This is a genomic window from Chryseobacterium sp. FR048, assembly GCF_056844665.1.
The window spans coordinates 115,343-173,013 of the sequence record NZ_JBXDSE010000002.1 but is presented as its reverse complement, the minus strand read 5'-3'; the positions used below and the strand labels follow the sequence as shown (position 1 = coordinate 173,013).

The window sequence follows — 57,671 nt, the reverse complement described above, 5'->3', positions numbered from 1 at the left end:
TTTGGGAACAGCATTTTGCTTTTTATTAAATTTCAGGATCGAGCCTAGTTTGGATTGAAAATGAATTGTGTGATTAGAATTTCTCCCTCAAAAAATATCCTTCACATGCCTTACGCTTCTTTCTCCCAATAATTGTTTACAATATTTTTCATAATACCCACATATGATTTCACATGTGGAATCTGACTGAAAACCTTAAACTGATCATGGGTGGTATGAAAGTTCATATAAAACAGCCAAAATCCAATAGAAAGATAAGGTATAGAGGCAAGTTCCTGCGAGCTCACTGAACGGTATTCACGATACCCATCCAGAAAAATCTGATAAGCTCTCTGAAATTCTTCATTGGTCATTCTTCCGGCAGATACATCCAATACAAAATGGATCCAAAAAGTCATTATATCATTGACGAGCCAGCCATATCCCATAAAATCAAAATCGAATAAAGTAACCGTATCATGATCAAAGTGAAAATTCTTAGGCAGAAAATCAAAATGACAATACCCTTTTGAAAACGTTGAAGTATCCAATTTTGTCAGCTTACGCTCTATTTCAACAGCAATATTTTGCAGCCATTCGTAATCTTCCGGGTTTTCTTTAAAGACAGGTTTTAATCTTTCCAAAGGTTTAAAAACAGTGGTTTGAAGATCAAAATTCCATCGTTCGTATTCTACTTTAAAATGTGCGGAAACATTATGAAAGCGCGCCATTTCATTTCCTAAGGCACGAAACTGATTATCATTCATTAATCTAGCCACACGACCTTTAGCAAAGGAAAATAAAACAGCATGCCTTACGCCTTCAATGGCTTCCAATTTTAGAATATTATCTCCGGAAAGATCCGTGATGGGATAAGAAACAGATACATAAGCATCTTTCAATGCCTGTAATAGTCTTACTTCCTCTTTAATATGATCTAAACTTCGATGAGAAGAACGGTAGATACGAAGTATAAAACAGTCCTCTTCCGACTCTACCCGATAAGTATCTCCCACTCCTCTTACCAGAAGTTTAGATTGAACATTTTTTAAGCCATATTTTTCGGCAATAAGTTCTGATAATGCAATTGGACAAAGTGTTGAGTAAGTTGCGGGAAAAATAGTTTTCATGGTATTTAATTACGTTGTATGTATTCAGATTCATATCTGATAAAAAATGAACTTAAAATGTATTTTCAGGCTTCAAAAACTCCCATCTTCCCTCTTCCAGCCTCCTTTCCTACAGTTCTTCCTTAATAATTTCAATAAAACGGTTTACAGCATCATCACTGGTACTCCAGGAAGTAATGAGACGAATGGCAGAAAACTCATCATCCACTTTTTTCCATACAAAGAAATCAAAGCTTTCTGATAATGTTTGAATAAGATTATTGCTTAGAATCGGGAAAATCTGATTGGTATAGGTATCAGAAAGAAATTTCACCTCTTTTTCCTGTAATGCATATTTTATTTTCATAGCCTGCTGATTGGCATGTTTAGCGAGATCAAAATACAGATCATTCTTCATAAGTTCCATGAATTGAATCCCTAACAATCTGCCTTTTGCCAGTAACGCTCCTTTTTGCTTAATGTTAAATGCAAAATCCTCCTGGAGAGCCGGATTATTAATAACAATCGCCTCACCTATCAATGCTCCGTTTTTCGTACCGCCCAGATAGAAAATATCCGTAAGTTCTGCTACTTTTTCTAACGTAAGATCACTGATCTCGGAAGTAAGCCCATGTCCCAGTCTTGCCCCATCCATAAACAGATAGAGTCGGTTTTGCTTACAGAATTCCGAAAGTTCTTCCAGTTCTTTGGCCAGATAAATGGTTCCCAGTTCTGTAGAATTGGAGATATACACCATTTTCGGCATTACCTGATGGGGTACATTTCTATGGTTTTCCAGTATCGGAATAATATCTGAAGGTCTTAGTTTTCCATCTTCCGTTTCAATGCTCAAAACTTTATGGCCGGTCGCTTCAATCGCTCCGGTTTCATTATTCAGAATATGTCCGGTAGAAGCTGAAATAGCACATTGATAAGGTTTTAAAACAGAAGAAATCACAATTAAGTTGGCCTGGGTACCTCCAGAGACAAAATAAATATCAGAATCTTTTTTGTTGATTTTGGTCTTAATTAATTCTTTGGCATTCAAAGAATATTCATCTTCTCCATATCCCGCCTGTTGTTCTAGATTATATTGTAAAAGAGCCTGCAAAATGTTCGGGTGACATCCCTCAGAATAATCGTTTTTGAATGAAAATTTCATAGAGTAAAATTAAAAAAAGTTAAAATAACAAGAGTGATCTTTTAATATTATTTTGTTAGATTTGTATTGAAAATCATCTAACATTTTGAAAACAACCCTAACAGAAGAAAATTACCTGAAAGCTTTGTTTCATTTAGTTGACAATGAAGGAAAGGTGACGATTAACGAACTCAGCAAATTTTTGAATGTAAAAATGCCGAGCGTTAACAATATGATGAAAAAATTCGCAGAAAAGAAATGGGTCATCTATGAGACTTACAAACCTCTGATCGTTACCGAAAACGGTAGACGTGAAGCGGCTTTGGTAGTCCGTAAACACAGACTGACTGAAATGTTTCTGGTTAAGAAAATGAATTTCGGCTGGGAAAACGTGCACGAAATTGCAGAACAGCTGGAACATGTACACTCTCAGATCTTTTTCGATAAAATGGACGAAATTCTGGATTACCCTAAATTCGACCCTCATGGGGAGCCTATTCCCGATAAGGATGGAAACATTATTGCCCAGGATCTTCAGAAGTTAAGCGGCTGTGAAGAGGGTGAAACTGTTGTTTTCGCGTCCGTTACTCTTTCCGATGACGCTTTTTTAACGTATTTAAATGACAGAAAGCTTCTCCTGAATACCAAAGTAAAAGTGACCAAAATTGAAAGCTTCGATAAGTCGATGACGATAGAGATTGATGGGAAGAAAGAAATCCTTAGTAAAAAGGCTACAGAGAAAATATTGGTAAAAAAATAAAAAACAGTGAAAATCACTGTTTTTTTTATTCTTTCTCTATCACATTCAATGATCTTCTATCAGCTTAACTTTCTTCGGTTTGATGCTCAGTAAAAAAACAGTTGATATAATAAAAAAACTTCCAATCCAATCTACCGTAGAATAAGAAACATTTAGCCATAATACAGCTAAAACTGTTGCTGAGAGAGGTTCCATTGAAGCAAGAAGACTCGTTTTCTGTCCTCCTATAATCTTCACCGCCGACAAATAAGCATAAAAAGCAATTAAAGTTCCGAATATGACAATAAAAGTTGTATATCCAAAAGCCTGGAAATCCAAAGCCCCTTCTATTTCCCATGGCGCTTTTACAAAACTAAATACAATACCACCACAGAGCATTCCCCAGCCAATCACCACAGATGATTTATATTTTGAGAGAAGCTTTACAGGCTGTAATGTATAAATCGCTAAAGATACCGCAGATGCCAATCCAAAAAACAAAGCCGCTCCGGAAATTGAGAGACTCGAAATATCCCCATGAGTAACAAGTAATACTGTTCCTAATACCGCCAAAATAATGGCTATCATTTCCAGAAAAGCAGGAACTTTTTTATTTTTAAAAGCAAGATATATGGCAATCATTACAGGTCCTGCATACTGTAAAACCGTAGCAGTTGCAGCATTGGAATGCTTTATCGCAGCAAAATAAGTATACTGTACAGCCAGCATCCCTACTATACTAAAGATCATTAGCTGTACTGCATCCTTTTTATCTCTCCAGATCTCAAAAAGATCTGATTTTTCTCCCAATTTTGCAAAAATAAGAAGGAAAAAACCTGAGATAAGCAGCCTCATTGTAATCATCCATTCAATATTAATTCCTCTCTGTTGAAATAGAAACTGAGCAAATGTCCCTGAGACGCCCCAAAATAGTGCAGCCAAAGCTGCTAAACAAAATCCTTTTACAATATTCATCGGTTCAAATAATTTTCACAATGCAAAATTGCATCAAATACAGCTTGGTTTTTAATGAAATTCAAGCAATTATTTGCAATTTTGTTTCATCAAATTATTAATTTTCAAGAAAATGAATGAACTGGATCATTTTGATATTTCAATTCTCAAGATACTACAGAAAAATAATCTTACTCCACAACGTGATATTGGAGACTCTATCGGGCTGTCTGCTGCGGCTGTACAAAGACGTATCAAAAAAATGCGTGAAACGAAAGTCATTAAAGCTGATGTATCCGTTATTGATACAGAAAAACTCAGCTATTCAGTCACCCTTATTGTGGAAGTCTTTCTGGAAAGAGATAAAATTCATCTGATTGATGAAGCTCAGACATTATTTACTTCTGCTCCCGAAGTACAACAATGTTATTATGTAACGGGTGAATCAGATTTCGTTTTGATCATTGTGGTTCCTTCCATGAAAGAGTACGAAATTCTTACCCGCAGAATATTTTACAGCAATGAGAACATTAAACATTTCAGGACCTTAGTGACGATGAATACAATAAAATCAGGGCTTGATATTCCACTGGATCTTTTATTATAAATGACTATGTTAGATTCGTTAAAAAACGGTTAAATTCTTTGCTAAAAAGAATCTGCTTCATTAAAATGACTAGGTTTGCAAAATCTTCTATGGAAATTCCATATTTCCAACAAGTCCTAAACTTTAATTATTACCTTAAAAATTATGAAAAAAAGCATTCAGTTTTTTATTGTTTCCATGTTGTTGAGCCCTTTTGCCAATGCGCAGGTAAAAGATTTTGTAATTGAGCCACCTATTAAATCCAATCTATATATTTACAAGACTTTTGGAGTATTCGGAGGTAAAGAATATTCAGCCAATGCAGCTTATCTTAAGACGAAAAAAGGAGTAATCCTGTTCGATGTACCTTGGGAAAAAGTACAGTATCAAAGCCTGATGGATACCATAAAAAAGCGCCATAACCTGCCTGTTATTGCGGTTTTTGCCACCCATTCGCACGACGACAGAGCCGGAGATCTGAGCTTTTATAATAAGAAAGGAATTAAAACCTATGCAACGGCCAAAACCAATGAGCTTTTGAAAAAAGAAGGAAAAGCAACTTCAAGCGAAATCATCAAAACCGGTAAGCCTTACCGTATAGGCGGAGAAGAGTTTATCGTAGATTTTCTTGGTGAAGGACACACTGTAGATAATGTAGTGGTATGGTTTCCAAAATATAAAGTATTAGATGGTGGATGTCTGGTAAAAAGCAAAACAGCAACCGATCTTGGATATATCAAAGAAGCCAACGTAGAACAATGGCCGAAAACGATGGAAAAACTGAAAGCCAAATATTCGCAGGCAACGTTAATCATTCCTGGTCATGATGAATGGAAAGGCGGAGGCCATGTAGAACATACTCTTGATCTTCTTAAAAATAAATAAAAAGGATTCAGCCCCGGCGAAGCCGGGGCTGAATCCTTAAACCATACTATGATTTCAGAAGACGAGATACCTCTTCAATTTCTTCAATTGTATTAAAATAATGAGGAGACAGGCGAATGGCATGATCTACATTTTTATGCGTAAAATCGATCAGTGCATTGCTTCTATCATTTACCTTAAAGTATACATTATGATCCGTCAGTATTTTGCTGCTCTTTTCAACCTTTCCGTCTTTCTCACAAAAGGTAACGATGCTCCCTAGCCTATTTCCTTTATCCAAAATTCTGAAACCATTATTCTGAAGATTCGTTCTTAATGTTTCTGCCAGTTTACGGTTATAATTTTCGATGGTAAGCATTCCTATATCGTTGGCATATCGTAAAGCTTCTTTCAAGCCTAGGAGATCAGCATTAGATCTTTCAAAAAGTTCAAATCTTTTTGCGGTTTTCTTGAGCTGGTAATCATCGAACTCTGTCCAATGAGCTCCATTGCTGTCTAAAAATAAAGGAGCCATCTCATTGTTTAAAACCTTATCTGAAACATATAAAAATCCTGTTCCTCTTGGTCCTCTCATAAATTTTCTTCCTGTTACCGTCAAAAAATCACAGTTAATTTTCTCGACGTCTACTACAATCTGACCAACAGACTGGCAGGCATCTACAAGATAAAGAATATCATATTGCCGGCATAGTTGCCCCACCGCTTCCACATTCTGAATCAAACCGGAGTTGGTCGGAATATGGGTAACTGCAACTAATTTGGGCTGATGCTTTTTGATCAGTTTTTCAAAATCCTCCAGATCCAGTTCATGATCAGATAAATTAGAACTTCTGATAATTTCAATCTGATACCTTTTTTGTAAAGAAATAAAAGCAATCTGGTTGGATATATAATCATCATTGGTTGTCATGATACAGTCTCCTTTTTTAAAGGGAATGCTGGACAACGCTTTTGCATAACCATCTGTAGAACTATTCACGAAAGCAATATTAGAAGGATTGGTATTGATCAGCTTTGCCGCTTCTATATAAAACTGGCTGATTGATTCAGAATTTCTGCCAGCTACCCTATAACCGCCTATCTGTTGTTCCTCATATAAACAATCCGTGATCGCTTCTACCACAATTTTTGGCATTAGTGATGAACCTGCGCTATTTAAAAATATTTTATCAGAACATCCGATGGTGTCTTGTCTTATTTTATTTAAATCCATAGTATGAAATCCGTGGAACAAATCTAATGTTAATTTTCTCTGCTATTACTCATAAAAAATCCCGAATTTTCATCCGGGACCTATATTTAACAAATTCACTGTATTAATCCAATACACTCCAACCTCTCTTAGGATTGGTATTGGTAGAAACTTCCTGTTCGTTAACAATGATATTTTCTTTTCTCTGACCAATGTAATCAAGCTCACTCAGTTTAGCGAAAATCGTTTCCAGGCTTCTCAACATCTGCTGGATATAAAGCAATGGCTCACCACAATTGTGATGGTCATAGTTGGTTTCCGCTACAATAGAAAGCTGGTTCAGTAAGGTGTGTGGAGCAATTTCACTCCATTCCAGGCTATAATTCAGCATTTCCTCCAATTCGGCTGGCACCAGAAGCTGTGTGGAATTGTATAAATGAAGTGCCAGTCTCGCAAAAGATTCGATCAGAAACACAGGCGGCTGCCAAGGCGTAATATTTCTGAACTGGAAATACATATCTCCAAAAGTATTCACCATTGTACTGCACAGAAACTTAACGTTTTGAGCCAATGCCGTATTCTGGTTTTTATGAGATGCTTTCTGAATGATCTTAAATGCATATTGCTGCAGATTTCCAATAGACTTTGCAAAGCTGCTGTAATAGTCTACCAGAGCCGGATGACTCTGAATGGAAGTACATGGCGGAATAAAATTCGAATCTACCTGAGCGATATTCGCTTTTAGATCAACTTTTCCGATGATCAGGTAATTTCCTCCGGAATAGCTGCTGTTCAATGAAGTAACAGGAAGCAATTCGATATGGTGATTCGGTTGTGCACTAGGGTGACGCGGTGGAATTTCTTCCGGATCAATATCTCCGAAAGGAACTTTATCAAACGGATTTACAGAAATTAAAATATAATATTCTCCATCTGCCTGCTCCTCATTCATTGACTTGGCCAAAGACTTTACGCTGATTCTTCTGTCTGTAAGTTCAATACGGTATCCTGCCATCGTTACAGCACTGCAACGCTTGATCACAAGTTGTACATCATTGGTGGCTGTATTATGAACGTCAAAAATAGTTCTGTCTGTAAACTCTGTTGAGATAGGTAAAAGTCCGTAATTATATGTAGTAATTCCAAGTGAATTGGAATCTCTGATCGTATCGATTAAAAAATTATCCTGATCATTAAGGTGTCTTTGGGAAACTTTCATCCCATCCACCCAATTGATTGCAAAATGTTTAATAGGCTGTATCATGTTAAAATACTTTTTTTAAATTTTTGTGATTATGCTTTTCTTACTACTCCTTCTTCTTCATGCTGAATGACTCTCTTACAAATAACCACTTCATTTTCAGAAATGCTGTTTGTAGTAATGTCCTGATCGAAATCGATATATTTTCTGAAACTGAAAAACGATTTTTTAGTATAAAAAATCCAGTAGTAGGGATCATTTCCTTCATCCGAAAGATGAATAATAGATCCCGGGTTCTTATGATTATAGTCATCCACTACCCTGTAGAACCAATCTCCGAAAGTGACTCCTGTCGGAAGTGTTTTTGCCTTGATTCTGAATCGGTTGGAATCTTCCAGATTTTTGCTTAACTCAACATTAAGAACCATCAATCGGTCGAAGTCTGCTCCTTCAAAATCAGGCAGCTTCTGCTCCGGAGAATATTTCCATGTTTTATAGATGTCAAATGGAATACTGATAAACTGGATATAGCAATAGTAAAATACCATCGGAACCACAAAGATCAGCATACTTGTCGCAGCCATTACCGCATATCCTAGTCCTCCGCTCATCCAGTTGAAAAGCAATGTAAACAGATACCCACCCAACGCGATACACGTCAATGAAAGGATGGATTCAAACAAAATGCTCATTGCCAGAGACTCGATATGTTTCTTGAAATATCTGTGTAATAGATTAACGTGAATGATCCCAAAAATAAGATAAATAACCTGGGCTATAAGATACCAGTATGGATTAAAAAGATTTCGGGTAAAACCGAAAACTCCCGGCAACGCCAGACATAAACTGCATAGAAGAACGTATACAATAATTACTTTAATTTTGATCGCAGGCTTATTCCGTCTGATTACACCCAGTATAACCATCATAATGATTGCGATTAAAGGCATTAAAATATACCTTAAAAAAATACCTTTTACTGAAGAAATTTCCATTTGTTTCTTTTCGAATTTATATTTTGTTGGTAGTTGTAAATATAATAAAATAATTTAGAGGAATGTAGAGTATCCAAGGCGGCTTGCATTTCTTTCGTCATCCTCCAGACTGAAAGAGTATTCATGTTTTTCTGTCACAAAGTTCTCCTCTACATCTACAGTTACCGGGAGAAAATAGTCATATAAAGCCTGCAGTACGTTTCTGAACGGGCTTCCCGGAATATATTTCTTCATATCTTCATAAGGAATAGGGCCTATATTGACCACCCAGTTTCTCTGTCCGTCCATATGCCTTCCGCTCGGAATATAGGTAACGCCTAATCTTGAATTCCCTAATAGCATAGAATCGTCGTTTTTCTCAATTTCATCGATTACATTGGGGGAAAACGTTACCTCTACAGGTACCTGCAGGAAAGCGGTCATACATCTTTCAAACCATCTTTTATCACCTCTGATTTGGTGGAAGAATGGTAAAATGTGCATAAAGATATACGCATTCTGTTTGTCCAGCATTCTGACCAGCGGCCATAGCTCACTCACCGTATCCAAAAGGGAGTCTGTATTGCTGGTAATGTCAAATTCTGATTCTTTCAGTAAAGCACTGATTTCGGTAAAAAATACCTCAAGTTCAAAGGGACGGAAAAATTTGCGGGCATCATCTTCTACCCTTTTCTGCTTCCGGATTTCCCGTACCACAGTATCTACATTTTTTCTGGAAGCTCCAAGAGAAGGCGGATGGAAAAGCCCTTCCGGAAGATAGTCATAAATACCCTCCCTATAACTTTCTATGGTAAATACTTCCTCATCAAATCCTAAATAGCTGCTTGAAATACTCTTAATATCTTTCAGGTAAGCACGGTCGTTCACGCCGACACGCTCAATGAATATATTGCTTACCGCCCGGTGGTATTTCAAAAGATTAACCGCCACAGCTTCAGCCTTAAAGTCTGTCTGCAGCTTATTGTAATGCATATCTACAATATTATTCTCATACATAGTGTTTCCTCTGATTATGACTTGTAAAGATAATATATCTCGCAAGTTTGAAAAAATATTTTACTAATAATTTTATTCTAAAATACTAATTAATTAGCATTAAAAGGAATAATTTTCAGCAAATTCCGTAAAAATACGGTGATAAACGAATTTACCCAAGGATTAAAATTTGAATTTAAAAACTCATTATCAACAACTTATAAATTTAAGCCTAAAGTTTTAAACCTGGCATGCAATATAAGATTATTTTTAAACAGATCTCTATTGACTTACTGTTACGGATATTACTTCCTTTTTTAAACCTGGATGTTTTTATTCCATCCTTATTATATATGATCTTACTCACCTATCTTTTCTATAATTCACAAAAAAAATCCTCCAAACCTATTATAATTACTCTTTTTATTAAGATTAAATTTTATTAACATCATCTTTATAGAATAAATCCGGGATAATGTATGCTCATTCGGAAAGCGGGCCGTATCTTTGCAGACTGAAAATTGTTATTTAAAATGAAAAGTATTTATTCTAAAATTCTGATTTTAGCATTCATTTCCTCTTCACTATACTCGTATGCGTGGGGACTGACGGGACACAGAGTCATTGCAGACATTGCAGAGAACCACCTTTCCAGAAAGGCCAGAAGAGAAATAAAAAAGATAATGGGTAAGGAACGCCTTGCGTATTGGGCCAACTGGCCGGATTTCATCAAATCTGACACTACGGGTGCATGGAAGCAGGCTTCATCATGGCATTATGTAAATATTGACCCACAGACTGACTTCAAAGCATTCGACCAAAATTTAAAAATGCAGGCAGGACCAAGTCTTTATACTCAGGTAAACACATTATCCAGCCAGATCAAGGATGAGAAAACTTCTGCAAAAGACAGAAAAATTGCGTTGATTTTCCTGATCCACATTATGGGAGACCTTGCTCAGCCACTACATGTAGGAAGAGCTGAAGATTTGGGCGGAAACAAAATCAATGTGACCTATTTCGGAGATAAAACCAATTTGCACTCAGTTTGGGATGGAAAATTAGTAGATTCTCAGAAATACAGCTACACGGAATATTCTAAGCTTTTGGACATCAAATCTAAAGAAGAAGTAGCACAAATTCAGTCTGGAACATTGGAAGACTGGTTGTATGATTCTCACAAAATCGCCAATAAGATCTATGCCCAGACTCCGGATGGTTCAAAATTATCTTATGACTACCAGTATAAGTTCAATGATACTCTGGAAAGACAGTTGCTATACGGAGGGTTGAGACTGGCAAAAGTATTGAATGAGCTATTCTAATTGAAAGTTAAAAAATATTTTAACCATAATATGATAAAAACGGGACTTCGGTTCCGTTTTTTTGTTTAAAGTTTCTTGATTAATGGTATTCAGAAATAGTTTTTTCCCTTTCTACCATCCGAACAATACATTTTTAAATCATGTTCCAGGCCCTTCTATCCTACTTCAATCAAAATATTTAATAAAAAAGTAAAACTTGTGTAACCTTTTTGTATTCCCATACGTATATTATATAGTAACTCTTTTTTGAGGATAAAAATAAATGAGACAATTAAAAATCACTAAGCAGGTTACCAACAGGGAAACTGCTTCATTAGACAAGTATTTGCAGGAAATTGGTAAAGTGGAACTGATCACTGCGGACGAGGAAGTAGAATTGGCACAAAGAATACGTGCTGGCGACAGAGCCGCATTAGAGAAATTAATCAAAGCCAACCTTCGTTTCGTAGTTTCTGTATCCAAGCAATACCAAAATCAAGGTCTTTCTTTACCCGATTTGATCAATGAAGGTAACTTAGGACTGATGAAAGCGGCAAAAAGGTACGATGAAACTAGAGGTTTCAAATTTATCTCTTATGCAGTATGGTGGATCCGTCAATCAATTTTACAGGCGTTGGCTGAGCAATCAAGAATTGTAAGGCTTCCGTTGAACAAAATTGGTTCCATCAATAAAATTAATAAAGCATACGCTCACCTTGAGCAGGAAAATGAAAGACCACCTTCTCCGGAAGAATTGGCTGAAGTTCTTGACATGAGCGAGGAGGATATTAAAGAATCGATGAAAAACTCCGGAAGACACCTGTCTATGGATGCACCTTTAGTAGAAGGTGAAGATTCTAATCTTTATGATGTATTACGTTCAGGAGAATCACCAAGTCCTGATAAAGACTTAATGCTTGAATCGCTTCAAATCGAAATTGAAAGAGCATTGAATACTTTAACGCCAAGAGAGGCTGATCTGGTAAGATTATACTTCGGACTGAACGGAAAACACCCAATGACTTTAGAGGAAATTGGTGAGACTTTCGATCTTACAAGAGAGAGAGTTCGTCAGATCAAAGAAAAAGCAATTAAGAGACTAAAACACAATACCAGAAGTAAGATCCTTAAATCTTATTTAGGTAAATAATTTTTAGCGCAAAAAATCTTATAGGCGGGGTCTGTTTTCAGGCTCCGTTTTTTTATGGATTGTTTTAATCATCTATGATATTTCCCAGACAGAAAGAGAGATCATTCGGATATTTTATTTTCAGGAAACAGCAGCTACTCTATTTTCAGTTTGTATTCTTTCCTTACCTTTGAATAATCCGATTGTAAATCAATTGTAACAATTTTTAAAACATTTTCAACTAATACCATTTTAAAACTCCATTTGAAAAATAAACATGACAACACTACCTACAGAAAATAAAATTTCAAAAGATAAAAACGTTCTTCTAGTTTTGCAAAGCAATGCAGCCCCGAATACCGACCTTCAATATCTGACGGATCATTTTTGCGGCTCAGTCATCAACAGCCTGGCTGATCTGGATGCCACTTCCAACAAAAAGGTTTATGTATGTGGAGACTTGAATACCCTTACAGCAAGTCCTCAACAGCTGCATATTATAAAAGAATTGTCGCTCAATGATGATAACCGTCCGAAAAATTCAAGGATTGTAAATCTGGGAGAAGTTCCGGTGATCATCAGTAATGCAGGTGTCTACTACAGAAAACTGTTTTCTGACGATAACAGCTTCGAAAAGATTAAATCTGAGCATGATTTTCAGGAACTTACAGAATCCAACAAAGAATCTAAAGCATTCAGAAAAGGAATATACCTGAGCAAGATTACCAAAGACTTTACAGAAACCGGTCAGGAAGCTTTTCATTACAATCTTTTGAGGTGTTCAAGTAATCTTACAGGACCTACCGACAACTTTCGGGATATTGATCATCAAATCATTAACACACTCAACACATGTGTAGAGGAAACATTTGAGCATCAAACAGATATGAATCATGCGCTGGTACAGATCTATGAAAACAAAAAGAAAACAGACGATTCTCCAAAGGAGGTAAAAGCAAAGATCAAAGCTCATTCTGATAAGACCAAGGATATGCCTAAAGAAGGGCTTATTGCATTTTGCACGTTCTATGACGATACCAATACAGAACTGCTGAAACCGTCAGATACCGACAGATTCGACTGGTGCTATAAACAGACGAGTGCTCTGACAAGACTTCATTTCAGGCTTAAGAAAACCGTTGAGGATGATACCCTGGAAAAAGAATTCAGTGTTACGTTGTACCCTGATTCTGCATTTCTGATTCCACTTTCTACCAACAGACTGTATACGCATGAAATCAGACCGTCTGTGTTGGGAGTTGATCAGATTCCTATCAGAATGGGCTATGTCGTTAGGTGCTCTAATCTGGAAGCAATGCATACGGAGGGGCAGACTTACATCAAAGAAAACGGACAGTATATTAAACTTGAAGAAATGACTCCTGAGCTTCGTGAAGAGCTGAGAAGTTCTTATTATGAAGAAAACAGTACTGAAAACAGGGTGGAATATGGAAAAGTTCATTTCAGCATGAATTCAGGAGATTATGAAAAGCCAATTTTTTAAATACACTGAGAAAGCAACATGAATAGCACAGCATTTCACAAAATAAATCTTCCTTTAGAAAGAAACTTATTCAATGATCTGTTCCATTCCGCCGAATTTGAATCTACAGGAAAAGGCAGATTGGGAAATCATCTCGTGAAACCAGATGGCCCGCATATTCCGATTGTAAGAACCACTACCCGATATACGATTCCTGCCACTGCTTTTTCAGAGATTCATCAAAGTCTTGTTGATCATATCAACGAGACTCTTGCCGTTGAAAATATAGGTATTCCTTCTCAGAATTTCAATAACGCATTGATTGAAGTGTATGATGCTGTGTATTCTAAAATGGGTTTTCATTCTGATCAGGCACTCGATCTGGAAAATAATTCTTTTATAGCACTATTTACCTGCTATGAACGACCGGATGAACTGGCAGATTTTCAGCTGAGAAAGCTTGTCATTAAAGACAAAACAACTGATGAAGAATCTGAAATAATATTGCACCATCATTCTGTGGTTCTGTTTTCGTTGGAAACCAACACCAAATTTCAGCACAAAATAGTCCTGAATGCTCTACCGGATCCCAAAATGAAAGTGAATGACAATAAATGGCTGGGTATCACCTTCAGAACATCGAAAACATCTGTTCACTTCAGCCATGGGCAACCACAGTTTTCTGCAGGAGAATCATTTACCCTCGCTGATCAGGAGCAGGAATCAGAATTCTTTCAGCTCAGAGGAAAGGAAAACAGAGCATTGGATTTTACTTACCCGGATTTGAAGTACACAATCAGTAAAGGAGACCTCATCATGCCGAAATACCCAAAGTAATCAAACCCCAAACACCTTTGAAAAATTTAAAATAACACTACATCTCATGGAATATACTACAAAATGGCTCACCGATAAAGCCCGTATCAAAGAACTGGTAGACTTTTTCATCACTCATAAAACGGATTCTTATATTTCCCACGGAGAGATGATGTCTGGCAGAGCCCTTGATTCTCACCACTGGAATCCTGATCTGGAAGTAATCTTAACAGAACAGCTGCTTACCGATTTTAATTCTGACGGAAGTTCTAAACTGAATATCCTGATCGCAGAAAATGAACTTGAAGATATTGTAGGAATGGCAGTTTTCAACGTAATCAACAGCCCTTTTAAAAAATACGCAATTTTAGAAGATATGCTTCTGGATCAATCGGTAAGAGGACAGTCTCTTGGAAGCAAACTTTTGGAAAAGGCTATCCACGAATCTAAAAGCTGGAATATCAGTTTTATCCTGCTTGAAAGTGGTGTGAATAATCATGGAGCTCATAATTTTTTCAGTAAATATGGTTTCAAAAAAGTATCGGAAAGCTATATCTTAACGCTATAATTTTTTTAATTATACTTTGTTGATGATTGCAAAGACACAAGAAAATAAAAGATCCTCAGCAAGTATTGTCTCTAGTTTTTTTGCCACGGATGCACGAATAATTTTCTTTATGGATATAATTAAGTGCATATGATTTATTCGTGAATTCGTGGCAAAATAAAAATGTACTGGATATTTCCCAAAATCTGTGATTTTCTTGCGCCCAACAGAAAGTATCTCAATGGGAACACGGAAATTCATTGCGGAATTTTATGATGAATTTAATTCCTGAAAGTGTCAATCAGAAGATGATCAGGTAAATCATTGAGCTGGAGGTGTAAACCTAATCATCACAATTTCAACCAAAAGGATCATTTTTTTTGTTTTTTTGTGGAAAGAAATAACTAAATTAACCCATATCAAAATCAAAAAATATGAAAAAATTCTTTTATGCATTGCTCCTGATCCTGGGAGTGAATACAGCACAGGCACAGGAAGTCCCGTTACTGGACAGAGGATTGTTTTTTGGAAATCCGGAAATTTCAGGAGGTCAGCTGAGCCCGGATGGAAAGTGGATCTCGTTTACGAAAGAATACGGAGGAATTATGAACATCTGGGTGAAAAAGATTGATGAACCTTTTGATAAAGCCCGCCCGTTAACTGACAGTAAGCGGCCTTTGAATGGTTATTTCTGGTCAGAAGATGGGAAGTACATCCTCTATGTAAAAGACAATAACGGGGATGAAAATATGAATATTTTTGCCGTAGATCCTATCGCAAAAGCCGCAACCGGAGTTCCCGCATCAAGGAATATCACTCCTCTCAAAGAAATAGCTGCTCAGATCTATATGGTAAGCCGAAAAGATCCCGACTTGTTGATGGTAGGTTTAAACAACCGTGACAAAGCATGGCATGATCTGTATTCTCTGAAGATTTCTACAGGAGAGATGAAAAAGATCTATGAAAATACAGACCGCGTGACAGGCTATGATTTCGACTGGGACGAAAAACTCAGGGTCTTATCCAAAACAGATGATAAGGGAACCACACAATTTCTTTACAAAGACGGAGATAAGTTGACCCCCATCTATGAAACGCTGGTTACAGAAAACGCTTATATTGCAAGCTGGAGCGAAGATAATGCTAAATTTTATCTGGTAACTAATAAAGGAGATCTGGATAAGACCGCATTGTTCATGATGGATCCAAAAACAAAGCAAATCACAAAAGTTGAAGCTGATCCTAAAGGAAAAGTAGATTTCGGCGGGTTGTCTATGGACAGAAATACGAGAAAGATCATTTCTACGTCATATACCGGTGACAAAACAGACTATTACTGGAAAGATAAAACATGGGAAGATAATTATAAATTTCTTCAAAGTAAATTTCCGGGAAGAGAGGTTAATTTCGGAAGCTCAACGAAGGATTATTCTAAATTTTTAATCTCAGTTTGGGGTGACAAATATGCTTCTGAATCTTATTTCTTTGATGCTAAAACCAGGCAGCTGATCTTCCAATATACTCCAAGAGCAGAACTGAAAAAAGTTGAACAGTATCTGGCTTCCATGACCCCGATCTCCTATAAAAGCAGCGACGGACTTGAAATTCCGGCTTATCTGACTTTACCCGTAGGATCGAGCGGAAAAAATGTTGCTGTAGTCGTTTTGGTTCACGGAGGACCAAAAGGCCCGAGAGATTATTGGGGCTACAATCCAATCGTACAGTTTTTAGCCAACAGAGGATATGCCGTACTTCAGCCTAACTTCCGAGCAAGTGGAGGCTATGGTAAAAAATTTCAGAACGGAGGCGATCTGCAATGGGGAAAGCTGATGCAGGATGATATTACGTGGGGAGTAAAATACCTGATCAATCAGGGAATTGCAGATAAAAATAAAGTTGCCATCATGGGCGGAAGCTATGGCGGATATGCAACACTGGCGGGATTGGCATTCACACCGGAGGTCTATGCTGCAGGAGTTGATATTGTAGGGCCAAGTAATCTTTTCACTCTGCTGGATTCTGTGCCTGCTTATTGGGAATCAGGCCGTGCTTTCCTCTATGGTATGGTGGGTGATCCACGAACTGAAGAGGGTAAGAAAAGAATGCAGGAAGCAAGCCCGCTATTCAGTGTAGACAAAATCGTCAAACCTTTACTGATTGTTCAGGGGGCTAACGACCCAAGAGTAAAGCAGGCTGAAGCAGATCAGATTGTCATCGCCCTGCGTGATAAAGGGAAAAAAGTAAATTATATTCTTGCTGATGATGAAGGCCACGGATTCAGAAAACCGGTTAACAGTATGGCAATGTATGCCGAAACGGAAAAATTCCTTTCTGAAGTAATCGGGGGCAGATACCAGAAAGATATGCCTGAAAATGTGGCAAAACGCCTGAAAGAAATGACCGTTGATATTAAAAATGTAACTTATAAACCTGCTGAAAAAACAAAAACAGCGGAAGCGGCTAAATAAAATAGCCTAATAAACAAAACCATCTCATTGCTGAGATGGTTTTTATTTTTTACTCATAGATTTTCTGCCTTTATTCTTCTATTTGTCTTCTGTATCGATTGACTCTATCCAGTCAACAACCTCTTTTATCTTCTCATCAGACAGTTTTGCATCATGGTGAAGATAGAGATAAGAAGAAAGTGGCATTTTTCCTTGCTTTATCTGATTTTTAACAGCTTCTAGTTTATTCGTTCGTTTCCTATGGCTGTAAAGTCCCCATTCATTAAAATTCAACTCTTTTTTTCCTTCTTTAATATGTTTTTCAAGAAAAAAACTTAATGGTTGAATGTATGCATAAACAGGATAATCCGTTGAATTACTATGACAATCATAGCACGAGGTTCTCAAAATAGATTGTACATTTCCGGGAACCTGATACACTTTTGAAATGTCAGATGAAGGTACCTGCCCATGATCAATATTACGGACAGGCTGAATCACCTGAATGATTAAAAAAATAATGATAAAGCCGAAAAATATATTTTTAATAGAGCGGCTCATGGGGTCTACAATACTTTTTTTACAGATCCGCAGTTAAGCATTTTTGAGCCTTCATAAGGATTTACAATTTCCTTTGTCTCACTAATCCAGGTTCCTCCTTTTCCATTATTGTACATAGGGCAGAAATCCTGATATAATTTTAAACCACCGGTTCCTACTTCTCCGATCAAATCGGTAATATCATTACTCAGAGAAAGTAAATGTTCCCTTTGATGTACTATATCATCCGCGTTTTCTCCAATATGCTCTGCATTTTCTGATACACTTTCCAAAATATCACGCAACTCAGAATTGCTCTTTACATTGGTTTTACTGGCAGCTATTTTTTTTACTATAGAAAACAGATTTTTAGCGGCATCGGAAGCTTTTTTAGAATCATCCTGAGCTAAAGCATTTTTTAAAGGAATATATCCTTGCATCACTTGCTGTATTGGAAAATCTGAAAGCTCACCGGCTTCTTTTTTATTTTCTTCTGAACTTTCTTTTACTTCCTTGCTTTGAGTTGAAGCAACCACAGAATCAGCCTTGGGTGTGGTTTTGATTTCCGGTCCTGCTGCTTTATTTTCAGATCCTTTATTTTCGGGTTTAGCACATGAATATAATGTAGCTCCCACTAATAATACGGTTATTATATTTTTCATTGTTTCTGAATGATTTTATAGAGTAATAGGGTTAAAAATGAATGAGAACTATATACAACTCTACACTATCTTCGAGTATTCGATTTCTGACGCAGGAAATTAGTGTAAAATTGCATATAATTATCAAAATTAATACGTTAAGGTAAGACCGGCTCCCCAGCCCATCTCATTGTCATAATTTCCGGAAACGGATAACCATTTTTGCAGGATATATCTTATTCCCGTAGAAAATTCACCGTCTGAATTGACACTAAAGTTTCCTCTCAGCTTTCTGGAAAGCGGAATATCTTCCCTACTCAGCTCCAACAGAACTTTTCCATTCTGGTCAACACTTGCATCTGCAGTGATCAGCATCGGTAATACATACTGCATCCCGACCATGAAAGCCAATTTATTTTTCGAAGCTTTCTGCTGTCCGAACCAGGTCTTTTTACCATGAAAATCCATGCCCATATCTTCTGCCATCTGTCTTTCCATGATCTCATGGTTCTTTTGAACCCTTACTCCTGCATAAGGCAATGCCCACTGAAATTTTCCTAAGAATCTTCCCACTTTTGCACTTCCTTCAAAATGATCGAAGTTCCAGTTGCTGTGAAACTCATTCAGATTCGCCCATCTTGGTCCGAACATCGTCATTGTTTCTGCATGTATCTTATTGCTTGCCACATCCAGCATCGCCATAGAACTTACCATTTTATTATCCTGCAGGAAGTTTTTCCATGCCAGCTTTCTGTTCGGAAGCTGTGGATTGGGCTTTGAATTTTCATAACTGAAGATCCTTCCCATTCCCGCCATCATATGGTATAAAATATGACAGTGGAAGAACCAATCGCCATCCTGATTAGCAGCAAATTCAATCGTAACGGTTTCCATCGGCATGATGTCTACCACATTTTTCAGTGGAGAATATTCGCCTTTTGAATTGATCAGTCTGAAATCATGACCGTGAAGGTGCATCGGGTGGCGCATCATAGAATTATTATACAGTTTGATTCTAAGGATCTCCCCTTTTTTCACCAGGATTTTATCTGTTTCAGTAACGGTTTTATTATCCAGAGTCCACAGGTAATGGTTCATATTTCCTTCCAAGGTAAACTTCATTTCACGAATGCTATCGGTAGGAAGAATTGTTTTTTCAGGAGATTTTAAAATATTATAAGACAATCTTTTGATCGTTTTTTCTTCTTTCATGTTCATCTCTGAATGCTGAGAGTGATCCTCTTCTTTTTTATCCTCCTTAGTTTTTACCCCCATCATTTCATTGATGTGTTTTGCAGTCGTTTTTCTTTGACTTTCTGGAATTTCCGGGTACATTACTTCATTCATATCCATCATCTGATTTCCCATCGTCATGGTCATCGGCTTCATATTTCCGCTCATTTCCATCATTCCGTTCATCATTTTCATTCCTTCAAAAAGCATCAGCCTTGGTAAATTGGGAGCCTCCACTTTTTCACCGGAACCCAGCCAGAGTGATGCATGTCCTATCCTATCTTCTGAAGTAGCTCTGAATTCGAAACTTTTGTTTTCCGGAATTGTGACTTCAATATCATACGTTTCTGAGACCCCTACGATCAAGCGGTCAACTTCTACAGGGACTACATCGTTTCCGTCATTTCCTACCACTTTTATCTTCCCGCCACCGTAATTCAGCCAGAAATAAGTGGAAGAACCTCCATTCGCCACTCTCAATCTTACTTTATCTCCTGCTTTTAGGTTTGAGTAATCTGAGCTTGGAACACCATTGATCAGGAATTTATCGTAATACACATCGCTGACGTCCATTGCTTCCATTCTTTTCCATTCATTCAGTGCTTTTGTTCCGAAATTTCCGGATTTGATGGCTTCCCAGTAACTCTGGACAGCGTTTTTCTTAACGGCATACCAATCGGTGTTGGCCATATGAAGTCTTCGGGCGATCTGCATAGGATCATCATCACTCCAATCTCCCAGCAGGACAGGAATTTCTGCATTATATTCCGTTTTGGGCTCGCCCTCTCTTTTTTTGAAAACCAAGATTCCGTTCATCCCTATCTGCTCCTGAAGTGCTTCATGAGAATGGTACCAATAGGTTCCGTTCTGTGAAATTCTGAATTTATACAGGTGGGTTTCTCCCGGTTTCACAGGTTTTGTGGTAAGATAAGGAACTCCGTCATGTTCATTGGGAAGAATAACTCCATGCCAATGCAGTCCTGTATTCTCTTTCAGCATATTATGAAGATAGATCTCAGCTGTATCTCCTTCTGTAAAATATAAAGTGGGAGCCTGAAGCTTTCCATTGATCGCAATGGCTCTTCTGTTTTTTCCTGTAAAATTGACGATGGTATCTTTTACATACAGATCATATCGAACTGTTTTCCCTCCGAAAGTAATTTTTCCGTTCTCAGAATTTCTCTTTAAAACAGATTTTTCATCCTTTGGGGTTTCAATGGCGGGCTTCTGTGTTTCTTTTTCTACCAGTTCCATTCCGCATTTCGGGCATTTCCCCGGTTTATCTGAAATCACTTCAGGATGCATCGGACAGGTATAGGTAGTTTGAGATTGAAACTGAGACTTCGACTGAGATTTAATTTCTGCTTTAGACTCTCCAGCCACCATCAATTGCTCCTTCTTAATTCTGCTCTCTACATTGGGCTTCTCAACTTCCTTTCCTCTATTGGCTTTCTTAGCCTCCTCAGCTTTGTTCGCCTTATTATCAACTTGAGCTCTATTTATTTTGGTTTCTACAGGTTTTGCTTTTATTTCTGTTTTAGGAATAGGTTTCACCATAACGGTTTTCTTTACCAGGGTCATTTTGCATTTCGGGCAGTCACCAGGTTTTGATGATACTACTTCCGGGTGCATAGGACAGGTATAATACGTCTTTGTTGTTTGTGCGAAAGTAAAAACAGAGAATAGAAGTACCAGAAACATGATTAGTTTTTTCATACTTTTCTGAACTTTTTAGAAGCTGCATAGCTTTAAGTAAATTATACATTAAACTATGCAACTTATTACATTAAAGACTAATACAATACTTATTTAATTTCTGACTTTACGCTTCCGCATGAAAGCATAGATTTCCCGTAGTAAGGATTCATGATCTGTTTTTCATCGCTTAACCAGCTTCCGTCTGCCATTGGGCAGTACTGTACATAAACGGGTTTGTCTGAAAGTTTAAATTCTTTCGTAAGCGCGATCATATTATCTGAAAGATTCAGAAAAGTTTCTCTTTGAGAGGCAACGGTTCTCGCTTCTGAGATAACGGAAGCATCTTTTCTAAGGATGTTAAGATTTCCTTCAGAGACTAATTTGTAGTCGATCGTTGAAGCTGTTTTGATAAATTCTGTTGCTGCCTTTGAAGTTTTGTCTGCATCATCTGAAGCTAATGCTGATTTGATCGCAATATAGTTCTGATACAGTTTTGAAACCTGAGCATCTTTTTTAGACTGTGCTGAAAGTGAAATAACTGAGAATAAAGATAAGGCTGCTGTAATGATATACTTTTTCATTGTTTTAAATTTTAGAATTAATTTTTTTAATAAAGAATAAGGGTAACGCAAAGGAAAATGCGTCAGGACATGTCGCCCGTAACGGTATGATTACATTACCTGAAACGACTGACAGATTCTAAATTCTAAAATTACAATGATTGATGTAGATAGGTACCGGCCTGTACTCAGGCGGTGCATTGATCTGAATTTGGGTAAATTTGGTCGCCGAAAAAGATTTGTCAATAATGGCAAACTGATGTTTCACCGGAATTTCTGAAACCAAACTTAAAAAATCGATTTTAAGGAAATCAGATTTCTGGGAGTCATCTACTTTTACGATTTTGATCTCTGTCTTGCAGCATCCTTTCTTGTCTTTAACGCCGCATTTGCCACAAATATCAACTGTTTTCTGACTTACAGAAACAAATTCCTGCATACAGTAATGAACGCTAAAAGCTGCCCCGGAAGAAAATCCGAAGTAGAAAATAGAGAATAATATGGCAAGAATCTTTTTCATTGATACAGCAAAGTTAAAAATATCTTTGAAACGGTAGTTATAAAATTCAGTATTCTTGTTATAAAATTCGGGTAAATAAAAAAGCTCCCGAAAATAATTCCGGAAGCTTTTCTATATTTTATCTCGCTATTGCAGCGGATTGAGCCGATTTTAAATGATAAAATCTAAGTCTTATTTCTATAATTTAAACTCAAGTTTCACATTGAAGAAACGTCCTGTAAGACGTACCGGAACCGGATATATATTCGTATTGGCTGAATTATAATCCGTGATCCACTGGTTAGCAACCGTGTTATTGATATTAAACGCATTGAACACCTGAACTCCTAATGAAAGCTCCTGGAAGTTCCCCCAGAAACCGGATCTGTTCTTTTTATCCTTCGGATCAATAAATACTTTCGTTAATCCTATATCTACCCTTTTATACGACGGTAGTGTTTTCTGGAATTTGTAGGCAGAATTGAAATCAGGCTGACCGTTGCTGTCAAACATAACAGGCGCCCCAGTTGGTAATCCCATCGCATATACCAAAGTAAGGTTTACTCTCATCGACGGAAACTGCGGCATATAATCCTGATAGAACATCGCAAATCTTAACCTTTGATCTGTAGGTCTCGGAATATCTCCTTTACCGTTTATATTCTCATATACTCTTGCATAACTCGCAGAAAGCCAAGAATCTACTCCCGGAACAAATTCACCAAACAATCTCGTATCAATACCATACGCATAACCTTTAGCATTATTCTCTCCGGAATAACGGATCCTTACATTGTCCATATAATACGGAATCAGGTTATCCATTTTCTTGTAGTAAAGCTCCGTAGTCAGTTTAAACGGTCTGTCATACATCTGGAATTCATAATCATTGGCAAGAATCACCTGCATAGAACGCTGTGACTTGATATTGGAGTTGAAATTCCCGTCAAGGTCTTTAATCTCTTTATAGAAAGGAGACTGATAATAGATCCCTGCCGAAAGTTTGAACAACATATCGGTATCCCATTCCGGTTTTATGGCGAACTGAACTCTCGGAGAGAATATGGTTTCTTTATTGAAACTCCAGTTGGCAACACGTACACCGGCATTCAAGAATACTTTACTGGATCCCCAGTAGAATTTCTGTGAATACTGAGCATAAGCCGACAGCCTTGAAGGCTCAATATTGTTTTGCCCGGCAATATAATAAGCCAGTTTAAGGTCTCCTGTAGCCCCGGTTCTCGGATCGATAACCTCAGGTCTTGGGATGCTGTATCCTGCAGAGTCTACCAGTTTCCATTCGTTGGTATTATCCTTTAGGGTTTCTTTCTCGTATTTGAACCCTACTTCAATATCCGTATTGACATTGGGTGAAAATTTTGCTCTGAACTGAGTTCCATACGTTCTTACAAACAAATCATTTCTTGCATGCTCGATCTGTCCGCCCATATCGTATGAAGCAACAGGTTCCTGTGTTTTAGGATCGAAAGTCTGCAATTCATAAGCTGACTGTATGGTATAATATTCTTTTTCCCTGTTCTGATAGGCAAAAGCATCCAATGTAAGTTTCCATTGGTCTGCCGGCTTATAATTCATGGAAAAAGTCCCCATCATGTTTTTGTACTGATCATTCTCTTTCCCTCCATATCCTATATTTACAGTAATAGGCTGCTGAAGGCTTCCGAATGTTACACTTTTCTGTCTGGGAATCATCTCATAATCATTCTTGGAATAATATCCGATGAATGACATAGAGAACTTGTCATTAACATGATAATTAAGGTAAGACTGGAAATCCCAATAAGTAGGGTTAAAATCTGTATCTTCCTTTAAGGTATTAAGAACAAGGTTCGTATTCCTGTATCTACCTGAGAATAAAGCGGTTAATTTTTTGTTTTTTGAAGCCAGCCCTGTTGTAAGCCTGCCTCCGATTAAACTTGCTTCTCCTGAAACTTCAAATTTTTCAGGCTCACGGTAATAGATATTTAAAGCAGAAGACATTTTATCACCATACTTGGCTTCAAAACCTCCTGCTGAGAAATTCACGGAAGACACCATATCCGGATTGATGATACTCATCCCTTCCTGTTGAGAGTTTCTGATCAGGAAAGGTCTGTAGATCTCAATATCATTGATGTAGATAAGGTTTTCATCATAGTTTCCACCACGAACCATATATTGGGAAGACAGCTCAGTATTGGAGTTTACGGAAGGAAGTGTTTTAAGCAATCCTTCAATTCCTCCACTTATAGTAGCGACTCCTTTCGCATCCTTTGCTGAGATTTTGACATTGGTGATGTCATTTGTTTTTCCTGTTGCTTTTTTCTGGAAGACTACTTCCTCTATATCGGTTACTTTAGTGGTCGCTGTATCCTTTTTTCTATGTTGGGAGAAAATCAGTACAGGGACCATAAGGCTTAGCGGTAAAACTAGTTTTTTCAAAAGAAATATTTTAGAATTTCTAAAATTAATGTTTTTTTAACAATTACAAAATCGATTCTCTAATTCTTGTTAATTTTTGTAATAAATCTTCTAATAAATCCAGTCTTAACATATTCGCTCCATCAGATAATGCAGTTTCAGGGGTAGGATGCGTTTCTATGAAAATACCATCTGCTCCTACAGCAATTCCTGCTTTGGCAACGGTTTCAATAAGATCCGGTCTTCCGCCTGTCACTCCTGAACTTTGGTTCGGCTGCTGTAAAGAGTGGGTAACATCCAAAATAACCGGTGCATATTCTCTCATCGTAGGAATTCCTCTGTAATCCACGATAAGATCTGTATATCCGAAAGAATTTCCTCTCTCAATGATTGCTACTTTCTGGTTATCAGAATCTGTTACCTTCTGAACAGCAAACTTCATCGCTTCCGGAGAAAGGAACTGTCCTTTTTTCAAAGTCACACATTTTCCTGTTTTAGCAGCTGCCACTAAAAGGTCAGTCTGACGTACCAAAAACGCAGGAATCTGCAATACATCAACATATTGTGCCGCCAATGCTGCATGCTCATTCTCATGAATATCCGTAGTAGTAGGAATATTGAACGTCTCGCCTACTTTTTTAAGAATTTCCAGTGATTTCTCTTCTCCAATGGTTGTAAAAGAGTCAACACGGCTTCTGTTCGCCTTTTTGAAACTTCCTTTGAAAATATAAGGGATATTATACTTGTCTGTAATATTGATCACCTTCTCAGCAATTCTCAGCGCCATATCTTCCCCTTCAATAATACAAGGTCCGGCAATAAGGAAAAAGTTCTTTGAGTCTTTGTGCTGAATGTTATCTAAATATTGAATCATTTTTGTTGTAATTAAAAAGTTCAGTAAAAATACTGAGAAAGTTTCAGAAATGGAAATTATTTGAGGAGAGACTAAGGTTTAAGAGAAGATAACCTTCCTATTTAGTTCAGGTACATTTTATTGATTAATTTTTGGTTGAAATTCATTGAGTATTCAGTAATACAATTTTCCGGTATTTTTCAATACCCATTCTGTCATTTTGAAAGAATCAGCACATTGTATGTTAAAATATAGGATTAGATTTTGAATTGGAATGATAAAGATGACGCATACATTAGATTTTGGCTAAAGCCAATGGAATTTTCGTGAAAGAAGAACGAGCTAAAGCCCGTTCCTATTGAATGATATACCCAGTTTACCATTCTGAAAAAGATCTAACATTCCATGTTAAAATATTAGATTAGATTCTTAACCGGAATGATAAGGATGACACACATATTAGATTTCGGCTAAAGCCAATGGAATTGTGATAAAAAAAGACGGGCTAAAGCCCGTCCCTATTAAATGATATACCCACATAGTAGTAGTAGTAGTAGTAGTAGTAGTATATCATATTTTTATTGATGTATTATAATAAAATCTACCCCATCTTATTCAAAACCTTCTCGAATGTATTGATGTTCCTGCTGGTCATCTGATCCTTCAGGCTCTTCTTTCCTAAAACTTTTCCAAAGGTAGAATCTAAAGTATTTCCCTTGGGAACCTGCCAATAAAAGAGATCATTCACAATTTCTGCTTTTTCATTTTCTGCCTGGGTTGCTTTTTGAAACTCCTCCATCAGAACTTTTTCTACTCCCGGCATTCCTACAAAACCATAAATATGGAAATCGTTATTCTTTTCAAAAGGAATACTGTTCCAGAAGAGTTCTGTTTCTTCCTGAGACCTGATAAACAAAAAAGCTTCATAGAAAAAATGTTCTGACATCGCTTTTTCCAGCAGGGTCTTTAGGTCTTCAGCATTTTTGTCTGAAGAAAAAACAATATTTCCGGAAGCCAGAATAGAACTCACCTCCATCATTCCGGCATCTTTAAAGACCTGACAGACTTCGGCCATTTTCATATTGGTTCCTTTTACATTAACGCCGCGGAGAAAAGCACAGTATTTCATAGTTAGGTTGTAGTTTTTAGATAATAGGTTGCAGGGGTTGGGTTTGAAGGTTTGAGACTATTAGAGTGAAAGCGTTGTTAGCGCCTTGTTTCCCTATTTTTTTAAACTTTGTATTTTTTAATCTTTTAATCAACTCTAATGTACAGATTATAATCTGTTCCTGAAGGCTTCAGATGATAGATTTTTTCAAGAATCTTGTTGTTACTGTTCAGGTGATCTTTTACCCTGAATTCCTTCAGCAGTTTATAATGGGTTTTATAGTACTCTGCATTTTTCCCTTCATCTAAATTCTGATACGAAAGCAGGTATTTGGGCTTTCTTGTTTTCACCGTATTGATCCAGTAGTTCACTTTATCTTTTTTGATTTCTGTCTGAATCTGTTTATCTACCAAACCTACCTCATCTATTGTTTTTAATCCTGAAAAATAAGGGATATATCCGGCAGGCTCCAGTAAGATCCATTGATTTTTGTCTTTTTCGTATTGATTTAAAAAGGTTCCGATGGTTCTTCGGTAATTCCATTCTCCGTTACCTGTAGCAATGGAATGAACAGTCTGGAATGCCAGCATCGGAAGAATATATATTCCCACAAGCAGGGATAGCCATAAGGTTCTTTTCTCTTTCTGCTCCAGTACAAAAATAAGAACCGGAACGAAAAGCAAAAGCTGTGGCACCCAGTAATACCAGTCGAATAAACTTTTCTGAGAAAGAAAAATAAGCTGTTTGGTCCATCCGAAAATGAAAATGATCCATAAAAAATAGTTTCTGCTCCCTCTCTGTCTGATCAGATAAATAAAACAAAGAAGTTCAAAAATCAGGACAACGATCGTAAACGGATTGAAATCTCCCGGAAGTTTCAGCATTCCCCAGAAGTTCCCGAAACTCTTAAAGAAGTAATGAATATGCTGTTGGAAAGTAAAGTTTTCTTCATAAAGCAATTTTTTGGCAGTAATGGTATTATTGACCACTTCTCCAAAATAGAACCAGTTGAAAGCCAATGTTGATAATATTCCCAATACTCCACCCAATACATAATTCCATCTGATTTTTTTGTTCCAGAATGTATCTACAAGAAATGTGATGCCTAAGAATATGACGGTATCAACTCTTGTAAACATGATCAAAACCGGAAGAAGAGTCAATACCCATTTCTTTCCTTTATGAAATCCGTAATACAGCAATGCCATTTCCAGAAAGAACAGAAGTCCGTATTCCATTCCAAGTATTGAAATCTTAATGGATGGCGGCAGGATACCGATCAAAAATATAAAAAGAGCCTTATGCCACGGATTTTTAAGAACCAGATGGGAAAGAAATAATGTTCCTATGGTAAACAGAATAGAATTAAAAATCAAAAGAGGTTCTATAAAGTTGTCTTTACCAAAAATCAGGTTGAAAATATAAGACACAAAAACGTACAGATGAGTGGTAGATGCTGAAATTTTAGTATCTCCGTTGAAGCCGATCACTCCATAGTCCAATAGATTCTGAGCAACTCTCCAGGTAATAAATGCATCTTCCTGGATATAGTGCGTCAATAAAAAAAGAAGTTTGAAAAGAACCGTAATGATGACGGCATAGATTGGGAATTTGCTATTTTGTGCTTCAGCCATTATGTATTTTTAGTTTCACAAATATAATCTTAATATTCAGGATTCCCAATAATAAAAAAACGGAACCGAAGTCCCGTTTTTAAATGTATTTTATTGTGTTGCTTTGATGATTGCTGAAGTGATCTGATTTTCTTTTTCTTTAGAGTAAGTAGAATCAAAAGGCTCCATCACATCAAATAAGTACTGATAGAATGGCGTGATCTTTTGAACTTCTTCAGATTCTTTCATCGCTTTCTCTTTGCCCATCTGCTGAAGATCTTTTACAAATGCATTGAACTTCTTATCGATCGGCTCAATGGATTTTACCAGATAAGCATACGCTTTTTCTTTCTGGCCAATCTTTGTATAAGCATCCGTAACAGCCGCTACAACAAGAGAATATTCCATTGGTTTTGTTCTCATCTGTCTTCTCAAGTAGCTTTGGTCTGCTTTAGAAAGGCTTTGATAATAATCATATTCTTCAAAGATTCCTTTTTTAAGCACTTCTGCCAGCTGAAGACCTTTCTGCTCCTGCCCTGCAATAATGTATCCTGATACAATAGAGCTTAATGAACGGGGATCATTGTATTTCTCTGCCGGAATTTCCTTAGCTGCAAGATCCAATATTTCTAATGCTTTCGCTTTCTGTCCGCTCAATGCCAGAGCTGCTGCTGCTCTGCTTGCTGACATTCTATAGCTGATGATATTAGAAGTAGCGGTTTCATCAAAGTGAGCATTCAGATCTTTAAAATTACCCCATCTGAAGTTTTTCACTACATTATAAAGGTGGTTGGCATCTACTCTTCCCATATCTCCGTCTGCTGATGGCAGGGTCTGGATTGGAATCAATCTGTAGCTGAAGCCGTCAAACTGAAGATAATCGTTAAGGTAGAAAATATTTTCACTGTCGTAAATACCTCCTGAGGAGAAGTTAATTGGACGTTTCCAGTCGAAATTTGCCAATAAATCCATCAGGATCAGGTTGTTTTTATACAATGTATTTCCTTTGTAAGTAATCATGATCTGATTAGCAACATTTGGAAGGTCAGCCTGATTGATGATTCCTGCTTTTAAAGCATTTTCCTTATTTACCGGAAGAATGAATTTGTTTACCGGAAGAATGTTGTATTTCTCATATTTCTCTTCTCCGAAGTACATTTTCAACAACTGATCTTTTTCAGGAGATTTGAATTTGATGAAATTGATTGCCTCTTTCAAAGTCAATGAATCCTGAGTAAGATACTTTCTGAACGCCTGGAATTCCGTATCAGGAACACCCTGCTCTTTCAGCATAGAGAATACTCCTTCCCAGTCTTCTTTCTTCATCATATAGATCTGGTCGTTTACTCCGTCTCTATAATCTTCATGCGTCAACTGACTAGGAATTCCCATTGCATTATACGTTCTTCTTTTTACCTGATCAAGGTTCCAAGGAGTTGATGCAAGAGTAAAGTTAACCACTTTCACATCGTCTCTGAATCTTTCAGTCTCCTGGATCGCCCAAACCGGATAAGTATCATTATCTCCGTAAACGAATAAAATTCCGTCCTTCGGTAGTGATTTCAGCACTGAATAAGCATAGTCGTATGCTGTATATCTGTTGCTTCTGTCGTGAACATTATAGTTCTGGAAGCCCATCATAAAAGGTACTCCCAACAATACAACTCCTAAAGCGATATTCGCACCGTTGGATTTGATTTTAGACTGTAAGAACCACAGAATAGCTCCTGCACCTAATCCGATCCAGATGGAAAAAGCATAGAAAGAGCCTACCATTGCATAATCTCTTTCTCTTGGTTCGAAAGGTTTTACTCCTGTATAGAAAATAATTCCTACACTGGTTATGATAAATAAAGATAATAAAGCATAGAATCTTCCGAAATCTCTGTTCAGTTGGAAAAAGAAACCGATCAATCCTAAAATTAATGGAAGGAAGAAGAATTTAACCGTACTTTCATTTTTAAATTTAGCAGGCATTTTATCCTGATTTCCTACAATAACATTATCGATAAAAGGAATTCCGGAAATCCAGTTTCCTTTTGTGCTTTCCATGTTTCCTTCAAGATCGTTCTGTCTTCCTACAAAGTTCCACATCAAATATCTTACAAAATAATATCCGTTCTGGAAAGAAATGAAGTAATCCATATTCTGAAGTAAAGAAGGCTTCTGAACATTGATCAGGTTATAAGGTTTTACTTTCAGATAATCTGAAGCGGTAATCGACTTATCTTCATATTTTGCTCTCAATTCGTCAAAGATCTGCTTAGCCTGTGGGTTGTCTGCCACATCTTCATTTCCATAGTTGAATGTAAAATCAGGAGCACCATACATTGAAATATAGTTAGCCATTACGTCTTTGTCCTCATTGAACATTCTCGGCATTAAGCTTATCTGAGACTTGTTGAAAACATAGTTGAAACGGTCTCCCGTTTTTCTGTAAGTTCCGGTTTTTTCATCTTTTTCGTAGATTTCTCCGGTCTTTTTTGTTTTAAAGCTTCCGTCCTCATTCTTTTCAATTCCATTCGCATCAAGGAATGCAGTGTAGTTCTGTCCGTAGATTGTTGGCCAGTCCCCGTACTGCTCTCTGTTGTAATAATCCAACATTCCAATCGCCGTATCAGGGTCGTTAAGGTTCATTGGTGGATTAGCATTCGCTCTGATCGGAATGACCATCCAGCAAGAGAAACCGATGATCATATACACTACAGATAGTGCTATGGTCTGGTACAGATTTCTTTTTGTTTTTCTGGCATATCTGATGATGAAGTAGCAGATTGCAGCCATCAGAATAAATGCAGCAATCGTTCCTGAGTGGAAAGGAAGTCCAAGACCATTTACAAAGAAAATTTCCAGTCTTCCGAACATCGTCATGATCAACGGGAAAATAATTTTGAATACAACGATCAGAATTCCCAGCGTAATAAGGTTAGCCCAGATAAAGTTTTTCCAGGTAAACTTATAGTTTCTTGCGTAGTATACCAGACATACTGCAGGTGTTGCCAGCATACACATCATGTGTACTCCCACAGAAAGTCCCAAAACGAAGAAAATAAGGATAATCCATCTTTCACTGTCGGCCGCTTTGTACTCATTTTCCCATTTTGTGATCAACCAGACCAAAAGAGCGATAAACATGGAAGCCATTGAATAAACCTCTCCTTCTACGGCAGAAAACCAGAATGTATCTGAGAAGGTGAAGCAAAGTGCTCCTATTGCTCCTGCAAACAAAATAGAGATTTCCTGGTGTTTGGTGATTTCTTCAAAATCTTTGTTTAAGAGTCGTCTTACAAAGTGCGTGATCGTCCAAAACAAAAATAAAATCGTCAGCGCACTGAACAATGCAGACATCGCATTAATTACGATGGAGTAATTTTCGCCTTTCCCTAATGCAAAAATGGCTGCCACGGCACCCACTATCTGGAATAAAGCCGCTCCGGGAGCGTGCGTTACTTCAAGTTTTACTGCAGAAGAAATGTACTCGCCACAATCCCAAAAACTGAAATTGGGTTCTATGGTGGACAAGTACGTGAAAAACGCAATGACGAAAATCACCCATCCTAAAACGGTGTTCCATTGCCTAAAAGTCCAATTTTTCATAGTATTAAATCAATTATGCGAAAATAAGGCTTTTATATTATTTTATGCGGGTTTTAACAAAATTTAAAAATTTTGGAATGGTATTTGCGACTATAGTCGTGTTAAAACTGTAAATGCCAAAATAGATTTTTACTGAAACACGCCTAGAAATCAAACAAAAGTTTAGTAATTATTTATTTTTTTGTATTTTTGCAGTCAGATTTTTATTGAAAATAACAAATAATGAGTAATGTTTACGATAATATTCTTGGCCTAATAGGACACACTCCTATGGTGAAGCTAAATACTGTTACAAAAGATATTCCAGCAACCGTTTATGCCAAGTTAGAATCATATAATCCTGGACATTCCACCAAAGACCGAATCGCACTTCATATTATAGAGAACGCAGAGAAAAAAGGCTTATTGAAAGAAGATTCCGTAGTTGTAGAAACTACTTCCGGAAACACAGGGTTTTCTATTGCAATGGTATGTATCATTAAGGGATATAAATGTATTCTTGCAGTAAGTGACAAGACAAAGCCTGAGAAAATTGCTTATCTTAAAGCATTGGGAGCTACTGTTTATATATGTCCTGCCAATGTACCGGCGGATGATCCAAGATCCTATTATGAAGTGGCGAAAAGAATCGCTTTGGAAACTCCTAATTCTATTTACATCAATCAGTACTTTAATGAACTGAATATTGATGCCCATTATCAGACTACAGGTCCTGAAATCTGGGAACAGACAGAAGGTAAGATCACTCACCTTTTTGCATGTACAGGAACAGGAGGTACCCTATCAGGTTCAGCGAAGTTTTTAAAGGAAAAGAATCCGGATATTAAAATTATCGGGGTGGATGCAGACGGATCAATATTAAAAAGCTATCACGAGACAGGAGAAATCCACAAAGAAGATGTACATCCTTACCAAATTGAAGGAATGGGTAAAAACCTTATCCCTGCTGCTCTCCTTTTCGACAAAGTAGATGAGTTTGTAAGGGTAAATGATGAAATGTCAGCCTACAGAACCCGTGAGATTGCATTGAAAGAAGCGATCATGGGTGGGTATACTACTGGAGCAGTTACCCAGGGATTGATGCAATATGCACAGTCTCACAATCTGACTCAGGACGACGTCATTGTTTTGATCTATCCGGACCACGGTTCAAGATACATCACCAAAGTCTACAGTGATAAATGGATGGCTGAACAGGGATTTGTCAACAACTGTGTTCACAACTACGACGAAGTTTTCAAAACAGAGTTTATCAAATAAGAACAATTAAAATCACGATATAATAAAGCCTTTTGCGTGTTCTACAAGAAAGGCTTTTTTACTTAAAAATTACGATACAATGTTGGATATTTTTGAAAGAATAAAAGAAAATCCAGGACCTCTTGGACAATTTGCAGATTACGGTGAAGGCTATTTTATTTTCCCAAGACTAGAGGGACCTATCGGCCCGAGAATGCAGTTCCAGGGTAGAGAAGTAATTTTCTGGAGTGCCAATGACTATTTAGGATTGTGTAATCATCCTGAAGTAAAGCAAGCGGATGCGCAAGCGGCTGCAGAATATGGAATGTTCTATCCAATGGGAGCAAGAGCAATGTCTGGAGAGACAGATCAGCACCTTCAGTTAGAAAGAGAATTGGCAGACTTCGTACAAAAAGAATCAGCATATTTATTGAATTTCGGTTATCAGGGAATGGTATCTACCATTGATGCGCTGGTAAGCAGAAACGACGTTATTGTTTATGATATGGATTCTCATGCCTGCATCGTGGATGGGGTAAGACTTCATTCAGGTAAAAGATTTACCTACAAGCACAACGATATGGCCAGTCTTGAGAAAAACCTTCAGAGAGCGACTAAAGTAGCTGAAGAAACAGGAGGAGGTATCCTTGTGATTACGGAAGGGGTTTTCGGGATGAGAGGACAACAGGGAAAACTGAAAGAGATCTGCGATCTTAAATCAAAATATAATTTCAGACTTTTGGTAGATGATGCCCATGGTTTCGGGACACTTGGTAAAACAGGTGCCGGAGCTGGTGAAGAGCAAGGCTGCCAGGATCAGATTGATGTATACTTCTCTACTTTCGCCAAATCAATGGCTGGTTTCGGAGCATTCCTTGCGGGTGACAAAGAAATCATCAGATACCTGAAATTCAACCTTAGATCACAGATCTTCGCAAAATCTCTTACGATGCCAATGGTAATCGGAGGATTGAAGAGACTTGAGCTGTTGAGAACAAGACCGGAGATCAAAGCTAAACTTTGGGAAAACGTTTATAAACTACAAAACGGATTAAGAGACAGAGGATTCAATATTGGTGATACCAATACCTGTGTAACTCCGGTAATGATGCAGGGAACTCCTGTAGAAGCTACTCTATTGGTAAAAGACCTGAGAGAGAATTACGGAATCTTTACTTCGGTGGTAGTATATCCTGTCATCCCGAAAGGAATGATCCTTCTAAGGTTAATTCCTACCGCTTCTCATACAGATGCTGAGATCAACGAAACTCTCGCAGCGTTTGAAGCCATTCATGATAAATTAGTAGGTGGTTACTATAAAGAGCAGGAACAACTGATCCTGCAGGAACAGGGATTAAGTTTTAAACCGATTTAATCTTCAAGATAAGAAAAACCACTGATTGATTCAGTGGTTTTTTATTTTAAAAACTATAATACTATAAAAGCAAATGAAACTCAGAGGGTATATATTAGGCATTTTGTCGGCTGTTTCATATGGGTTGATTCCGATTTTTATTCTGCCGATCAAGCAGGCTCATTTTTCAATGGACATCACTCTGTTTTACAGATTCTTCTTTTCAGCCATCATGGTGGGTGGGTATTTGATCTATTCCCGGCAAAACTTCAGAATCAATAAAAAAGAAGCGCTGATACTGGCTATTCTGGGAATATGCTATGCCCTTTCTTCAGAATTTCTTTTTTTGGGGTATGATTTTCTGACCCCGGGAATTGCCTCTACCGTTTTATTTATCTATCCGGTGATCGTGGCGCTGATCATGTTTTTCTTTTATAAGGAAAGACTAACCCGGTTATCTGTATTTTCATTACTTCTTGCTTTTGCAGGAGTCATTGTTTTATGCTTAAAAGGAAACGGACTGGAGATTAATTTTGCAGGATTGGGAATTGTGATGCTCAGTTCTCTATTTTATGCCCTTTATATGGTGATCGTCAACAAATCGAATCTTAAGGTATCAGGATTTAAGCTTACTTTTTTCTCTATGCTTTTTACGTCTATGTTTTTTATGACAAAAGCCGTTATAGGACATGAATCATTTGCTATTCCCTCGATGTCTATCTTTTTAAACTTCCTTGTTTTTGCTTTTCTTACCACAGTTATTTCCAGTCTGTGTCTGGTGTATGCTATCAAAAATATCGGTTCTACACCGGTTGCTATTTTAGGAGCGCTGGAGCCGGTAGTCGCTGTAATGGTAAGTGTATTAATGTTTAATGAGAAGTTTACCACCAATCTTTTAATAGGAATCACGCTGATTCTTTTAGGGGTTATTCTGAATGTTATTGGCGACCGAAAGAAAAAAATAAGCCATATTTAAAAATATATAACAAAGCCGGACTTATTGATGAGTCCGGCTTTGTTATGATAGGTAATAATCATCTCAGCTATTTACAATTTTGACTTAGCTTCCGAAAGGGTTACCGTTTTTCCCAATGCTCCAAATTCATTCAAATCTCCAAAAACTTCAATACGAATGGACTGATCGATCCCTCCTACTCTTAAAGGATCAAACCCTGCATTTCTCACAACCTCTTCAATATCATTATTGATGTCGGCATCATCAGAAGCATAAAACAGGACTGCTTTATCAGGACTTCCGTTAGAAGCTCCGGAAAGGCTTTCCGCACCCAGAGTTCCAAATGCTTTTACCAATTTTGCTCCTTTTGGAAAAACTGCTCTGTTAAGCTCTCCGGCAGATTCCCTTTCTCCGATAATTTTTTTAAATCCACCACTGCCATCCGGAGCAATAGGATTGGATACATCAACAATAATCTTATCTTGTAAAAGATCCCCATGATCATTAAAGAAATCTTTAAAGGCCCCAAACCAAATTGCCGGAATAATAATATCAGCCGCCATGATCGCCTGATCGATGTTCATACTCTGTGCCAGCCCTCCGGATTGTTGAGTAAACTCTTGTGATTCTTCATTGTTTCTGGTAGCAACAATTACTTCATGATGATTATGAATTAAATTTCCCGCAATTGCTTTTCCGATATTTCCAAGGCCAATGACAGCCACTTTTTTAGATGTTTCCATTTCTTTTAATTTTAATTATTTATTTAAGTCAAAATTAGCAGGAAAACACACCAGCTAACGATAAACAAGTTTAAGAAATCACCTTACCATTTGGTAAGATCAAATATGAAACTAGTTTAATGCTGGCAAGAACAGGAATCAGTTTTTTATTCTTTTTTGCCTGATTTTACTGAGGAATTGTGGGGTAATTCCCAGGTAGGAAGCAATCTGGGTATTAGGAAGCCTGTTGGCAAGCTGAGGATATTGCTTGATAAAAAATTCATATTTCTCCTCTCCGGTAGCGCTTATATTTTGCAGAACTCTGTTTTGAAGCTCAATAAATTTATTCTCAATGATTACCCTGAAATTTCTGTCAAACTTGGGATAATAAGTATACAGAAACCAAAGGTCATTTTTTTCGATCTGCAGTACAACAGAATTTTCCAAAGCTACAATATGTAATTTGCTGGGCTTTTTATTATGAAAACTATCGATGTCTACCACCCAGTCATTCTCTGCTGCAAACTGGAGATTATGCTCTTCCCCGTTCTGATCCGTATTATACATTTTCAAACACCCGGAAACAACGAAAGTATAATACAGACATACTTCACCCTCCTGTAAAATAAACTGCTTTCGTTTTATCCTCCTTTCAACAAATCTTTCATTCAATACATCAATCTCTTTCGCTGAAAGAGGGATATAGCTTTTAAAATACTCAATAAGTGGTATTGTTTCTTTTGGCATTGCAGGTGGATATATGAATACTGTTTTTCCAAACATGTAATTAATGAATAAATCGTTATGAAAAGATATTAAAAAAAAGCTCCTATTCACAAAAATTTAAAATTAAATAATTCACTATAAATCAAACTAATAAGACAGTTGTTGATTTGAAATAATCTTTACTAATTTAAAAAAGATACAAAAAGGATCAAAATACAACAATTTAAAGAACTTATTTATACCCATTAAATAATTGAAAACATATTTGGGTTCTTGGCTTAACAAAATTTATATGCTTATATTGCGTGTATATCCATCATTACATCCTTATTTATTAAAAGGAAAAAGTACAACACAAAGTTTATGAAAGAACTACATCAGCTTACAAAAGATCAGTTATACAGTTTACTTATACATCAATCAGAACATTTTTATTCTATCGTTTCAGCAGCATTGGAGTTTAATTTATTTGGAAATCAATCTTTGGATGAAGAAGACCTTTCTGAATTTCTGGAAATGTTAGACCCGGAAACTGCGGAAAAAATAAAAGAAGCTTCTTTACAAACAGACGATGATGAAATTCCTAAAATTGTCCTCGCAGAAAGCAAAAGTTCAACATCTCTTGATATTGTAACAGCTAGCGGAGAAGGATATAAAGTAGTTGTATTTGATCAGGGTATTGAACTTTCAGGAAATCTTTTTGTCGAAGACTATATTGTTCTTATTGTTATTGGAAGTATAAAAGCAAAAAATATAATTGTCAATGGCTCGCTATACTGCTCCGGAAACGTTTCCTGCGATATATTATTTGGAGCATCCGGCAACGATAATGAAACCCATTCCGAAGGGAATATCACCTCTACCCTGATTGCTGAAAACGGACATTACACCGTGGCTGAAGGAAGCATAAATTCCCAATATTTAATAAGTCTTCATAATGAAATAACAGGAAATTCAGGAAGAAATATTGAAAAAATCATTTTAGATGGTTCCAACGAAGCAGAATTCTTATGTCCTGAAATTTTAGATCAACACGGCTATTTTGATGAAGTATCTTTTCTCAATTTCATCAGTAATAATCCGCCCGAGGCTGTATTCAAATGATTTTTCTAATTCAATAGAAATGGAAAATATGATTTAATGCTAAATCATAATGATTCAGATTTTTCTGTAAACGCAAAGTTTTTATTTTGATACTGCTATATTTCGAGGAAGCAAAGAGGGAATCAATTTCATTGATTCTTATTAAGCGTATGCATAGCCACTTCGCTCCATCAGATCGATTAAAAATCGATCCTCTCTTAGCACCCTTAAAAAGATAAAATAGGCAAGATAAAACTTTGCGTCAAAAAACAATCTATCCAAATTATACAACACTTTAACATAAGCTATTTATTTTCACTTTATCTGCAAACTCCCTGGGATCTGCAAGAAAAATTATTCTCTAATACAGATAGCCGAATTTTGTCCTGTTTATAATCAGGGTAAAAAATTTTTTTCTGAAAAAACTTTAGAATAACTTTGCAAAAAATTTCTGTTGAAAGACCTGCTTCTTATTACCCCGCCTTTTACCCAGCTTAACACTCCTTATCCTGCTACCGCTTATATTAAAGGATTTTTAAATACCAAAAATATTTCCGGTTATCAGCTTGATTTGGGAATTGATGTTATTCTGGAATTGTTTTCAAAGGAAGGAATGCAGAAGGTTTTCAGCAAAAAAACTGATCTTCAGAATGCCTCTGAAAATTCCCAGCGAATATTTGCTTTACGGGAAGAATATCTTAAAACAATCGATCAGGTTATTCCTTTTTTGCAAGGGAAAAGCCCTACGCTGGCAAGGCAGATCTGCAGTATGAATTTTCTTCCGGAAGCCTCCCGTTTCAACCAACTGGATGATATGGAGTTTGCTTTTGGAAATATGGGACTGCAAGATAAAGCAAAGCACTTGGCAACGCTTTATTTAGAAGATATTTCGGATTATATTGTTGAGAATATTGATGCCGACTTCGGTTTCAGCAGATATGCAGAACGTCTTGGAAAAAGTGCCAATTCTTTTGATGAATTATATGCTAAACTATCCGGAGCAGAAACTTTTATCGATGAATTTACTTTAAAAATTCTCCATGAAAAAATAGAAACTGTTCAGCCTAAATTGGTTTGTTTTTCAATACCTTTTCCAGGAAACCTGTACTCTGGTTTTAAATGTGCACAGTTTATCAAAAAGCATTATCCACACATTAAAATTGCAATGGGTGGTGGTTTTCCAAACACAGAACTTAGAGAAATCAAAGATCAGAGAGTATTTGAATTTTTTGATTTTATAACATTAGATGACGGTGAAGTTCCTCTCGAACTTCTATGTGAAAATATTCTTCATCCTGAGCAGAATGAAGAACCTCAGTACAAAAGAACTTTTTTACTTGAAAATCAGGAGGTCGTTTATAAAAATAATTCCAAAAGACACGATTATAAACAATCAGATATTGGAACTCCGGATTATACGGATTTAAAACTGGATCAATACATTTCCGTGATTGAAATCGCTAACCCTATGCACAGTTTATGGAGTGATGGCAGATGGAACAAGCTGACCATGGCCCACGGATGCTATTGGGGAAAATGTACTTTTTGCGACATTTCTTTAGACTACATCAAAATCTACGAACCTATTTCTGCTAAAATTCTGGTGGATCGGATTGAAGAACTGATCAGAACAACAGGTGAAACAGGATTCCATTTTGTAGATGAAGCTGCCCCTCCTGCATTGATGCGGGAAGTGGCTCTGGAAATCCTCCGAAGAAATCTGGTGGTAACCTGGTGGACGAATATCCGTTTTGAAAAAAGTTTCACCCGCGACTTATGCTACCTTCTTAAACTTTCAGGATGCGTCGCAGTTTCCGGTGGTCTTGAAGTAGCCAGCGACCGATTATTGAAATTGATTGATAAAGGGGTTTCCGTAGAACAGGTTGCCAATGTAACAAGAAATTTTACAGAAGCAGGAATTATGGTTCATGCCTATCTGATGTATGGCTACCCTACCCAAACCATTCAGGAAACCGTAGACTCGTTAGAAATGGTTCGTCAACTTTTTGAGATGGGAGTTCTCCAAAGCGGATTCTGGCATCAGTTTGCCATGACTGCCCATTCGCCTGTTGGAATGAGTCCGGAAGATTTCGGGGTTGTTCCGGTAAAGCAGGAAATACAGTTTGCCAACAATGATATTGACTTCAAAGATAAAACCGGAATTGATCATAACAAATTCAGCTTCGGACTGAAAAAATCTCTTTTCAATTATATGCACGGAATTAATTTTGAACTCCCTCTTCAGGAATGGTTCGATTTTAAAATTCCGAGAACAACTATTCACCCGGACTATATTCACGACTGTCTTCTGGAAGATGATCAGTTTAATCTTAAGCTCAACTCAAAAGTGATTTTTTTAACCAAAAATGTAATCGCTGAGAATCGCATAAAAAATAAAAAGAAATATTCTGGTACGTATACGCTTCTTACATTCCACTTAAAAACCAATATTGTGAAGGTAGAACTGGAAGAAGACAAAGCTCAATGGCTGATAAAAGCTCTGAATGAAAATGCTATTGAAAATCAGAAAAAGCCTACTATTCAGCAACTTAAAAATCAATTTGAAGAAAATTTTGAGGATTTTGAGCTATTCTGGTACTCAAAACCAATGCAACAATTGAGAGAAAATGGCGTGATTTTAAGTTTATAAAAATTTTAGCGTTTTTCCCAGGGATTTTTTAAATAATAGGGTTTTCTGTGAATTGTGGTGTTTTTTGATAGATAAATTCTCTTTTACAAGATTTTAGTCTCTCACGGATTGCGCGGATATTGGTTTTAAAGAAAATTTTTCATTTTGTAAGAATTGATATAAAATATTTCAAAAATTATAAGCTGGATTTCTTGGGAATGAAAAAGATGATCAATAAAAATTGATGATAGAATAGAGTTTCGGAATTTTATTTATATTATTTTAAGTTTTGGCTAAAGCCAGTGGAATTGGTTCTATATTTTAAATGGGCTAAAGCCCGTTTCTATTGAAAAGAATAGTGAGCTTAAATGCTTATTATCTACCACCTACCTATACTGATTCTTCAAACCTAGTTGCATACTTTTTCATTCTGTAAGAATCTATACAAAGTATTTCAAAAAATTACAACCTGAATTCTTTCGGTGTAAAAATGCCGTTAATAAAAGTTGATAATAAAATAAGGTTTCGAAATTTATTTATATTATTTTAGGTTTTGGCTAAAGCCAATAAAATGATTGTTTATTTTAAACGGGCTAAAGCCCGTTTCTATTGAAAAAATAGTGAGGAATTGATGACAAAATAAAGTCTCGGAATTTTATTTATATTATTCTTAGGTTTTGGCTAAAGCCAATGGAATTGGTTCTATATTTTAAAAGGGCTAAAGCCCGCTTCTATTGAAAAAATGCAGAAATTAACTATACGGATTATTATATAAACCTGAATGTATACCTTTCATTCTGTAGGAATAATAACTCGTTGCGCTGGTTTTAATTAGGCGTCTCTTTTGTTACCGTACCTACTGATACCTTCTCCTGAATTTTTATAAAATTTGGATCCATGATAGCCATACGTTCTACAAGAGCTTTATAAGTAGGAAACTTTAGAATAGAGGCTCTTCCGGACATTTCTTTGTAGATCGTAAAAGACTTTCCTCCTGCAGTTTTCAATTGTTTGGTCGTTGTAATATACCTTCCGATAAGCTTGCTTTTAGCATCATAGATCTCAATATCTATAGGCGTTTTATCCATAATGGTATCTTCCGAGCCAAAGCTTACCGGCAGATTCGTAAAATACCCTACGGGAACTCCATTGCTTAGAATTTCACCCACTTTATTAACTTCGATATTCAGCTTATCGATCTTCTTTCTGATGGTATAAGCTTCTTTGGTCTTCGTATCCAGCTTTCTTTTCGGAACATTGGAAAAAAGTTCGTCAAGGTTTTTTACATTGATTCCTTTATTGTCAATAATTTTAAGGTCTTTCACCGAGGTAAAAACTGCTGATTTTTCTTCTCCGGAAAATGCAGAGGGAGAACTGTAATCCACTTCAATGATTTTATCTCTGTTGTACACTCTGTTGATGCTGATATAGCTGTCTCTTACAGAATCTACAATACTTTTATCAATAAATTTTATAGTGTACAGTGGAGTCTCTTTCAGATCCATAAACGTATATTCGCTGGATTTATAGGAAAGCTTGGCCACCGGAATTCCATCCAGGTTGATAACTCCTCTTTTGGTTTTGATGTTCTGGGCATTAAGGAAAACTCCCAGTAGTGTAAAGAAAATGATTGTACCGATCTTCATAGAATCATGACTTATACATAAATAAAAAAAGTGTAACACAAAGTTACACTTTCTTGAAAATATATTTAGCTTTTCATTTAATTATTCGCAAAGGATAATTCCTTTGTTATGATTAAATTCTACAACACCGCTCTTGATAGAATATGAAAAAACTGAGTCTTTATCATTTTCTTTGGTTAGGTTTTTAGCATAAGCTTCGTCTACAGAGTTTGTAAAAAGCTTTACTTTCCCACCAATTAAAGAAGAAACGATTCCTGCGTGGTTTTTCATGATGTGGAATTCACCATTTTTTCCAGGCAATAATACAGAGTTTACTTCTCCTTCAAAAACTACATATTCCGGTGTTAATATTTTTATATTCATTTTAATTTAGATTTGAAGATTTCAGATTTCAGATTTCAGACAACGTAAAGTCTCATGTCTGGTATCTGGCATCTTGTGTCTAATTTATTAAGCGTTTTCAGCTAACATTTTTTGTCCTGCTTCGATAGCTTCCTCGATGGTTCCTTTCAAGTTGAAAGCAGCTTCTGGTAAGTGATCTAATTCACCATCCATAATCATGTTGAATCCTTTGATCGTATCTTTGATATCTACTAATGATCCTGGAATACCTGTAAACTGTTCTGCTACGTGGAAAGGCTGAGATAAGAATCTCTGAACTTTTCTTGCACGGTAAACAACTGATTTATCTTCTTCAGAAAGTTCTTCCATACCAAGAATCGCGATAATATCTTGAAGTGACTTATATCTTTGAAGAATTTCTTTTACTCTTTGAGCACAGTTGTAGTGATCGTGACCAATAACTTCCGGAGAAAGGATTCTTGAAGTAGATGCCAATGGATCTACCGCTGGGTAAATACCTAATGAAGCAATCTTTCTGTCCAATACCGTAGTTGCATCCAAGTGAGCAAACGTTGTTGCAGGAGCCGGGTCAGTTAAGTCATCCGCAGGTACGTATACCGCCTGTACTGAAGTAATTGAACCGTTTTTAGTTGAAGTAATTCTTTCCTGCATCGCACCCATTTCAGAAGCAAGAGTTGGTTGGTAACCTACCGCTGATGGCATACGACCAAGAAGTGCAGATACCTCAGAACCAGCCTGTGTAAAACGGAAGATGTTGTCTACGAAGAAAAGTACGTCTCTACCTTGTCCGCTTTCTCCACCGTCTCTGTAGTACTCAGCTAATGTAAGACCAGAAAGGGCTACTCTCGCTCTTGCACCTGGCGGCTCGTTCATCTGTCCGAATACGAATGCTGCTTTAGAATCTTTCATAGCCTCTAGGTCTACTTTAGAAAGATCCCAACCTCCATTTTCCATAGAGTGCATGAAATCATCACCATATTTGATAATTCCTGATTCTAACATCTCTCTCAAAAGGTCATTTCCTTCTCTCGTTCTTTCACCTACTCCAGCGAAAACAGAAAGACCTCCGTGTCCTTTTGCAATATTGTTAATCAACTCCTGAATCAATACAGTTTTACCTACACCAGCACCACCGAACAATCCAATTTTACCTCCTTTTGCGTAAGGCTCAACTAAGTCGATTACTTTAATACCTGTAAATAAAACTTCTGCTGAAGTTGATAATTGATCAAATTTTGGAGCTGGTCTGTGAATTGGAAGACCACCTTCCTTAGAAATATCTTGAAGTCCGTCGATAGCATCACCAACAACGTTGAATAGTCTTCCGTTTACAGCCTCTCCGATTGGCATAGTAATAGGATTTCCGTATCCGATTACATCTTGACCTCTCTTAAGACCGTCAGTAGCGTCCATTGCAATACATCTTACTGTATCTTCGCCAATATGTTGTTCTACCTCTAAAACTACTTTTTCACCGTTTTCTTTTGTAATTTCTAACGCGTCATAGATTGCAGGAACTGCTTCCACATCTGTGAAGACAACGTCGATTACCGGACCAATAATTTGAGAAATTTTACCTTTAATTTGGTTTGCCATTGCTAAATTTTTTCTTGGTGCAAATATAGTGATTCTTCATAAACCCGCAATTGGTAAAAAAAAGATTTTTATCATACTTTTTGGAAAGCGATCAGGTATTAGGATTTAGAGGCTGGAAGGGCTATTCAAATATTATTTTTATAGCTTTTATAGACTTTAAATAGATATATTCTTATACCTTAGGATATTATTTTCAAATTTTCTCATTTTCAAATTTTCAAATTCCCTCTCCTACATTCAAAATAAAGGCTTTATATTTGCAATCAAAATTTTTCCGTTTTGAAAGTTTTCAAGAATTTTACAGATTATTCCTCTCAAAAGCCTTTAGCACTGTCTTTGGGTATGTTTGACGGAGTACATCTCGGGCATAAGAGTATTATTGATGAATTGATCAATGTGGGCACAGAAAATAATCTGGAAACTGCAATTCTTACTTTCTGGCCTCATCCAAGGTTTGTTTTTAATCCCAATGAAGATTTAAAGCTTCTGAACACGATTGAGGAAAAGAAGGAGCTGATTCAAAAATATAATATTGACAATCTTTTTCTGAAGGAGTTTGATGAGGAATTCAGAAACCTGACCGGAGAAGAGTTTGTACGTCAGATTTTGGTTGATAAGCTTAATGTAAAGTACCTTATTATAGGATACGATCATTCTTTCGGAAAAAATAAAAGCGGAAATTTTGAGCTTCTTCAAAAACTGTCTAAAGAACTTGATTTTGAAGTAGAACAAATGGAAGCGATCAATATCCATGAAAATAATATCAGCTCAACAAAGGTTCGTAATGCTCTTTTAACCGGGAATATTAAAGATGCCAATGAAATGCTGGGGTATCCCTACTCCGTATCAGGCACAGTGGTTCACGGAAAGAAGATCGGAAGAACGATTGGCTACCCTACCGCCAATATTGATACGGAATCGATTAAGCTTTTACCTAAAAAAGGAGCCTATATCGTGGAAGTACTAGTAAAAGGAAATCAATACAAAGGAATGCTGAGTATTGGAACCAACCCTACGGTAAATGGAGAAAAATTAACGGTTGAAGTGTATATTCTGGATTTTGATGACGATATTTACGATGAAAAAATAACCGTCAGGTTCAGAGATTTCCTTCATGATGAAATTAAATTTGAAGGTTTGGAAAAACTGATTGAAAGGCTGGACGAAGATAAACGATTAACAGAAGAATTCAATTTTTAAAAGATAAAAATAAGGCTATTCATTACCGAATAGCCTTTTTCATTTTTATTTCAAAGTCTTTACGTAGATCTTCTGGGTCTCGTTATTCAATTTTACATTAGGGAATGCTTTATCGTGATCAATAAATATATCTCCTTTTTCATTAGCTTTACCATTACCATCAGAATCCCATTCGGTCGCAATATAATATTTCACTCCATGAGTTGGTTTTGGGTTGATTTTGCTTTCTGCATCCGCAGGTACCGGAAAATCAATAGTAAAAGGAATTGATTTCTGCTCGTATTCATGTTCGGCAATTAAAGTAGCAGGAGCATCTGCTAAATTTTCATCAACTCCGTACAGACTTACCTTCAGTTTGGCATTTTTAATAGTAAAATTGTCTGTTCCTGAAAATTCTAATTTAAGATTGCCAGGCACTGTTTCTGAAGTTGTATTTTCTGTTGCAGTTGTAGAAGTGCTGGATTTAGGTTCCGGCTGGTTTTTCTTTTCTGGTTTGGTACAGCTTGATAGCATCAGCGTACCGGCTGCCATGAATAATAAAAGGTGATTTCGCATTGGTATTATATTTAGGGTTAGATATTTCACTGATAACAGATAACAAATTCCGTACCTTAATCTACCTTATTTACTGAGAATCATTCACTGCATTCTGAGCTTTTTTGGTCAGAGATTTAAAAACCAGGTCATAGGATTGATCAATAAGTTTAAAGATCAGCTCTCTTTTTAAGCCGTCTACCATTACTGAATTCCAATGGGTTTTATTCATATGGTAGGCCCCTGTGATCTGAGGATGCTGCTCACGAAGCTCCGCACTCCATTCCGGATCTGTCTTTACATTGATGGATAGTGGCTGTTTCTCCAGTGCCATCAATAAAAACATTTTGGTATCTACTTTCAGTACAAGCGTTTCATTATCAAAAGGAAAACTTTCTGTAACTCCTTTTTTTGCAAGACAATAATCTAATATTTCGTTAGCATCCATAGTTTTTTAGTAATGTGATAAAAGGTAATTGATGTTTAAAGTATTCTTTTATCTTTTATCTTTTATCTTTTATCTTTTATCTTTTAATCAAATTTAGTAAATTTAAGAAAGAAATCATCATCCCCTCAAACCCCATTATTATGAAAGCTTTGGTAATCGGTGCTACAGGCGCTACAGGAAAGGATTTAGTCAATCAATTACTCAATGATAAAGATTTTGAAGAAGTCGATATTTTTGTGAGAAAACCTGTTGATATTCAAAATGACAGGCTTAAAGTTCATGTGGTGAATTTTGAAAAGCCTGAAGAGTGGAAAGGAATGGTAAAGGGAGATGTTGCATTTTCGTGTCTGGGAACCACTTTAAAGGATGCCGGAAGTAAGGAAGCCCAGCGAAAAGTAGACTTTGACTACCAATATGAATTTGCCAAAGCGGCTAAGGAAAATGAAGTGGAGGATTATATTCTGGTATCTGCTTATGGGGCCAGCCCGGACTCCAGGATTTTTTATTCTAAAATGAAAGGTGAACTGGAAGAAGCTGTAAAGCAGTTACATTTCAATAAAATAACCATTTTCAAACCGGGTATGCTGGAGAGAAAAGATTCTGAAAGAACCGGTGAAGTTCTGGGCAGCCGGATCATCAAATTTGCCAATAAACTTGGATTGCTGGAAAGCCAGAAGCCTTTACCGACCAATATCCTGGCAAAAGCAATGATTAATTCTTCTAAAATAAAAAGTAACGGCTACTCGAGTATCAAGCTTGGAAATATTTTCTGTTTTGCAGAAAAAGTTATTGGAGACTAGCATCTAAAAGACACAGATTTCAGATTCATGATAACTACTCTAAACGCTTCGACTCCGCTCAGCGTGACATTTCTAATACCTGATGGATCATGAAACAGTCATGTTGAGCGGAGTCGAAAGGTAATAAGTCTATGCTTATTTTTTATTTTTATTTCAAATGCTTTGTAATCGCTTCGCTTGTTGGCTTGGTCGTACTTACATAGGTATCGATCAGTTTTCCGTTTTCATCGATCAGAAATTTGGTAAAGTTCCAAAGGATCGTTGTATTTTTTACCCCGTTCAGTTCCTGTTCTGTAAGGTATTTGAAAATAGGTGCCATATCATCTCCTTTCACGGAAACTTTCGCTGCCATTGGGAAGGTTACCCCATAGTTTTTCTGGCAAAATGCGCCAATTTCAGTATTGGTTCCCGGCTCCTGTCCGCCGAAGTTATTGGCAGGAAATCCTACCACTACCAATTTATCTTTATACTCTTCGTATACTTTTTCAAGGTCAGCATACTGTGGAGTAAACCCACATTCTGAAGCTGTATTGACGATCAGGATCTTCTTTCCTTTAAAATCAGCAAAATTGATTTCCTTACCATCCAGGCTTTCTACGGTAAAGTCATATATTGTTTTTCCCATAAGTTCTTTGGTTTTAGCTTTAGAGATTTCACTTTTTTGGTTTGTGCAGCTTTGTAAAAACGTTATAAAGGAAAGCAGCAGTAAAAAAACATTTTTCATTTTTTATCAATTTTATGCAGCATATGCTACCGTTGAATTAAAATTTAAAAATATTGGCAGGAAAGACCTTGTTAACATCCACTTTATTAAGGATCATAACATAGTCTCCATCTTTCTTAGGGCTCGAAGATTCAATTCTGAAAGGCATTACCACATTTCCTACTTTTTTGTAGTCGGAATATACCAGTGTTTCATCTTTTTTGACCTCCTTTAAAAGCATATAAGTCTTTGTATCAAAATAGTACATGTTCTTATTGACATTCTTGGTAAGCTCCACTTTATGACAGTAGATCTCTCCCACTTTTTCTTTTCCCAGATATTTGGCCTCAAAACCTTTGTTTTCCCAATCAATAAAGTCGTTATCAAAACTTTCCGGTACATATTCAGCATATTCCTGAAGTTTATTGGTTGCATAATTCATTGCATACCCTTTGGTTCCGTCAAATCCTTCAATGGCGGTTTCTTTTCCACCGGTTGTAATCAGAGTTTTGGTAAGATTCGGACGCTGCTGATAAATTTTTATCGGATATTCATCTTTGATTCCCAGCACCACTTTTCCCTGAAGGAATACTGAATTTAAAAGTTTCCAACTGGTTAACCCTCCGGATAATTCAATATTTTTATCTATAATTTCTTTTGCGGTCTGTGCAAATGTCAAATGTGAAAATATCAGTCCGAATACTAATAGTAACTTCTTCATTAATTTTATTTATAAATTCAAATATAGGGGGATTTATGCAGAATTGCAAAAAGGTGAAAAAGCTGATTGGCCAATTTGCTCTGCTGTCTTTGGTTATTTTAAATTAATTTTCTGGCTTTTTCAAGGTCTTCCGGTGTATCAATCCCTACTCCGATGAAATTGGTTTCTATCATTTTAATCTTCATTCCATACTCCAGATAACGGATGCATTCTATCTTTTCTGATATTTCCAATGGCTTCATCTCTAAAGTTGAAAACTGCAGCAGGGCCTCTTTTCTGAAAGCATAGACTCCGATATGCTTGAAATAGCTTATATCATAAGAAATCTCTCTGTGAAAAGGAATAACGGAACGGCTGAAGTATAGGGCAAAACCGTTGTTGTCGGTAATGACTTTTACATTGTTGGGATTTTCAATTTCTTCTTTTTCATGCAGTTGTATTTTTAAAGAAGCAAGGGAAATTTCCTGTTGAGCATCATGTTTGAAAACTTCGATCAACTGCTGCAAAGGTTCGAGCTTCAGGAAAGGTTCGTCTCCCTGAACGTTGATCACGATGTCACAATCGATATTCTGTACTGCTTCTGCAATACGGTCGCTTCCTGTTTCGTGTTGTCCCGTCATGACAGCTTTCCCACCATTATTCACAATTTCATCAAAAATGATCTCAGAATCTGTAGCCACAAAAACTTCATCAAAAAGTCCTGTTTCCACAACATTCTGATAGGTAGTGGTAATAACGGTTTTTTCTCCTAAGATCTGCATCAGTTTTCCCGGAAAGCGGCTTGCTTCATAGCGTGCGGGGATGACAGCGATTATTTTCATTCAGTATAGATATTAAGTAAATCTTTTTACACTTCGTCTTCTTCCAAAAGATGAATGATGAAGCTTATTCTGACCAAAAATAGTGAAAACTATTGTAGTTTATTCTATAAAATGCAGTATTCTGCTTAAGTTCGGCATCAAAATCCATGATTACCAGTCTTAGAAAAGAAAAATCCCCCCATCTTCAATGAAAATGAGGGAATCGGGTATAGATTTTTAAATGAGTCGATACATTAAAATGATAGTTTTACCCCTACCATATTATATTCCCATTGACGGGATGCCATAAGATCAAATTTATATTTTGTCTTTCCTATGGTGCCTTCTGAGGAAGTATATCTGCTTTTTGAAATTGTTTTTCCAATAAAATATCCCATCAACAAAGCCAATGGATAATCTGAGGCCCAGTGAACCTTACTTTGCATCATTTGAAAACAAAGGGCTCCTGCCAGCGTGTACCCTACCGGTTTGATCCATCTTGCATCCGGGTAATTATCTGCAATCACAGTAATACCAGCCATAAACGTCGTTAAGTGTCCCGAAGGCATTGCATCATAATTTGATGTATTTTTTCCGAATTCTGAAAAACTTGGAAAAGGATTCCAGGCTCCTCCTTTATTACCGTTTATCTCTGCAATAAAGGGACTTTCTCTTCCGGTAATTCTTTTAATAGTCTGGGTAAAAACTCCGGAAAGAATCAAACTCTCCATCAAACCACTAGCCGTAGCCTGTGCTCTGTAATCATTTTTAATCAGTCCGTAGGTTCCGAAACCAATTCCCAGCAAGACTAATGTAGAACCGTTTCCTATCAGGTAAAGGGTAGATCCTATATCTTTTGGAATTTTAAATACACCTCCAACTTTGTGATAGTTGTTATCCTTATCCATTCCCCATCTTTCTCCCAGCTCTCTGGAATTGTCTATCAGTTTCTGGTCAACCGGCAATAAGATCAATGTGGCGGCAACTGCTCCTCCCAAATAGTAAGCATGGTCTTTGGCTACAAAATCTTTATTCGTATTGATAAAGTTTCGGGGTAATTTGGTGACAAAATCCAATAGTTTTGGTTTTGGGTAGGTTCTTACTGAACCGTCTTTTAAGGTGTACGTCTGCACTTTCGGCAAATCTGCTTCTTTTGGTAAGTCACTTACCTTCAAACTATCCACCTCTTGAGAGCATACCAGTATTGAAACTGGAAATAGCAGAAATCTCAGTTTTTTCATCGTTTTTATTTTCGATCCTATTATATTTAAGCTGTGTAAAAGTGTCAAAGGTAATTCCAAGTTGACTTTAGTACAAAATGTTTATTTAATTTTTAAGGATTATTTAATTTTTTTATAAAAAAACGATCTATTCTCAGTTTATATATTTAATCAAAAAAATAATTCCATAGATCCAGAAGATATACAATGAGGAATATAAAAGTCCGAAGCCAAGACTTTTTAGTACATTTCCTTTGCATCTCCCCGAGTTTTTGAAAACCAGCCGAAGAGCCCGAAAAAAGACCCAATATAAAATTGCGCCTAAAAATAACACCGCTGACCAAAAGAAAAGTCCCAGAAAATAGGAAAGAAATATCAGTAAAACGGAAAATACAATCCATAAAACAATAGAAAGGATAATCCCTCCTATTCCATCCCCAGCATCTGGTGGATCAAACTCAAAACCATCGATTTTCGGAGTTTTATCAGAATATCTTTTTAATCTCTCTCTGTTTAAAATATTTCCTACATTATCTTTTAGCTTCAAACCATAATACAAGCCAAGACTGATAAAGAGAAAAAATCCCCCAGCTAATATAGATGTGGATAAAATAGAATTTTGAAATAAAGACCGATGGGCTCCTTTCCCGGAAAGCCAAACGCTTAAAATCACTATTGTGATTATCGCTAATGTTGAGAAAAATACATATTTTGTCTCAAGGAAAGATTTCCTGGGAAGTTTCATGGTTTATAGGGGTATAAAACGCTTCGACTCCGCTCAGCGTGACACTGTTGATACTATTTGTATGTTGAACAATGTCTTGCTGAACGGAGTCTGAGCATATATTGTATTTAAAAAATTACTTTAAAAGATTCAAAGCATTTTCCAGTTTCGGAAGCATTACTTTGATCTCATCAACAGCTAATCCACCTACAGAAGCACGGAACCAAGGTTCTGATTTATCTTCTCCGAATGCTGAGAATGGTACCAAAGCAACACCTGCTTCATTAATTAAGTAAAATACAAGGTCTGAGGAGTTTTCAATAACAGCTCCATCAGGTTTTGTTTTTCCGATATAATCTAATTTGATGGTAAGATAAAGTGCTCCCATTGGCTCAATACTGTCTACGGCAAGGCCTTTTCCTTTCAAATCCTGAATTCCTCCGTGAAGTACTTTTAAGCTTTCTTCCAGTTTACCTTTGAAATCTTCTACGAAAACATTTACATTTTCAGGGTTTTCATAAAATTTTGCAGTAGCTTCCTGCTCTGGTTTTGGTGCCCAGGCTCCAACGTGAGTAAGAAGTGCTTTCATTTTGTCAATGATATGAGCTGGCCCGAATCCCCATCCTACACGTACTCCTGTTGCCGCAAGACATTTTGAAATACCATCGATATACACTGTATATTCTTTCATTTCAGGGAAAAGAGAAACCGGATCTACGTGTTCTGCACCAAAAGTAAGGTTAGAATAGATCTGATCATACATCAGGTATAACGGTTTTTCGTCTGCTCCTCTTTTTTTGTTTTCAGCGATCACCAATTCACAGATTTCTGAAAGCTGCTCTCTTGTGAACATTGTTCCTGTAGGGTTCAATGGTGAACAAAGCGCTAATAAAACTGCGCCATCCAGGTGAGGTCTCAAGTCATCTGCTGTTGGAAGGAAGTTTGTTTCCGGCTTGGTTTTTACTTCTACAGCATTTGCGGAAGTAAGGTAAGCATAGTGGTTGTTGTTCCATGATGGTGTAGGATATACTACTTTATCCCCTTCATCCACGATTGTTTTGTATACGGCATAGATCAAAGGTCTTGATCCTGCTGTGATCAGAATATCATTCGGGGAATACTCAAGATTCCATCTGTTTTTCAAATCTTTGGAAACTTCTTTTCTTAAAGATAAAAGTCCGTTGGCAGGAGGGTAATTTGTCAGATTATTCTGATAGGCTTTCTGAATTTCTTCCTTCAGCAATGCCGGAATAGGATAGATATTAGAATTCAGGTCACCAATAGTAAGATTGGCAATTTCTGCTCCCTTTGCTTTTAGATCATTTACTTCGTTACCAATTTTTACAATTTCAGAACCGATCAGGTTCGCTGCTAATTTTGAAACTTTCACTTTATTCTTATTTAAAATTTACTACTATTATCTTCTCAGATTAATTTTGTCTTCTATTTGCTCCATGGGTATATGGGCATCATAAGCGGCTATTAGTTCTTTAGTTTTTTTTGCGGTAGTAGAGTTTGGATATTTTTTGATGAGAGTATTGTAAGCTTCTCTTTTATCATCGTAAATTTTTCCTTCCTCACCGTCATAAATTCGATCACTGTCCATTCCCAGAAGATAATCCAGCAAATAATTGTGATAATTATCTTTTGCTGCTTTGATGAGTGGGCTTTTGGGATATTTACTGATAAAATTTTCCCATACAATCAATCGGTCTCCCAATTCTTCCCAGGTAATCAAAAGTCCGCCATTCACCGCATAATTTTCCTTATTATCTTTTGCCATCTGTGAAATATAGGCTGCATAATCAGGAGTTACACTATTCTTAAACACAGACTCATAATATCCAGGCAAAGAATGGATTTCTGTAAGTCCTTCTCCCATTTCACGGAATTCAAGACCTACTTTATTCAGTTCGGCAGCCATTCTCTTTATGTTATCCGGCAGATTATAGGTATCCGGCCCTGTGTGATAATCAATATATTTGTCAAGTATCTCAGTTTGAGAAGTATTAAAACAATCAGTGTATTTATCTCTGATTTTCACATAGTTTTCATACACTTTATTGTTTTGCTCCGGACTGTTTCCTGCAATCTCTTTGTCTATTTTAGTACGATACCATTGCAAAGCTTTAATGTAATCTTCTGTTTTATTTTCTGAAGAGCACGCTGTGTCAATGGGTTTGTACTGATCCTCTTTGGTTTCGTTTTTAGCTATTGAGTCGTTTGCAGACTTTGCCTCAGAAACTGCAGTTTCCTTTTTACAGGAAACTACAGCTGCAGACAGTAGGCAAACTGCTATAATATTTTTTATCATGTGCTGTTTTTCAGAAATTAATCCAGTTTTAAATCTGTCTTAACCGCTTCAATTTTAGCTTCCAATGATTTTAATTTATCTCTAAAGTCTGCTTCTGAAGAAATAGAATCTTTTACAGAAACATAAAACTTGATCTTCGGTTCTGTACCTGAAGGTCTTACACAAACCTTCGTACCGTCTTCTGTATAATAGATCAATACATTAGACTTCGGAATGTCATTCATTACCTTTTTCTCGTTCGTAGAGGTATTAAGACTGGTTTGTTCTTTAAAATCCTTGATCGCTAAAACTTCTGAACCTGCTAATTCTTTTGGCGGATTTTCACGGAAATCTTTCATCATATTCTGGATCTCTTCAGCTCCTTCTTTTCCTTTTCTTACAATATTGATCAATCCCTCATAATACATTCCAAGATCTTTATATATATCGATCATGTACTGGTACATTGTTTTACCGTTTGCTTTACACCATGCTGCAATTTCGCAAGCTAAAAGGATACTTCCGCAAGAATCTTTATCACGAACGAAATCTCCGGTCATAAAACCGAAACTTTCTTCTCCACCACAAACAAATTTCTGAGTTCCTTCAGCTTCACGGATCATTTTTCCGATCCATTTGAATCCTGTAAGACCTACTTTACACTCAACCCCGAATTTCTGAGCAATTTCATAGAAAATATCAGAGGTTACAATCGTAGATCCGATAAATTCTTTTCCTGTAATTCTTCCCTGCTTTCTCCATTCGTTCAGGATGTAGTAAGTAAGAATCGTATTGGTTTGGTTACCATTCAGTAACTGCATTTCTCCATCAAGGTTTCTTACTGCAATTCCCAGTCTGTCGCCGTCAGGGTCTGTTCCGATCACGATGTCTGCATTGGTAATTCTTGCCAGATCCATAGCCATTTCCAGTGCTGCAGGTTCTTCCGGGTTTGGAGAATCTACGGTTGGGAAATTTCCACTTGGGATCATTTGTTCTTTAACAAGGTCTACTTTTTTGAAACCTGCTTTTGCTAAAGCTTTAGGAATTGTTGTATACGTTGTTCCGTGAATGGATGTGAAAACAATATTTAAATTTTCTTTTCCTTCGTTCTGGTACGTAGAGTTTTCAATACATGCATCAATGTAAACATCGTCCTGCTCCTCTCCGATCCATTCGATAAGATCATCGTTTCCGTTGAATTTGATTTCGTCAAATTTTACAGAATATACTTCATTGATGATCGCTTCATCATTTGGCGGAACAATCTGTGCTCCGTCATTCCAATATACTTTGTAACCGTTATATTCAGGTGGATTGTGAGAAGCCGTCAATACGATTCCTCCGTTACATTTTTTATCACGAACGGTGAAAGAAAGTTCAGGAGTTGGTCTGTGATCTTTGAAAAGCAATACTTTGATTCCGTTTGCTGTCAAAACATCTGCTACCAGTTTTCCGAATTCTTTTGAATTATGACGAACGTCATAGGCAATGGCCACTTTAATTTCCTCTCCTTTAAACTGCTCAAGCATATAATTAGCCAATCCCTGAGTTGCTTGTCCTAATGTATATTTATTCAAGCGGTTGGTTCCTACTCCCATTATTCCACGCATCCCTCCTGTTCCGAATTCAAGTTCTCTGTAGAAAGAATCTTCAAGATCCGGGGAATTGCTGTCGATTAATGCCTGTACTGCATTTCTCGTTTCTTCATCGAAGGTATCACTTAACCAAAGTTTCGCTTTTTCTAATGTGTTCATATTTAGTTTAGTTTGGAAGCTGGAGGCTGGAAGAGGGAGGTTTATTTTTGTCCCAGTTCAAGCTTTCAGCTTTTTGATTTATTATTTGTTTAGTTATTAGGCTGGAAGAAGGAAGTTGGGAGATGGAAGATATTGCATTCCTTAATTCAGACTTCTGCCTTTTATTCAATATTTTTATTTAATTAAAAAAGTGAAAATGAAGTTCGGTAAACTAAAATAACCTCCAGCTTCCATCTTCCCATCCTCTACCCTCCTAATCATTCTTTTATCTGATTTCTAAAAGCAATAATTTGGTTCATTAAATTATAACTTTCAGTATAAAGATTGTCAAACTCTATTTCTGTAATATACTTTCTATTTTTTGCTTTATATAAACAGGTTACTGTTTCAGCCAAAGAGCGAATCGAATATCCTAAAAATTTTTTAAACTCCAATTTTGATTGCAGAATACTCCCTTCTGAAATATTAAGAGCAATAGAATCTGTTGCCCTTCTTATTTGTGAAGTGAGATTAAAAGCTTCATCTTTTGGAAAACCTTGAGACAATTTAAAAACTTGTTCACCAAAATCCATAGACTTCTGCCAAATTAACAATTTTTCAAATTTGAAACTCATTTGTCTATTTTTTAGGCTGGAAGAAGGAAGTTGGGAGATGGAAGATATTGCATTCCTTAATTCAGACTTCTGCCTTTTTATTATTTTCTATATTTTTATTTGATTAAAAAAGTGAAAATGAAGTTCGGTAAACTAAAATAACCTCCAGCTTCCTGCTTCCATCTTCCCACCCTCTAATCTAATTTCTTATTTTCAACTTTCGTTGTTTTTTCTACTTTAAACGCTCTGATCGGATCGTTGTAATAGATAAATTTTGCTGTATTCTGAATATTTCCTTTCAGAGAGTCTTTCACATTTACTTCTGCATAATTTCCATTTTTGGAATCAATATTCAGATTGGTGATCTTCCAGTAAGGAGCAATCAGACTCGCTGTATCTGAAATTTTGATCACGGCATCTTTTGTCAATCCTAAGAAGTTGGCGCGGCTTCTGTTATGCATTTCAACTTCTGCTCTTCTGGTGTTGACAGATCCCATAAAGGTAGCATGATTTTTCAGACTAAGCCTGAAATTATCGGTTTTGATTTCACTTGAAATATTCATTTCTACAGAATCTGAAACGGCTACTTTTTCAAGGTTATATTTTGAATAGATGGTTACATTGTAGAAATCTACTCCTTTTGTTCCTCTTTTTTCTTTAATGAAAAGTGTTTTATCTTTTACATCCACATCAAGGTTACCGGCAACATTCGGATAGGTTTCTATTTCCACAAAGTTTTTTGGCCCTCTGGCATAAAATACACGGAATTTACCATTCAGATCCAGGTTTACAAACTCCGGAACATCCACATCTTTCTTTTCAATATTTCCTTTCGGAGAAACTTTCCCACAGGAAACTACTGCAACCAGCATCAATGTGTACAATACTTTTTTCATATTTAATTTTAAATATTCTATTTCAATCATAACGAATCAATACTGAAATTTCCGGGATCGCTTTTTATTCTCACCATAGAAATTTTCAATACTATTGTTTAACAAAAATAGGATTAAAATTTGTAAAAAACTTTGTCATTTGACAATAAAATACCTGATAATTTTCAATTTTTTACTTTTCGGAAAACCTATTTCTTATTCGTATTTTCTTTTACTTTTTTATAAAACCACGTTTTAGGGCTACCTGCCATTGAAAATAAAAGCAGATAATTTTTACTTACTCTGGAAATTTTCATTGGAGTCATATTTTCATCATCATTATATTTCATTTTCAACAGGTTGTTTTCTATCTGATAAGTTCCGCTGTTCCCCATTGAACTGAAAGTTTTATCCTGATAAAAAGTCAGAATTCCTGTTCCGTATCTGG

50 protein-coding genes (1 of these 50 cut by a window edge) are annotated in these 57,671 nt (G+C 36.6%); 16 read left to right on the top strand and 34 right to left on the bottom strand.

What is annotated here, in order from left to right; all coding sequences use genetic code 11:
- Positions 1–110: 110 nt before the first annotated feature.
- Positions 111–1,109: a phosphotransferase enzyme family protein gene (locus AC106K_RS05710; RefSeq protein ID WP_482443664.1), complete on the bottom strand. Its 999-nt coding sequence runs from the start codon at positions 1,107–1,109 to the stop codon at positions 111–113.
- Positions 1,110–1,218: 109 nt separating this feature from the next.
- Positions 1,219–2,250: a threonine aldolase family protein gene (locus AC106K_RS05705; RefSeq protein WP_482443663.1), complete on the bottom strand. Its 1,032-nt coding sequence runs from the start codon at positions 2,248–2,250 to the stop codon at positions 1,219–1,221.
- Between the two features lie 85 nt (positions 2,251–2,335).
- Between AC106K_RS05705 and AC106K_RS05700 the strand changes: the two genes are divergently transcribed.
- The gene (locus AC106K_RS05700; protein ID WP_482443662.1) at positions 2,336–2,989 is read left to right on the top strand and encodes a metal-dependent transcriptional regulator; all 654 of its coding nucleotides are present in this window, start codon (positions 2,336–2,338) and stop codon (positions 2,987–2,989) included.
- A 45-nt stretch (positions 2,990–3,034) separates the two neighbouring features.
- Here AC106K_RS05700 and AC106K_RS05695 read toward each other — a convergent pair whose 3' ends face one another.
- The gene (locus tag AC106K_RS05695; RefSeq protein ID WP_482443661.1) at positions 3,035–3,943 is read right to left on the bottom strand and encodes a DMT family transporter; all 909 of its coding nucleotides are present in this window, start codon (positions 3,941–3,943) and stop codon (positions 3,035–3,037) included.
- A gap of 112 nt (positions 3,944–4,055) precedes the next feature.
- Here AC106K_RS05695 and AC106K_RS05690 point away from each other — a divergent pair, with 112 nt between their 5' ends.
- Together AC106K_RS05690 and blaIND are read left to right on the top strand one after the other, a co-directional pair.
- On the top strand, positions 4,056–4,529 hold the full coding sequence (locus AC106K_RS05690) for an Lrp/AsnC family transcriptional regulator (protein WP_482443660.1): 474 nt from the start codon (positions 4,056–4,058) through the stop codon (positions 4,527–4,529).
- Positions 4,530–4,673: 144 nt separating this feature from the next.
- A complete protein-coding gene (blaIND, locus tag AC106K_RS05685; protein ID WP_482443659.1) occupies positions 4,674–5,393 on the top strand; it encodes an IND family subclass B1 metallo-beta-lactamase in 720 nt (239 codons plus the stop codon).
- Between the two features lie 46 nt (positions 5,394–5,439).
- On the opposite strand, the gene AC106K_RS05680 is transcribed toward blaIND, so the two are convergent.
- The 4 genes from AC106K_RS05680 to AC106K_RS05665 all read right to left on the bottom strand — a co-directional run bounded on the left by AC106K_RS05680 (position 5,440) and on the right by AC106K_RS05665 (position 9,777).
- Positions 5,440–6,606 (bottom strand): aminotransferase class V-fold PLP-dependent enzyme, encoded by a 1,167-nt coding sequence (locus AC106K_RS05680; RefSeq protein ID WP_482443658.1) that lies wholly within the window; start codon positions 6,604–6,606, stop codon positions 5,440–5,442.
- A gap of 103 nt (positions 6,607–6,709) precedes the next feature.
- On the bottom strand, positions 6,710–7,849 hold the full coding sequence (locus AC106K_RS05675; protein WP_047095832.1) for a hypothetical protein: 1,140 nt from the start codon (positions 7,847–7,849) through the stop codon (positions 6,710–6,712).
- Between the two features lie 29 nt (positions 7,850–7,878).
- Complete coding sequence (locus AC106K_RS05670) at positions 7,879–8,781, bottom strand: TssN family type VI secretion system protein (protein ID WP_482443657.1); 903 nt, start codon at positions 8,779–8,781, stop codon at positions 7,879–7,881.
- Between the two features lie 54 nt (positions 8,782–8,835).
- On the bottom strand, positions 8,836–9,777 hold the full coding sequence (locus AC106K_RS05665) for a type VI secretion system baseplate subunit TssG (protein WP_482443656.1): 942 nt from the start codon (positions 9,775–9,777) through the stop codon (positions 8,836–8,838).
- A 512-nt stretch (positions 9,778–10,289) separates the two neighbouring features.
- Between AC106K_RS05665 and AC106K_RS05660 the strand changes: the two genes are divergently transcribed.
- From AC106K_RS05660 to AC106K_RS05635, 6 genes are all read left to right on the top strand, one after another.
- A complete protein-coding gene (locus AC106K_RS05660; RefSeq protein WP_482443655.1) occupies positions 10,290–11,081 on the top strand; it encodes a S1/P1 nuclease in 792 nt (263 codons plus the stop codon).
- 262 nt (positions 11,082–11,343) lie between these two features.
- On the top strand, positions 11,344–12,210 hold the full coding sequence (locus AC106K_RS05655; RefSeq protein ID WP_002979276.1) for a sigma-70 family RNA polymerase sigma factor: 867 nt from the start codon (positions 11,344–11,346) through the stop codon (positions 12,208–12,210).
- 256 nt (positions 12,211–12,466) lie between these two features.
- Positions 12,467–13,693, top strand: a complete 1,227-nt coding sequence (locus AC106K_RS05650; protein ID WP_482443654.1) for a hypothetical protein — start codon at positions 12,467–12,469, stop codon at positions 13,691–13,693.
- A gap of 18 nt (positions 13,694–13,711) precedes the next feature.
- Complete coding sequence (locus AC106K_RS05645) at positions 13,712–14,509, top strand: alpha-ketoglutarate-dependent dioxygenase AlkB (RefSeq protein WP_482443653.1); 798 nt, start codon at positions 13,712–13,714, stop codon at positions 14,507–14,509.
- A gap of 46 nt (positions 14,510–14,555) precedes the next feature.
- The gene (locus AC106K_RS05640) at positions 14,556–15,056 is read left to right on the top strand and encodes a GNAT family N-acetyltransferase (RefSeq protein ID WP_482443652.1); all 501 of its coding nucleotides are present in this window, start codon (positions 14,556–14,558) and stop codon (positions 15,054–15,056) included.
- A gap of 413 nt (positions 15,057–15,469) precedes the next feature.
- The gene (locus tag AC106K_RS05635; protein WP_482443651.1) at positions 15,470–17,503 is read left to right on the top strand and encodes a S9 family peptidase; all 2,034 of its coding nucleotides are present in this window, start codon (positions 15,470–15,472) and stop codon (positions 17,501–17,503) included.
- Positions 17,504–17,581: 78 nt separating this feature from the next.
- Here AC106K_RS05635 and AC106K_RS05630 read toward each other — a convergent pair whose 3' ends face one another.
- The 10 genes from AC106K_RS05630 to AC106K_RS05585 form a co-directional block, all read right to left on the bottom strand.
- Positions 17,582–18,043, bottom strand: a complete 462-nt coding sequence (locus AC106K_RS05630; protein WP_482443650.1) for a heme-binding domain-containing protein — start codon at positions 18,041–18,043, stop codon at positions 17,582–17,584.
- Positions 18,044–18,048: 5 nt separating this feature from the next.
- Positions 18,049–18,684, bottom strand: coding sequence for a DUF3347 domain-containing protein (locus AC106K_RS05625; RefSeq protein ID WP_482443649.1), 636 nt, complete (start codon positions 18,682–18,684; stop codon positions 18,049–18,051).
- Between the two features lie 129 nt (positions 18,685–18,813).
- Positions 18,814–21,597 carry a multicopper oxidase domain-containing protein gene (locus AC106K_RS05620; RefSeq protein WP_482444744.1) on the bottom strand — a complete coding sequence of 928 codons (2,784 nt, stop codon included), beginning with the start codon at positions 21,595–21,597 and terminating at the stop codon, positions 18,814–18,816.
- A gap of 104 nt (positions 21,598–21,701) precedes the next feature.
- Positions 21,702–22,175, bottom strand: a complete 474-nt coding sequence (locus tag AC106K_RS05615; protein ID WP_482443648.1) for a DUF3347 domain-containing protein — start codon at positions 22,173–22,175, stop codon at positions 21,702–21,704.
- Positions 22,176–22,293: 118 nt separating this feature from the next.
- Complete coding sequence (locus AC106K_RS05610) at positions 22,294–22,674, bottom strand: HYC_CC_PP family protein (protein ID WP_482443647.1); 381 nt, start codon at positions 22,672–22,674, stop codon at positions 22,294–22,296.
- Between the two features lie 177 nt (positions 22,675–22,851).
- Positions 22,852–25,095 (bottom strand): TonB-dependent receptor plug domain-containing protein, encoded by a 2,244-nt coding sequence (locus AC106K_RS05605; RefSeq protein ID WP_482443646.1) that lies wholly within the window; start codon positions 25,093–25,095, stop codon positions 22,852–22,854.
- A 43-nt stretch (positions 25,096–25,138) separates the two neighbouring features.
- The gene (gene kdsA / locus AC106K_RS05600) at positions 25,139–25,948 is read right to left on the bottom strand and encodes a 3-deoxy-8-phosphooctulonate synthase (protein ID WP_047095820.1); all 810 of its coding nucleotides are present in this window, start codon (positions 25,946–25,948) and stop codon (positions 25,139–25,141) included.
- Positions 25,949–26,528: 580 nt separating this feature from the next.
- Positions 26,529–27,056, bottom strand: a complete 528-nt coding sequence (locus AC106K_RS05595; protein WP_482443645.1) for a DUF1697 domain-containing protein — start codon at positions 27,054–27,056, stop codon at positions 26,529–26,531.
- Positions 27,057–27,181: 125 nt separating this feature from the next.
- A complete protein-coding gene (locus AC106K_RS05590; protein ID WP_482443644.1) occupies positions 27,182–28,669 on the bottom strand; it encodes a hypothetical protein in 1,488 nt (495 codons plus the stop codon).
- Between the two features lie 90 nt (positions 28,670–28,759).
- A complete protein-coding gene (locus tag AC106K_RS05585) occupies positions 28,760–32,245 on the bottom strand; it encodes a glycosyltransferase family 117 protein (protein WP_482443643.1) in 3,486 nt (1,161 codons plus the stop codon).
- 222 nt (positions 32,246–32,467) lie between these two features.
- On the opposite strand from AC106K_RS05585, the gene AC106K_RS05580 reads away from it, so the two are divergent.
- The 3 genes from AC106K_RS05580 to AC106K_RS05570 all read left to right on the top strand — a co-directional run bounded on the left by AC106K_RS05580 (position 32,468) and on the right by AC106K_RS05570 (position 35,814).
- Entirely contained in the window at positions 32,468–33,505 is a 1,038-nt protein-coding gene (locus AC106K_RS05580) for a PLP-dependent cysteine synthase family protein (protein WP_482443642.1), read from the top strand.
- An 82-nt stretch (positions 33,506–33,587) separates the two neighbouring features.
- The gene (locus AC106K_RS05575; RefSeq protein ID WP_482444742.1) at positions 33,588–34,859 is read left to right on the top strand and encodes an aminotransferase class I/II-fold pyridoxal phosphate-dependent enzyme; all 1,272 of its coding nucleotides are present in this window, start codon (positions 33,588–33,590) and stop codon (positions 34,857–34,859) included.
- A gap of 73 nt (positions 34,860–34,932) precedes the next feature.
- Positions 34,933–35,814 carry a DMT family transporter gene (locus tag AC106K_RS05570; protein WP_482443641.1) on the top strand — a complete coding sequence of 294 codons (882 nt, stop codon included), beginning with the start codon at positions 34,933–34,935 and terminating at the stop codon, positions 35,812–35,814.
- 71 nt (positions 35,815–35,885) lie between these two features.
- Here AC106K_RS05570 and AC106K_RS05565 read toward each other — a convergent pair whose 3' ends face one another.
- Together AC106K_RS05565 and AC106K_RS05560 are read right to left on the bottom strand one after the other, a co-directional pair.
- Complete coding sequence (locus tag AC106K_RS05565; protein ID WP_482443640.1) at positions 35,886–36,536, bottom strand: NADPH-dependent F420 reductase; 651 nt, start codon at positions 36,534–36,536, stop codon at positions 35,886–35,888.
- Between the two features lie 138 nt (positions 36,537–36,674).
- Positions 36,675–37,262, bottom strand: coding sequence for a Crp/Fnr family transcriptional regulator (locus AC106K_RS05560; protein ID WP_482443639.1), 588 nt, complete (start codon positions 37,260–37,262; stop codon positions 36,675–36,677).
- Between the two features lie 342 nt (positions 37,263–37,604).
- Between AC106K_RS05560 and AC106K_RS05555 the strand changes: the two genes are divergently transcribed.
- Complete coding sequence (locus tag AC106K_RS05555) at positions 37,605–38,345, top strand: hypothetical protein (RefSeq protein WP_482443638.1); 741 nt, start codon at positions 37,605–37,607, stop codon at positions 38,343–38,345.
- A gap of 433 nt (positions 38,346–38,778) precedes the next feature.
- The gene (locus AC106K_RS05550) at positions 38,779–40,974 is read left to right on the top strand and encodes a B12-binding domain-containing radical SAM protein (protein WP_482443637.1); all 2,196 of its coding nucleotides are present in this window, start codon (positions 38,779–38,781) and stop codon (positions 40,972–40,974) included.
- An 806-nt stretch (positions 40,975–41,780) separates the two neighbouring features.
- Here the strand turns inward: AC106K_RS05550 and AC106K_RS05545 are convergent.
- The 3 genes from AC106K_RS05545 to atpD all read right to left on the bottom strand — a co-directional run bounded on the left by AC106K_RS05545 (position 41,781) and on the right by atpD (position 44,558).
- The gene (locus tag AC106K_RS05545) at positions 41,781–42,599 is read right to left on the bottom strand and encodes a hypothetical protein (RefSeq protein ID WP_482443636.1); all 819 of its coding nucleotides are present in this window, start codon (positions 42,597–42,599) and stop codon (positions 41,781–41,783) included.
- An 81-nt stretch (positions 42,600–42,680) separates the two neighbouring features.
- Entirely contained in the window at positions 42,681–42,962 is a 282-nt protein-coding gene (locus AC106K_RS05540; RefSeq protein WP_047095802.1) for a FoF1 ATP synthase subunit delta/epsilon, read from the bottom strand.
- 87 nt (positions 42,963–43,049) lie between these two features.
- Complete coding sequence (gene atpD, locus AC106K_RS05535) at positions 43,050–44,558, bottom strand: F0F1 ATP synthase subunit beta (RefSeq protein ID WP_185290552.1); 1,509 nt, start codon at positions 44,556–44,558, stop codon at positions 43,050–43,052.
- A gap of 279 nt (positions 44,559–44,837) precedes the next feature.
- Here atpD and AC106K_RS05530 point away from each other — a divergent pair, with 279 nt between their 5' ends.
- The gene (locus tag AC106K_RS05530; protein ID WP_482443635.1) at positions 44,838–45,758 is read left to right on the top strand and encodes a bifunctional riboflavin kinase/FAD synthetase; all 921 of its coding nucleotides are present in this window, start codon (positions 44,838–44,840) and stop codon (positions 45,756–45,758) included.
- 45 nt (positions 45,759–45,803) lie between these two features.
- Here the strand turns inward: AC106K_RS05530 and AC106K_RS05525 are convergent, their stop codons facing one another.
- Positions 45,804–46,313: a hypothetical protein gene (locus AC106K_RS05525; RefSeq protein WP_482443634.1), complete on the bottom strand. Its 510-nt coding sequence runs from the start codon at positions 46,311–46,313 to the stop codon at positions 45,804–45,806.
- A gap of 70 nt (positions 46,314–46,383) precedes the next feature.
- Positions 46,384–46,740, bottom strand: a complete 357-nt coding sequence (locus AC106K_RS05520) for an MmcQ/YjbR family DNA-binding protein (RefSeq protein WP_482443633.1) — start codon at positions 46,738–46,740, stop codon at positions 46,384–46,386.
- A gap of 140 nt (positions 46,741–46,880) precedes the next feature.
- Between AC106K_RS05520 and AC106K_RS05515 the strand changes: the two genes are divergently transcribed.
- Entirely contained in the window at positions 46,881–47,540 is a 660-nt protein-coding gene (locus AC106K_RS05515; protein WP_482443632.1) for an NAD(P)H-binding protein, read from the top strand.
- A gap of 148 nt (positions 47,541–47,688) precedes the next feature.
- Here AC106K_RS05515 and AC106K_RS05510 read toward each other — a convergent pair whose 3' ends face one another.
- The 10 genes from AC106K_RS05510 to AC106K_RS05465 form a co-directional block, all read right to left on the bottom strand.
- Entirely contained in the window at positions 47,689–48,264 is a 576-nt protein-coding gene (locus tag AC106K_RS05510; RefSeq protein WP_482443631.1) for a glutathione peroxidase, read from the bottom strand.
- Positions 48,265–48,301: 37 nt separating this feature from the next.
- Positions 48,302–48,964: a histidine kinase gene (locus AC106K_RS05505; RefSeq protein WP_482443630.1), complete on the bottom strand. Its 663-nt coding sequence runs from the start codon at positions 48,962–48,964 to the stop codon at positions 48,302–48,304.
- Between the two features lie 98 nt (positions 48,965–49,062).
- The gene (kdsB, locus tag AC106K_RS05500) at positions 49,063–49,785 is read right to left on the bottom strand and encodes a 3-deoxy-manno-octulosonate cytidylyltransferase (RefSeq protein ID WP_482443629.1); all 723 of its coding nucleotides are present in this window, start codon (positions 49,783–49,785) and stop codon (positions 49,063–49,065) included.
- Positions 49,786–50,018: 233 nt separating this feature from the next.
- The gene (locus AC106K_RS05495) at positions 50,019–51,005 is read right to left on the bottom strand and encodes a phosphatase PAP2 family protein (RefSeq protein WP_482443628.1); all 987 of its coding nucleotides are present in this window, start codon (positions 51,003–51,005) and stop codon (positions 50,019–50,021) included.
- 839 nt (positions 51,006–51,844) lie between these two features.
- A complete protein-coding gene (locus AC106K_RS05490) occupies positions 51,845–53,098 on the bottom strand; it encodes a pyridoxal phosphate-dependent aminotransferase (RefSeq protein ID WP_482443627.1) in 1,254 nt (417 codons plus the stop codon).
- Positions 53,099–53,125: 27 nt separating this feature from the next.
- Positions 53,126–54,022 carry a hypothetical protein gene (locus tag AC106K_RS05485; protein ID WP_482443626.1) on the bottom strand — a complete coding sequence of 299 codons (897 nt, stop codon included), beginning with the start codon at positions 54,020–54,022 and terminating at the stop codon, positions 53,126–53,128.
- A gap of 17 nt (positions 54,023–54,039) precedes the next feature.
- Positions 54,040–55,755 carry a phospho-sugar mutase gene (locus AC106K_RS05480; RefSeq protein ID WP_482443625.1) on the bottom strand — a complete coding sequence of 572 codons (1,716 nt, stop codon included), beginning with the start codon at positions 55,753–55,755 and terminating at the stop codon, positions 54,040–54,042.
- 257 nt (positions 55,756–56,012) lie between these two features.
- Entirely contained in the window at positions 56,013–56,369 is a 357-nt protein-coding gene (locus tag AC106K_RS05475; RefSeq protein ID WP_482443624.1) for a four helix bundle protein, read from the bottom strand.
- Between the two features lie 173 nt (positions 56,370–56,542).
- A complete protein-coding gene (locus AC106K_RS05470; RefSeq protein WP_482443623.1) occupies positions 56,543–57,244 on the bottom strand; it encodes a GIN domain-containing protein in 702 nt (233 codons plus the stop codon).
- A gap of 188 nt (positions 57,245–57,432) precedes the next feature.
- Positions 57,433–57,671, bottom strand: the 3' portion of a protein-coding gene (locus tag AC106K_RS05465) for a hypothetical protein (protein ID WP_482443622.1). It continues 109 nt past the right edge of the window; the window shows 239 of its 348 coding nt (coding positions 110–348); its start codon lies beyond the right edge, outside the window; its stop codon occupies positions 57,433–57,435.

Excerpts from the sequence above, each read along its gene's own strand:
- AC106K_RS05710 (WP_482443664.1), bottom strand. The coding sequence starts at position 1,109 with ATGAAAACTATTTTTCCCGCAACTTACTCAACACTTTGTCCAATTGCA.
- AC106K_RS05705 (WP_482443663.1), bottom strand. The coding sequence starts at position 2,250 with ATGAAATTTTCATTCAAAAACGATTATTCTGAGGGATGTCACCCGAAC.
- AC106K_RS05695 (WP_482443661.1), bottom strand. The coding sequence starts at position 3,943 with ATGAATATTGTAAAAGGATTTTGTTTAGCAGCTTTGGCTGCACTATTT.
- AC106K_RS05690 (WP_482443660.1), top strand. The coding sequence starts at position 4,056 with ATGAATGAACTGGATCATTTTGATATTTCAATTCTCAAGATACTACAG.
- blaIND (WP_482443659.1), top strand. The coding sequence starts at position 4,674 with ATGAAAAAAAGCATTCAGTTTTTTATTGTTTCCATGTTGTTGAGCCCT.
- AC106K_RS05680 (WP_482443658.1), bottom strand. The coding sequence starts at position 6,606 with ATGGATTTAAATAAAATAAGACAAGACACCATCGGATGTTCTGATAAA.
- AC106K_RS05675 (WP_047095832.1), bottom strand. The coding sequence starts at position 7,849 with ATGATACAGCCTATTAAACATTTTGCAATCAATTGGGTGGATGGGATG.
- AC106K_RS05670 (WP_482443657.1), bottom strand. The coding sequence starts at position 8,781 with ATGGAAATTTCTTCAGTAAAAGGTATTTTTTTAAGGTATATTTTAATG.
- AC106K_RS05665 (WP_482443656.1), bottom strand. The coding sequence starts at position 9,777 with ATGTATGAGAATAATATTGTAGATATGCATTACAATAAGCTGCAGACA.
- AC106K_RS05660 (WP_482443655.1), top strand. The coding sequence starts at position 10,290 with ATGAAAAGTATTTATTCTAAAATTCTGATTTTAGCATTCATTTCCTCT.
- AC106K_RS05655 (WP_002979276.1), top strand. The coding sequence starts at position 11,344 with ATGAGACAATTAAAAATCACTAAGCAGGTTACCAACAGGGAAACTGCT.
- AC106K_RS05650 (WP_482443654.1), top strand. The coding sequence starts at position 12,467 with ATGACAACACTACCTACAGAAAATAAAATTTCAAAAGATAAAAACGTT.
- AC106K_RS05645 (WP_482443653.1), top strand. The coding sequence starts at position 13,712 with ATGAATAGCACAGCATTTCACAAAATAAATCTTCCTTTAGAAAGAAAC.
- AC106K_RS05640 (WP_482443652.1), top strand. The coding sequence starts at position 14,556 with ATGGAATATACTACAAAATGGCTCACCGATAAAGCCCGTATCAAAGAA.
- AC106K_RS05635 (WP_482443651.1), top strand. The coding sequence starts at position 15,470 with ATGAAAAAATTCTTTTATGCATTGCTCCTGATCCTGGGAGTGAATACA.
- AC106K_RS05630 (WP_482443650.1), bottom strand. The coding sequence starts at position 18,043 with ATGAGCCGCTCTATTAAAAATATATTTTTCGGCTTTATCATTATTTTT.
- AC106K_RS05625 (WP_482443649.1), bottom strand. The coding sequence starts at position 18,684 with ATGAAAAATATAATAACCGTATTATTAGTGGGAGCTACATTATATTCA.
- AC106K_RS05620 (WP_482444744.1), bottom strand. The coding sequence starts at position 21,597 with ATGTTTCTGGTACTTCTATTCTCTGTTTTTACTTTCGCACAAACAACA.
- AC106K_RS05615 (WP_482443648.1), bottom strand. The coding sequence starts at position 22,175 with ATGAAAAAGTATATCATTACAGCAGCCTTATCTTTATTCTCAGTTATT.
- AC106K_RS05610 (WP_482443647.1), bottom strand. The coding sequence starts at position 22,674 with ATGAAAAAGATTCTTGCCATATTATTCTCTATTTTCTACTTCGGATTT.
- kdsA (WP_047095820.1), bottom strand. The coding sequence starts at position 25,948 with ATGATTCAATATTTAGATAACATTCAGCACAAAGACTCAAAGAACTTT.
- AC106K_RS05595 (WP_482443645.1), bottom strand. The coding sequence starts at position 27,056 with ATGAAATACTGTGCTTTTCTCCGCGGCGTTAATGTAAAAGGAACCAAT.
- AC106K_RS05590 (WP_482443644.1), bottom strand. The coding sequence starts at position 28,669 with ATGGCTGAAGCACAAAATAGCAAATTCCCAATCTATGCCGTCATCATT.
- AC106K_RS05585 (WP_482443643.1), bottom strand. The coding sequence starts at position 32,245 with ATGAAAAATTGGACTTTTAGGCAATGGAACACCGTTTTAGGATGGGTG.
- AC106K_RS05580 (WP_482443642.1), top strand. The coding sequence starts at position 32,468 with ATGAGTAATGTTTACGATAATATTCTTGGCCTAATAGGACACACTCCT.
- AC106K_RS05570 (WP_482443641.1), top strand. The coding sequence starts at position 34,933 with ATGAAACTCAGAGGGTATATATTAGGCATTTTGTCGGCTGTTTCATAT.
- AC106K_RS05565 (WP_482443640.1), bottom strand. The coding sequence starts at position 36,536 with ATGGAAACATCTAAAAAAGTGGCTGTCATTGGCCTTGGAAATATCGGA.
- AC106K_RS05560 (WP_482443639.1), bottom strand. The coding sequence starts at position 37,262 with ATGCCAAAAGAAACAATACCACTTATTGAGTATTTTAAAAGCTATATC.
- AC106K_RS05555 (WP_482443638.1), top strand. The coding sequence starts at position 37,605 with ATGAAAGAACTACATCAGCTTACAAAAGATCAGTTATACAGTTTACTT.
- AC106K_RS05545 (WP_482443636.1), bottom strand. The coding sequence starts at position 42,599 with ATGAAGATCGGTACAATCATTTTCTTTACACTACTGGGAGTTTTCCTT.
- AC106K_RS05540 (WP_047095802.1), bottom strand. The coding sequence starts at position 42,962 with ATGAATATAAAAATATTAACACCGGAATATGTAGTTTTTGAAGGAGAA.
- atpD (WP_185290552.1), bottom strand. The coding sequence starts at position 44,558 with ATGGCAAACCAAATTAAAGGTAAAATTTCTCAAATTATTGGTCCGGTA.
- AC106K_RS05525 (WP_482443634.1), bottom strand. The coding sequence starts at position 46,313 with ATGCGAAATCACCTTTTATTATTCATGGCAGCCGGTACGCTGATGCTA.
- AC106K_RS05520 (WP_482443633.1), bottom strand. The coding sequence starts at position 46,740 with ATGGATGCTAACGAAATATTAGATTATTGTCTTGCAAAAAAAGGAGTT.
- AC106K_RS05515 (WP_482443632.1), top strand. The coding sequence starts at position 46,881 with ATGAAAGCTTTGGTAATCGGTGCTACAGGCGCTACAGGAAAGGATTTA.
- AC106K_RS05510 (WP_482443631.1), bottom strand. The coding sequence starts at position 48,264 with ATGAAAAATGTTTTTTTACTGCTGCTTTCCTTTATAACGTTTTTACAA.
- AC106K_RS05505 (WP_482443630.1), bottom strand. The coding sequence starts at position 48,964 with ATGAAGAAGTTACTATTAGTATTCGGACTGATATTTTCACATTTGACA.
- kdsB (WP_482443629.1), bottom strand. The coding sequence starts at position 49,785 with ATGAAAATAATCGCTGTCATCCCCGCACGCTATGAAGCAAGCCGCTTT.
- AC106K_RS05495 (WP_482443628.1), bottom strand. The coding sequence starts at position 51,005 with ATGAAAAAACTGAGATTTCTGCTATTTCCAGTTTCAATACTGGTATGC.
- AC106K_RS05485 (WP_482443626.1), bottom strand. The coding sequence starts at position 54,022 with ATGATAAAAAATATTATAGCAGTTTGCCTACTGTCTGCAGCTGTAGTT.
- AC106K_RS05480 (WP_482443625.1), bottom strand. The coding sequence starts at position 55,755 with ATGAACACATTAGAAAAAGCGAAACTTTGGTTAAGTGATACCTTCGAT.
- AC106K_RS05475 (WP_482443624.1), bottom strand. The coding sequence starts at position 56,369 with ATGAGTTTCAAATTTGAAAAATTGTTAATTTGGCAGAAGTCTATGGAT.
- AC106K_RS05470 (WP_482443623.1), bottom strand. The coding sequence starts at position 57,244 with ATGAAAAAAGTATTGTACACATTGATGCTGGTTGCAGTAGTTTCCTGT.